At 54.4% G+C, this 50,835-nt stretch carries 49 protein-coding genes and 1 pseudogene (1 of these 50 cut by a window edge); 23 read left to right on the forward strand and 27 right to left on the reverse strand.

The genetic code is table 11. The features are described from left to right. Positions 1 to 554, forward strand: partial view of an envelope stress sensor histidine kinase CpxA gene (gene cpxA / locus D5066_RS19205; protein ID WP_014885717.1) — the final stretch only. The gene continues 820 nt to the left of window position 1, outside the view; 554 of the gene's 1,374 nt are visible here — the last part of the coding sequence; its start codon lies off the left edge, out of view; its stop codon occupies positions 552 to 554. A 66-nt stretch (positions 555 to 620) separates the two neighbouring features. Here cpxA and yiiM read toward each other — a convergent pair whose 3' ends face one another. Together yiiM and sodA are read right to left on the reverse strand one after the other, a co-directional pair. Beyond that, positions 621 to 1,337 (reverse strand): 6-hydroxyaminopurine reductase, encoded by a 717-nt coding sequence (yiiM, locus tag D5066_RS19210; protein WP_119916919.1) that lies wholly within the window; start codon positions 1,335 to 1,337, stop codon positions 621 to 623. A 66-nt stretch (positions 1,338 to 1,403) separates the two neighbouring features. Beyond that, positions 1,404 to 2,024, reverse strand: coding sequence for a superoxide dismutase [Mn] (gene sodA / locus D5066_RS19215; protein WP_003861999.1), 621 nt, complete (start codon positions 2,022 to 2,024; stop codon positions 1,404 to 1,406). Between the two features lie 288 nt (positions 2,025 to 2,312). Between sodA and rhaT the strand changes: the two genes are divergently transcribed. Beyond that, positions 2,313 to 3,347 (forward strand): L-rhamnose/proton symporter RhaT, encoded by a 1,035-nt coding sequence (gene rhaT, locus D5066_RS19220; protein WP_119916920.1) that lies wholly within the window; start codon positions 2,313 to 2,315, stop codon positions 3,345 to 3,347. Here the strand turns inward: rhaT and rhaR are convergent, their stop codons facing one another. Beyond that, complete coding sequence (gene rhaR, locus D5066_RS19225; RefSeq protein WP_119916921.1) at positions 3,348 to 4,196, reverse strand: HTH-type transcriptional activator RhaR; 849 nt, start codon at positions 4,194 to 4,196, stop codon at positions 3,348 to 3,350. Positions 4,197 to 4,269: 73 nt separating this feature from the next. Continuing rightward, positions 4,270 to 5,106 (reverse strand): HTH-type transcriptional activator RhaS, encoded by an 837-nt coding sequence (rhaS, locus tag D5066_RS19230; protein WP_080330310.1) that lies wholly within the window; start codon positions 5,104 to 5,106, stop codon positions 4,270 to 4,272. 301 nt (positions 5,107 to 5,407) lie between these two features. On the opposite strand from rhaS, the gene rhaB reads away from it, so the two are divergent. Genes rhaB through rhaM form a run of 5 tightly spaced genes read left to right on the forward strand, consistent with a single transcriptional unit; the run spans position 5,408 to position 10,501 of the window. Then, positions 5,408 to 6,877 (forward strand): rhamnulokinase, encoded by a 1,470-nt coding sequence (rhaB, locus tag D5066_RS19240; RefSeq protein WP_119916922.1) that lies wholly within the window; start codon positions 5,408 to 5,410, stop codon positions 6,875 to 6,877. Next, entirely contained in the window at positions 6,874 to 8,133 is a 1,260-nt protein-coding gene (gene rhaA / locus D5066_RS19245; protein WP_119916923.1) for an L-rhamnose isomerase, read from the forward strand. The genes rhaB and rhaA overlap by 4 nt, the downstream gene beginning before the upstream one ends. A 47-nt stretch (positions 8,134 to 8,180) precedes the next feature. After that, entirely contained in the window at positions 8,181 to 9,011 is an 831-nt protein-coding gene (rhaD, locus tag D5066_RS19250) for a rhamnulose-1-phosphate aldolase (protein ID WP_119916924.1), read from the forward strand. Positions 9,012 to 9,041: 30 nt separating this feature from the next. After that, positions 9,042 to 10,190: a lactaldehyde reductase gene (gene fucO / locus D5066_RS19255; RefSeq protein ID WP_119916925.1), complete on the forward strand. Its 1,149-nt coding sequence runs from the start codon at positions 9,042 to 9,044 to the stop codon at positions 10,188 to 10,190. After that, complete coding sequence (rhaM, locus tag D5066_RS19260) at positions 10,187 to 10,501, forward strand: L-rhamnose mutarotase (RefSeq protein WP_080330305.1); 315 nt, start codon at positions 10,187 to 10,189, stop codon at positions 10,499 to 10,501. Before fucO ends, rhaM begins: the two co-directional genes overlap by 4 nt. A 44-nt stretch (positions 10,502 to 10,545) precedes the next feature. On the opposite strand, the gene D5066_RS19265 is transcribed toward rhaM, so the two are convergent. Beyond that, positions 10,546 to 11,094 carry a helix-turn-helix domain-containing protein gene (locus tag D5066_RS19265; RefSeq protein WP_119916926.1) on the reverse strand — a complete coding sequence of 183 codons (549 nt, stop codon included), beginning with the start codon at positions 11,092 to 11,094 and terminating at the stop codon, positions 10,546 to 10,548. A gap of 103 nt (positions 11,095 to 11,197) precedes the next feature. On the opposite strand from D5066_RS19265, the gene D5066_RS19270 reads away from it, so the two are divergent. Together D5066_RS19270 and D5066_RS19275 are read left to right on the forward strand one after the other, a co-directional pair. Further along, a complete protein-coding gene (locus D5066_RS19270; RefSeq protein WP_080330303.1) occupies positions 11,198 to 11,857 on the forward strand; it encodes an AzlC family ABC transporter permease in 660 nt (219 codons plus the stop codon). After that, positions 11,857 to 12,180 (forward strand): AzlD domain-containing protein, encoded by a 324-nt coding sequence (locus D5066_RS19275; RefSeq protein ID WP_119916927.1) that lies wholly within the window; start codon positions 11,857 to 11,859, stop codon positions 12,178 to 12,180. Before D5066_RS19270 ends, D5066_RS19275 begins: the two co-directional genes overlap by 1 nt. Positions 12,181 to 12,222: 42 nt before the next feature. Here the strand turns inward: D5066_RS19275 and D5066_RS19280 are convergent, their stop codons facing one another. From D5066_RS19280 to fdhD, 6 genes are all read right to left on the reverse strand, one after another. Continuing rightward, positions 12,223 to 12,822 (reverse strand): DUF1120 domain-containing protein, encoded by a 600-nt coding sequence (locus tag D5066_RS19280; RefSeq protein ID WP_119916928.1) that lies wholly within the window; start codon positions 12,820 to 12,822, stop codon positions 12,223 to 12,225. Continuing rightward, positions 12,813 to 15,239 (reverse strand): fimbrial biogenesis usher protein, encoded by a 2,427-nt coding sequence (locus D5066_RS19285; protein ID WP_119916929.1) that lies wholly within the window; start codon positions 15,237 to 15,239, stop codon positions 12,813 to 12,815. Before D5066_RS19285 ends, D5066_RS19280 begins: the two co-directional genes overlap by 10 nt. Positions 15,240 to 15,265: 26 nt before the next feature. Then, a complete protein-coding gene (locus D5066_RS19290; protein WP_119916930.1) occupies positions 15,266 to 15,949 on the reverse strand; it encodes a fimbria/pilus chaperone family protein in 684 nt (227 codons plus the stop codon). Between the two features lie 70 nt (positions 15,950 to 16,019). Next, positions 16,020 to 16,733 carry a DUF1120 domain-containing protein gene (locus D5066_RS19295; protein WP_119916931.1) on the reverse strand — a complete coding sequence of 238 codons (714 nt, stop codon included), beginning with the start codon at positions 16,731 to 16,733 and terminating at the stop codon, positions 16,020 to 16,022. A 449-nt stretch (positions 16,734 to 17,182) separates the two neighbouring features. Beyond that, positions 17,183 to 17,395: a YdgH/BhsA/McbA family protein gene (locus tag D5066_RS19300; protein ID WP_014072382.1), complete on the reverse strand. Its 213-nt coding sequence runs from the start codon at positions 17,393 to 17,395 to the stop codon at positions 17,183 to 17,185. A gap of 114 nt (positions 17,396 to 17,509) precedes the next feature. After that, the gene (gene fdhD / locus D5066_RS19305; protein WP_119916932.1) at positions 17,510 to 18,346 is read right to left on the reverse strand and encodes a formate dehydrogenase accessory sulfurtransferase FdhD; all 837 of its coding nucleotides are present in this window, start codon (positions 18,344 to 18,346) and stop codon (positions 17,510 to 17,512) included. A gap of 372 nt (positions 18,347 to 18,718) precedes the next feature. Between fdhD and fdnG the strand changes: the two genes are divergently transcribed. From fdnG to fdhE, 4 genes are read left to right on the forward strand one after another with little or no spacing between them, the layout of a single operon-like run. Further along, positions 18,719 to 21,769 carry a formate dehydrogenase-N subunit alpha gene (gene fdnG, locus D5066_RS19315; RefSeq protein WP_165853357.1) on the forward strand — a complete coding sequence of 1,017 codons (3,051 nt, stop codon included), beginning with the start codon at positions 18,719 to 18,721 and terminating at the stop codon, positions 21,767 to 21,769. 12 nt (positions 21,770 to 21,781) lie between these two features. After that, on the forward strand, positions 21,782 to 22,684 hold the full coding sequence (gene fdxH, locus D5066_RS19320; protein WP_003861960.1) for a formate dehydrogenase subunit beta: 903 nt from the start codon (positions 21,782 to 21,784) through the stop codon (positions 22,682 to 22,684). Then, complete coding sequence (gene fdoI / locus D5066_RS19325) at positions 22,681 to 23,316, forward strand: formate dehydrogenase cytochrome b556 subunit (protein WP_010436852.1); 636 nt, start codon at positions 22,681 to 22,683, stop codon at positions 23,314 to 23,316. The genes fdxH and fdoI overlap by 4 nt, the downstream gene beginning before the upstream one ends. After that, a complete protein-coding gene (fdhE, locus tag D5066_RS19330) occupies positions 23,313 to 24,242 on the forward strand; it encodes a formate dehydrogenase accessory protein FdhE (RefSeq protein WP_080330293.1) in 930 nt (309 codons plus the stop codon). Before fdoI ends, fdhE begins: the two co-directional genes overlap by 4 nt. A 40-nt stretch (positions 24,243 to 24,282) precedes the next feature. Here the strand turns inward: fdhE and nadS are convergent, their stop codons facing one another. The 8 genes and pseudogenes from nadS to D5066_RS19370 form a co-directional block, all read right to left on the reverse strand. Continuing rightward, entirely contained in the window at positions 24,283 to 24,573 is a 291-nt protein-coding gene (nadS, locus tag D5066_RS19335; protein WP_061096529.1) for a NadS family protein, read from the reverse strand. Then, positions 24,574 to 24,803 (reverse strand): annotated as a pseudogene (locus tag D5066_RS23265) (type II toxin-antitoxin system RelE/ParE family toxin). 148 nt (positions 24,804 to 24,951) lie between these two features. Next, a complete protein-coding gene (gene fabY / locus D5066_RS19345; protein WP_165853358.1) occupies positions 24,952 to 25,893 on the reverse strand; it encodes a fatty acid biosynthesis protein FabY in 942 nt (313 codons plus the stop codon). A gap of 44 nt (positions 25,894 to 25,937) precedes the next feature. After that, positions 25,938 to 26,375, reverse strand: a complete 438-nt coding sequence (gene dtd, locus D5066_RS19350) for a D-aminoacyl-tRNA deacylase (RefSeq protein WP_008501836.1) — start codon at positions 26,373 to 26,375, stop codon at positions 25,938 to 25,940. After that, positions 26,372 to 27,253 carry a virulence factor BrkB family protein gene (locus D5066_RS19355; protein WP_045260235.1) on the reverse strand — a complete coding sequence of 294 codons (882 nt, stop codon included), beginning with the start codon at positions 27,251 to 27,253 and terminating at the stop codon, positions 26,372 to 26,374. The genes dtd and D5066_RS19355 overlap by 4 nt, the downstream gene beginning before the upstream one ends. After that, entirely contained in the window at positions 27,247 to 27,846 is a 600-nt protein-coding gene (gene yihX / locus D5066_RS19360; RefSeq protein WP_119916935.1) for a glucose-1-phosphatase, read from the reverse strand. The genes D5066_RS19355 and yihX overlap by 7 nt, the downstream gene beginning before the upstream one ends. An 87-nt stretch (positions 27,847 to 27,933) precedes the next feature. Continuing rightward, positions 27,934 to 28,404, reverse strand: coding sequence for a hypothetical protein (locus D5066_RS19365; RefSeq protein ID WP_119916936.1), 471 nt, complete (start codon positions 28,402 to 28,404; stop codon positions 27,934 to 27,936). Further along, entirely contained in the window at positions 28,401 to 29,144 is a 744-nt protein-coding gene (locus D5066_RS19370; protein ID WP_119916946.1) for a winged helix-turn-helix domain-containing protein, read from the reverse strand. Before D5066_RS19370 ends, D5066_RS19365 begins: the two co-directional genes overlap by 4 nt. A 536-nt stretch (positions 29,145 to 29,680) precedes the next feature. Between D5066_RS19370 and D5066_RS19375 the strand changes: the two genes are divergently transcribed. Both D5066_RS19375 and D5066_RS19380 read left to right on the forward strand, forming a co-directional pair. Further along, positions 29,681 to 30,298 (forward strand): helix-turn-helix transcriptional regulator, encoded by a 618-nt coding sequence (locus D5066_RS19375; protein ID WP_119916937.1) that lies wholly within the window; start codon positions 29,681 to 29,683, stop codon positions 30,296 to 30,298. A gap of 71 nt (positions 30,299 to 30,369) precedes the next feature. Continuing rightward, positions 30,370 to 33,267, forward strand: a complete 2,898-nt coding sequence (locus tag D5066_RS19380) for an autotransporter outer membrane beta-barrel domain-containing protein (RefSeq protein ID WP_119916938.1) — start codon at positions 30,370 to 30,372, stop codon at positions 33,265 to 33,267. Positions 33,268 to 33,321: 54 nt separating this feature from the next. On the opposite strand, the gene typA is transcribed toward D5066_RS19380, so the two are convergent. After that, positions 33,322 to 35,145, reverse strand: a complete 1,824-nt coding sequence (gene typA / locus D5066_RS19385) for a ribosome-dependent GTPase TypA (RefSeq protein ID WP_028014891.1) — start codon at positions 35,143 to 35,145, stop codon at positions 33,322 to 33,324. Positions 35,146 to 35,523: 378 nt separating this feature from the next. On the opposite strand from typA, the gene glnA reads away from it, so the two are divergent. From glnA to D5066_RS19415, 4 genes are all read left to right on the forward strand, one after another. Then, positions 35,524 to 36,933, forward strand: coding sequence for a glutamate--ammonia ligase (gene glnA, locus D5066_RS19395; RefSeq protein WP_008501856.1), 1,410 nt, complete (start codon positions 35,524 to 35,526; stop codon positions 36,931 to 36,933). Between the two features lie 170 nt (positions 36,934 to 37,103). After that, entirely contained in the window at positions 37,104 to 38,153 is a 1,050-nt protein-coding gene (glnL, locus tag D5066_RS19405) for a nitrogen regulation protein NR(II) (protein ID WP_080330278.1), read from the forward strand. Positions 38,154 to 38,164: 11 nt separating this feature from the next. Then, positions 38,165 to 39,577: a nitrogen regulation protein NR(I) gene (gene glnG, locus D5066_RS19410; protein ID WP_028014893.1), complete on the forward strand. Its 1,413-nt coding sequence runs from the start codon at positions 38,165 to 38,167 to the stop codon at positions 39,575 to 39,577. Between the two features lie 110 nt (positions 39,578 to 39,687). Next, positions 39,688 to 39,798: a YshB family small membrane protein gene (locus D5066_RS19415; RefSeq protein ID WP_017382667.1), complete on the forward strand. Its 111-nt coding sequence runs from the start codon at positions 39,688 to 39,690 to the stop codon at positions 39,796 to 39,798. 67 nt (positions 39,799 to 39,865) lie between these two features. Here the strand turns inward: D5066_RS19415 and hemN are convergent, their stop codons facing one another. Both hemN and yihI read right to left on the reverse strand, forming a co-directional pair. Beyond that, positions 39,866 to 41,239 (reverse strand): oxygen-independent coproporphyrinogen III oxidase, encoded by a 1,374-nt coding sequence (gene hemN, locus D5066_RS19420; protein ID WP_119916939.1) that lies wholly within the window; start codon positions 41,237 to 41,239, stop codon positions 39,866 to 39,868. Positions 41,240 to 41,427: 188 nt separating this feature from the next. Next, positions 41,428 to 41,943, reverse strand: coding sequence for a Der GTPase-activating protein YihI (gene yihI / locus D5066_RS19430; RefSeq protein WP_119916941.1), 516 nt, complete (start codon positions 41,941 to 41,943; stop codon positions 41,428 to 41,430). 576 nt (positions 41,944 to 42,519) lie between these two features. On the opposite strand from yihI, the gene yihA reads away from it, so the two are divergent. Next, positions 42,520 to 43,149, forward strand: coding sequence for a ribosome biogenesis GTP-binding protein YihA/YsxC (gene yihA, locus D5066_RS19440; RefSeq protein WP_014885764.1), 630 nt, complete (start codon positions 42,520 to 42,522; stop codon positions 43,147 to 43,149). Positions 43,150 to 43,247: 98 nt separating this feature from the next. On the opposite strand, the gene spfP is transcribed toward yihA, so the two are convergent. Both spfP and polA read right to left on the reverse strand, forming a co-directional pair. Beyond that, positions 43,248 to 43,295: a small protein SpfP gene (gene spfP, locus D5066_RS23370; RefSeq protein ID WP_071892919.1), complete on the reverse strand. Its 48-nt coding sequence runs from the start codon at positions 43,293 to 43,295 to the stop codon at positions 43,248 to 43,250. A gap of 166 nt (positions 43,296 to 43,461) precedes the next feature. After that, entirely contained in the window at positions 43,462 to 46,254 is a 2,793-nt protein-coding gene (gene polA, locus D5066_RS19445; RefSeq protein ID WP_080330274.1) for a DNA polymerase I, read from the reverse strand. Positions 46,255 to 46,694: 440 nt separating this feature from the next. Here polA and yihG point away from each other — a divergent pair, with 440 nt between their 5' ends. Beyond that, positions 46,695 to 47,603 (forward strand): 1-acylglycerol-3-phosphate O-acyltransferase, YihG family, encoded by a 909-nt coding sequence (gene yihG / locus D5066_RS19450; RefSeq protein ID WP_119916942.1) that lies wholly within the window; start codon positions 46,695 to 46,697, stop codon positions 47,601 to 47,603. Between the two features lie 23 nt (positions 47,604 to 47,626). Here the strand turns inward: yihG and dsbA are convergent, their stop codons facing one another. The 3 genes from dsbA to D5066_RS19465 all read right to left on the reverse strand — a co-directional run bounded on the left by dsbA (position 47,627) and on the right by D5066_RS19465 (position 49,609). After that, a complete protein-coding gene (dsbA, locus tag D5066_RS19455) occupies positions 47,627 to 48,250 on the reverse strand; it encodes a thiol:disulfide interchange protein DsbA (protein WP_028014899.1) in 624 nt (207 codons plus the stop codon). A gap of 27 nt (positions 48,251 to 48,277) precedes the next feature. Next, a complete protein-coding gene (locus tag D5066_RS19460; RefSeq protein WP_119916943.1) occupies positions 48,278 to 49,264 on the reverse strand; it encodes a serine/threonine protein kinase in 987 nt (328 codons plus the stop codon). A gap of 75 nt (positions 49,265 to 49,339) precedes the next feature. Further along, the gene (locus D5066_RS19465) at positions 49,340 to 49,609 is read right to left on the reverse strand and encodes a YihD family protein (protein ID WP_003861904.1); all 270 of its coding nucleotides are present in this window, start codon (positions 49,607 to 49,609) and stop codon (positions 49,340 to 49,342) included. Between the two features lie 68 nt (positions 49,610 to 49,677). On the opposite strand from D5066_RS19465, the gene mobA reads away from it, so the two are divergent. Together mobA and mobB are read left to right on the forward strand one after the other, a co-directional pair. Further along, on the forward strand, positions 49,678 to 50,262 hold the full coding sequence (gene mobA, locus D5066_RS19470) for a molybdenum cofactor guanylyltransferase MobA (protein WP_119916944.1): 585 nt from the start codon (positions 49,678 to 49,680) through the stop codon (positions 50,260 to 50,262). Next, entirely contained in the window at positions 50,259 to 50,762 is a 504-nt protein-coding gene (gene mobB / locus D5066_RS19475; protein ID WP_119916945.1) for a molybdopterin-guanine dinucleotide biosynthesis protein MobB, read from the forward strand. Before mobA ends, mobB begins: the two co-directional genes overlap by 4 nt. Positions 50,763 to 50,835: the final 73 nt, after the last annotated feature.

Below are 50,835 nucleotides of genomic sequence, written 5' to 3' on the forward strand. Positions count from 1 at the left end.
TGGAGCGTATTGAAACGGAAGCGCACCGTCTGGACAGCATGATTAACGATCTGCTGGTGATGTCGCGCAATCAGCAGAAAAACGCGCTGGTGAGCGAAACGGTGAAAGCCAATCACCTGTGGCACGAGGTGCTGGACAACGCGGCGTTCGAAGCGGAACAGATGGGTAAATCGTTCACCGTCAACTTCCCGCCGGGACCGTGGCCGCTGTACGGTAACCCCAACACGCTGGAAAGCGCGCTGGAGAATATCGTGCGTAACGCCCTGCGCTACTCGCATACGAAGATTGAGGTGGCATTCTCGGTGGATAAAGACGGGATCACCGTCATTGTCGATGACGACGGCCCGGGCGTGAGTCCGGAAGACCGCGAGCAGATTTTCCGTCCGTTCTACCGTACCGACGAAGCGCGCGATCGCGAGTCTGGCGGCACGGGGCTGGGTCTGGCGATTGTTGAAACCGCCATGCAGCAGCACCGTGGCTGGGTGAAAGCCGACGACAGCCCGCTGGGTGGACTACGGTTAACGCTGTGGCTGCCGTTGTATAAGCGTTCGTAACCCTTCCTTACCCCTCACCCTAACCCTCTCCCCATAGGGGAGAGGGGACGGCTCGGTGCAGTCTTTTCACCCTCGCCCCTTTGGGGAGAGGGCCGGGGTGCGGGGAAGTAACTTCCCCCACAATCGCCGCGAATTATCCTCGATTTTGCCGCTTAAACGCCGCTTCTGCATCGTTCTGGTCCAGCTTGTCGATAACCCCGCCGCAGACAGCAGGCGGTGATACTGCTCGTCGTCAAACGGCATATGCCAGGCAATGGCGCAGGCGTCATAAACAGAGACATCGCTCAGGCGCGACGCCAGCTCAAGCGGCGCGTCCGCTGACACCTGTCCTGCCAGCACCACGCGGTACAGCCAGCCGGTTTTACCCGCGTTTTGCATCTGAGCCGACATGTCATGAATGCCGAAATGGTAGTTAAGCTTGAAGCACGGCGAGCGCGGCTGGGTTACCTGAATCAGGGCATCGCCCCAGCGGTAGATATCACCGATAAACACGTTCTTTTCGATGAGCCCTTCGGTGGAAAGATTCTCGCCAAACGCGGGGGCAACGAAGAGTTCCGCCTGCTCAGGAAACTCGGCTTTCCAGTGCTGATAGTGCTCGCGAGGATAGTGGCACAGCGCGCGCTCGGGCCCGCCGTGGATTTTCTTTTCGGCCTGCTGGTCACCCGCCAGCCCAAGGTCGGTTAACGTCAGCTCCCCGTCGACCTGAATTTTAGCGATGGCGCTCGGTCGGCTGCCGTCGTACTCCCTTACCTTGCCTGTAAACACATTCACCGGGTAATGCATCTCTACTCCTTCAGATACAAAAAAAGCGAGTCATCAGACTCGCTTCTCACAGGCGTCAATGCAACCTTATTTTTTAGCGGCGAAACGCGCTGCTGCTTCGTCCCAGTTCACCACATCCCAGAACGCTTTGATGTAGTCAGGGCGACGGTTCTGGAACTTCAGGTAGTAAGCGTGTTCCCACACGTCCAGACCCAGGATTGGGAAACCGGATGCGCCAGAGATCGCTTCACCCATCAGCGGGGAGTCCTGGTTAGCGGTAGAAACGACCGCCAGCTTGTCGCCTTTCAGAACCAGCCACGCCCAGCCAGAGCCGAAACGGGTTGCAGCGGCTTTTTCGAATTCCGCTTTGAAGTTGTCAACAGAACCGAAGTCACGCTCGATAGCCGCTTTCAGGTCGCCCTGCAGGGTGGTGCCGGTTTTCAGGCCTTTCCAGAACAGGCTGTGGTTAGCGTGACCGCCCGCGTTGTTACGCAGCACGGTTTTCTTATCTGCTGGCAGCTGGTCCAGTTTGGTGATCAGCTCTTCAACAGGCAGGTTAGCGAACTCTGGCAGGCTTTCTAGCGCGGCGTTCGCGTTGTTCACATAGGTCTGGTGGTGTTTAGTGTGATGGATTTCCATCGTCTGCTTGTCGAAATGCGGTTCCAGTGCGTCGTAGGCATACGGCAGGGATGGCAGTGTATAACTCATAATCCTCTCCATTATTGTCGGGCGGCACAGCTGTTAATGCCGCGTAAGCAGTTGGTTCATTATAGTTAATTAAATGATATTGAAAATGATTATCAATGCCGTAGTTTTTATAAGGTTATTAGGATTCTGATAAATGATAAAATTGTGAGTCTGCTCACCCGCTTAACGTGCTGATTGCCATCCTGAACAAAAGTGCGGCAACCTTCTGAAGGTTCCTGAACCGCCTAATTTTTACACTCATCAAGTCGGGGGGAAGCCTCCGGCTATAAAAACGATGAGGACGTAAAAATGAATCATGCGATTACGATGGGTATCTTCTGGCATTTAATAGGCGCAGCCAGTGCAGCCTGTTTCTATGCCCCGTTCAAAAAGGTGAAAGGCTGGTCATGGGAAACCATGTGGTCCGTTGGCGGTACCGTCTCCTGGCTGATTTTGCCGTGGACAATCAGCGCCATGCTGCTGCCCGATTTCTGGGGCTACTTCTCCTCCTTCAACGCCTCCACCCTGCTGCCGGTATTCCTGTTCGGCGCGATGTGGGGCATCGGCAATATCAACTACGGCCTGACCATGCGCTATCTCGGCATGTCGATGGGTATTGGTATCGCGATTGGCATTACGCTGATCGTCGGCACCCTGATGACGCCAATCCTCAACGGCAACTTCGACGTGCTGATCAACACCCGGGGCGGGCGAATGACGCTGCTGGGCGTGCTGGTGGCGGTGATCGGCGTGGGGATCGTCACCCGCGCAGGCCAGCTAAAAGAGCGCAAGATGGGCATCAAAGCCGAGGACTTTAATCTGAAGAAAGGGCTGCTGCTGGCAGTGATGTGCGGCATCTTCTCGGCGGGCATGTCGTTCGCGATGAACGCTGCAAAACCCATGCACGACGCCGCTGCGGCGCTGGGCGTCGACCCGCTGTATGTTGCCCTGCCAAGCTACGTGGTGATCATGGGCGGCGGCGCGCTGGTTAACCTCGGCTTCTGCTTCATTCGTCTGGCAAAAGTGAAAGATTTGTCGGTAAAAGCCGATTTCTCACTGGCAAAATCCTTGATCATCACCAATGTGCTGTTGTCGATGCTAGGTGGCCTGATGTGGTATCTGCAATTCTTTTTCTACGCCTGGGGCCACGCCAGCATTCCGCCGCAGTATGACTATATGAGCTGGATGCTGCACATGAGCTTCTACGTGCTGTGCGGCGGGCTGGTTGGGTTGGTGCTGAAGGAGTGGAACAATGCCGGGCGCCGTCCGGTTGGCGTATTGAGCCTGGGCTGCGTGGTGATTATCATTGCGGCCAATATCGTCGGCCTCGGCATGGCGAACTGATTACGCTGCTTTTCGACTGCGATGACGCCACTGAACCGGCGTCATCGCCACCTCGCGGTTAAACACCACCGAAAAGTAGTTACTGTCCTCAAAGCCGCAGCGCATCGCCACTTCACTTACCATCAGCTCCGTGTGCTGTAACAGATACTGGGCGTGGCAGATGCGCAGCTGGCGCAGATACTGGTTTACCGTCATCCCCGTTTGAGTGCGGAACTGCTGGCGCAGCGCGCGCTCGCTGCACTGCTCCTGCTCGCAGAATTTCTCCAGCACAAAGCTTTTATTCAGGCTGCCCGCAAGCCGGGCGATCAGCTTATCCAGCAGCGCTTCCTGCGTGGTGGCGGAGGGATTATCCGTGGCGTAACGATGACGTTTGAGGGTCATAACCAGCTGGGCGAAAAGCAGCTCCGACATCTGGTTTGCCACCGGATCGCTCTTCTGGCTCTCCTGCTCCAGCTGGGAAATGGTCTGGCGCACCTGAGCCATACCACTGCTGCTTAAACGCCAGTGCGGTTCGCCTCTGGTACCAGGAAAGCCCGAGATGTTGCCCGCCCAGTCGACATTCAGCTTGAGCCTGTCAGGGCAGTAGATGACGTTCTGCAACACCAGATCGTTAACCGAGGCGTAGGAGTGCTTGTCTTCAGCACGAATGTAAAACAGGTCTCCACGCGTGATGCGGTAGGGCCGGTCGTTGAGGATGTGTAAGCCATTGCCGCGCCACACCAGCACCAGCTCGCAGAACTCGTGGGTATGCTCGGCAAAGACATTTTGCGGGTAACGGTCGGCCACCGCGACGGCCTGACTCGCGGAGGAAAAAAAATCATCTTTGCGAAGAATTAACTGAGCGGCCACACCACAACCTCTACGGCGGATAACCGGACATTATTAGCTTTTTTGCGGCCTGAAAACGGTGATTGCCCTCGCGTTACTGAAGCAACGCGTCCTTGCCCTGACGGATATCGCGCGGCGACCAGCTAAACTCCCGGCGAAACAGCGTCGAAAAGTGGTTACTGTCGCCGAAACCGCAGCGATAGGCGATATCCGTAACGCTTTCGTCGGTATGCCGTAAAAGGTGTCGCGCTTTGATCAGACGCAGACGATTGAGGTAACGTTGCGGCGTGAGCCCGGTATGCTGCTTGAGCTGACGATGCAGCGTGCGCAGCGAGAGCGAAAAGTCGTCCGCCAGCGTTTCCCAGCAGACATCTTCAGCGAAATGATCTTCCAGCCAGGCCATCAGCTGATTCAGACGCGCGTCGTTATTTTTCAGCCCTTCCACCAGGCTGCTGCGGCGCAGCAGTACCAGCAGCTGCATAAACAGCAGCTCGCGGGTGGCAATAGCGTGCGTCTCCTGCCCGTCCTCGCTCTGCTCCATCTGGCTCACCAGCTGACGCACCTGCTGCAACGTGGATTGATTCACCCGCCAGTGCGACGGGTAGTGGCCGTCCTTCTCCTGCGGCAACAGCTGATTCAGCCCGGAGAGAAACTGGAACGCATCCGGGGAACGATAGAGCACATTGGTCAGACACAGGTTGTCGGTATGTTCATACAGGTGCCTGTCGTGATCGCGCACGAAGCACACCGTACCGCCGCTGATGGTATACGGCTGACCGTTAAACACGTGGATGCCCGTTCCGTGCTCAACAATCACAATTTCATGAAAATCATGATGATGCTCCGGGAACGCAGCCTGAGGAAGCCGTGGCTCAATCGCGACCGGAGAAGCTCCCGAAGGAAAAAAATCGACGCTGTGCAGTACGGTCATAACGGCCCCCACCAATGAGAAAAGTTCTCAAAATAGTAATTAAGGCCTTCCACGCTCACCTTAAATTTTTGACAGCAAACCGCGCAAAAGCTGTCGGTTTTTCAAGAAACAGGCGGAAAGATCGGGAAATGCGGTCAGCGTCACACTGCCTGCAAACCCTGCCATTACTGGGAACTGTGAACTCCCTCACGTTCACCTTTGCTTTCTTGCCAGCGCGAGATTTGGGCTGTCAGTGGCGAGAAGGTGGCTATTTCTTTCCTTTCTTACACTCCTCGCTAATGACTTAAGAAAGGACCCGACCATGACTTTTCGCCATTGTGTGGCTGTCGATTTAGGCGCATCCAGCGGCCGTGTAATGCTCGCCACCTGGGACTGCGACCAGCACACCCTTACGCTTCGCGAAATGCACCGTTTCGCCAATTGTCTGCAAAAACAGAACGGTTTTGTTACCTGGGATATTGATGCGCTGGAAGCGGAGATCCGCACCGGACTTCACAATGTCTGCGAAGACGGCATTCGCATCGACAGTATTGGCATTGATACCTGGGGCGTGGATTACGTGCTGCTGGACAGTCACGGCGAACGCGTCGGCCTGCCCGTTTCCTACCGCGACAGCCGCACCGATGGGCTGATGGCGCATGCCATCGCGCAGCTTGGCAAAGAGAACATCTATGGTCGCAGCGGCATTCAGTTTCTGCCGTTTAACACACTGTACCAGCTGCGCGCGCTGGTTGAGCAACAGCCAGAGCTGGTCGAAAAGGTGGCGCATGCGCTGCTAATCCCGGACTACCTCAGCTACCGTCTGACCGGCAACATGAACTGGGAATACACCAACGCCACCACCACGCAGCTGGTCAATATCAACACCGATAACTGGGATGAACACCTGCTGGCCTGGACGGGCGCCTCGCCGTCCTGGTTCGGCGCGCCAACCCATCCGGGCAACGTGATCGGTCAGTGGATTTGCCCGCAGGGGAATGAAATCCCTGTTGTCGCCGTCGCCAGTCACGACACCGCGAGCGCGGTCATTGCCTCGCCGCTCGCCAGCAAAGATGCGGCCTATCTCTCCTCCGGTACCTGGTCGCTGATGGGCTTTGAGAGCAAAACGCCCTACACCAGCGACGCCGCGCTGGCCGCCAATATCACCAACGAAGGCGGTGCCGAAGGACGCTACCGCGTGCTGAAGAACATCATGGGCCTGTGGCTGCTCCAGCGGGTGCTGAAAGAGCAGAACATCACCGACCTGCCCGCGCTTATTGCGGAAACCGAAAAGCTGAAGGCCTGCACCTTCCTGATTAACCCGAACGACGACCGCTTTATTAACCCGGTGCATATGAGCGCCGAAATCCAGGCCGCCTGTTTTGAAGCAGGAAAACCCGTACCCTCCCGCCCCGCTGAGCTGGCGCGCTGCATTTTTGACAGTCTCGCCCTGCTCTATGCCGACATTCTGAGTGAACTGTCTGACCTTCGCGGCAAACCGTTCAGCCAGCTGCATATCGTGGGCGGCGGCTGTCAGAACCAACTGCTGAACCAGCTCTGCGCCGATGCCTGCGGCATTACCGTGGTGGCTGGTCCGATTGAAGCCTCCACGCTCGGCAATATCGGCATTCAGTTGATGACCCTGGACGAACTTTCAAGCGTCGACGATTTCCGTTCGGTGGTGACGGCGAATAACAGCCTGACCACTTTCACCCCCCATCCCTGCCATGAAATTGCCCGTTATCGGGCGCAGTTTCTGCAAAAACGACTGACTAAGGAGCTTTGCGCATGACCACTCAACTTGAACAAGCCTGGGACCTGGCTAAACAGCGTTTCGCCGCCGTCGGCGTGGATGTCGAAGAGGCACTGCGCCAGCTCGACCGTCTGCCCGTCTCTATGCACTGCTGGCAGGGTGATGACGTCGCCGGTTTCGAGAATCCGGGCGGTTCCCTGACGGGTGGCATTCAGGCAACGGGTAACTACCCGGGCAAAGCGCGCAACGCCACCGAACTGCGTGCGGATCTGGAACTGGCGCTGAGCCTGATCCCGGGGCCAAAACGCCTGAACCTGCACGCGATCTATCTGGAGTCCGACGAGCCGGTGGCGCGTAACGCAATCAAACCGGAGCACTTTAAAAACTGGGTGGAGTGGGCGAAAGCCAACAGGCTGGGTCTGGATTTTAACCCGTCCTGCTTCTCGCACCCGCTGAGCGCCGACGGGTTTACCCTTGCGCACGCCAACGACGAAATCCGCCAGTTCTGGATCGACCATGTCAAAGCCAGCCGCCGCGTCTCGGCGTATTTCGGCGAGCAGCTCGGCACGCCGTCGGTGATGAATATCTGGATCCCGGACGGCATGAAGGACATCACCGTTGACCGTCTGGCCCCGCGCCAGCGCCTGCTGGCCGCGCTGGATGAAGCCATCAGCGAGAAGCTGGACCCGACGCACCACATCGACGCGGTGGAGAGCAAGCTGTTCGGCATTGGCGCAGAAAGCTACACCGTCGGCTCGAACGAGTTCTACATGGGTTATGCCACCAGCCGCCAGACCGCGCTGTGCCTGGATGCAGGCCACTTCCACCCAACGGAAGTTATCTCCGACAAAATTTCCGCCGCCATGCTCTACGTGCCGCGTCTGCTGCTGCACGTCAGCCGTCCGGTGCGCTGGGACAGCGACCACGTGGTGCTGCTGGATGACGAAACCCAGGCGATTGCCAGCGAGATCGTCCGTCACGATCTGTTTGACCGCGTGCACATCGGCCTCGACTTCTTTGACGCCTCCATCAACCGCATCGCGGCGTGGGTTATCGGCACCCGCAACATGAAGAAAGCGCTGCTGCGCGCGCTGCTGGAGCCTGTCGCCGCGCTGAAACAGCTGGAGGCTAACGGTGACTACACCGCGCGTCTGGCGTTGCTGGAGGAGCAAAAATCCCTGCCGTGGCAGGCGGTATGGGAGATGTACTGCCAGCGTCACGATGCGCCTGCGGGCAGCCAGTGGCTGGATAACGTGCGGGCGTATGAGAAAGACGTGTTAAGCAAACGCGGGTAACTGGCCCCTCACCCTAACCCTCACCACGATAACTGGAAAAGAAAATTATGCAGACCATCACCACCTCCTGGTTCGTCCAGGGCATGATCAAAGCCACCTCTGACGCCTGGCTGAAGGGCTGGGACGAGCGCAACGGCGGTAACCTGACGCTGCGCCTGGATGACGCGGATATCGAACCGTTCGCCGCCGATTTCCACCAGAAGCCGCGCTATATCGCGCTGAGCCAGCCGATGCCGCTGCTCGCCAACACACCGTTTATCGTCACCGGCTCCGGGAAGTTTTTCCGCAACGTCCAGCTCGACCCGCAGGCCAATCTCGGCGTCGTGAGGGTAGACAGCGACGGCGCGGGCTACCACATCCTTTGGGGACTAACGGATGAAGCGGTTCCCACCTCTGAACTGCCGGCGCACTTCCTCTCCCACTGCGAACGTATCAAGGCGACTGACGGCAAAGACCGCGTCATCATGCACTGCCACGCCACTAACCTGATCGCCCTGACCTACGTGCTGGAAAATAATTCTGATTTCTTTACCCGCAAGCTGTGGGAAGGCAGTACCGAATGCCTGGTGGTCTTCCCGGACGGCGTCGGCATTCTGCCGTGGATGGTGCCGGGTACGGACGAGATCGGCCAGGCGACCGCCAAAGATATGCAAAAACATTCGCTGGTGCTGTGGCCGTTCCACGGCGTCTTCGGCAGCGGTCCGACGCTGGATGAAACCTTCGGCCTGATCGACACCGCCGAGAAATCCGCGGAAGTGCTGGTGAAGGTCTACTCCATGGGCGGCATGAAGCAGACCATCACCCGGGAAGAGCTGATCGCGCTGGGCAAACGTTTTGGCGTTACCCCGATGCAATCAGCCCTGGATTTATACGCGTAACGCCACAGGCGATAGTTAAGGAGAATTATCATGAGCTTTATGTTGGCACTTCCCAAAATTAGCCTGCATGGCGCGGGCGCAATCGGCGATATGGTCAGCCTGGTGGCGACCAGGCAGTGGGGCAAAGCGCTGATTGTCACCGACGGCCAACTGGTGAAACTGGGCCTGCTCGACAGCCTGTTTTTCGCGCTGGACGCCCATCAAATATCGTATCACCTGTTCGATGAGGTGTTTCCGAACCCGACGGAAGCGCTGGTGCAAAAAGGATTTGCGGCTTACCGGGACGCGGAGTGTGATTACGTGATTGCCTTTGGCGGCGGCAGCCCGATTGATACCGCCAAGGCGATTAAAATTCTCACCGCTAATCCAGGCCCGTCTACCGATTACTCCGGCGTCGGTAAGGTGAAAAACGCGGGCGTGCCGCTGGTGGCGATCAACACTACCGCAGGCACGGCGGCGGAGATGACCAGCAACGCGGTCATCATCGACGCCGCGCGTCAGGTGAAAGAGGTGATTATCGACCCGAACATCATCCCGGATATTGCCGTGGACGATGCCAGCGTGATGCTCGATATTCCCGCCCCGGTGACCGCTGCGACCGGTATGGATGCGTTAACCCACGCCATTGAAGCCTACGTGTCCGTTGGCGCGCACCCGCTGACCGACGCCAACGCGCTGGAAGCGATTCGCCTGATTAACCTCTGGCTGCCGAAAGCGGTCGACGACGGTCATAATCTGGAAGCACGCGAGCAGATGGCGTTTGGTCAGTATCTGGCGGGCATGGCGTTCAACAGCGCAGGTCTCGGCCTTGTGCATGCTCTGGCGCACCAGCCGGGTGCGACGCACAACCTGCCGCACGGCGTGTGCAACGCCATCCTGCTGCCGATCATCGAAAACTTTAACCGCCCGAACGCGGTCGCACGTTTTGCCCGTGTGGCACAGGCGATGGGCATCGACACGCGCGGGATGAGCGACGAGGCCGCCAGCATGTCAGCGATTCAGGCGATTCGCGACCTGAGCGCCCGCGTCGGCATTCCGTCCGGCTTTAGCCAGCTCGGCGTGACCAAAGCGGACATCGAGGGCTGGCTGGATAAAGCCCTCGCCGATCCGTGCGCGCCATGCAACCCGCGCACCGCCAGCCGCGATGAGGTCCGCGAGCTGTATCTGGAGGCATTATGATCCGCAAAGCGTTTGTTATGCAGGTCAACCCGGACGCCCATGAGGAGTACGCGCGTCGCCATAACCCTATCTGGCCAGAGCTGGAAGCGGTGCTGAAAGACCACGGCGCGCACCACTACGCCATTTATCTCGACAGAGAACGTAGCCTGCTGTTTGCTACCGTAGAGATTGAATCGGAGGAACGCTGGAACGCGGTCGCGAATACCGACGTCTGCCAGCGCTGGTGGAAACACATGCGTGATGTCATGCCGTCGAACCTGGATAATAGCCCAGTGAGTACCGAGCTGAACGAGGTGTTTTACCTGGCGTGAAGACGTTGCCAGCGTCCTCCTGCAGCGAGGATACCGGATCCCTGTTAGTTTTGTTCCGCCACCAGCAGCGCATACGTGTCTGGCTCCAGAGCCTTAAAGATGTGCGGCTGGTCGGCCGGGTAGCAGATGTAATCCCCGGCGGCCAGCTCTTCCGCCGCGTCGAGCAGGCCAACCAGGGCCCGTCCCTGCGTCACAATAATATGCTCTACTGCACCAGGCGAATGCGGCTGGGAAATGCGATCGGCGCCTGGCTGGGTCATCAGAAGGTAGACATCCCGGCGCGCGCCCGGCGGGCATGCGGCGAGCAAAATGGCTTCGTAGTTTGCCTGCCCGGCAACCACTTTCGTGCCTTCACCACGGCGGATCACCTGCGTGGTCGGCTGCTGCGGCTCCAGCAAGCGGGCAAAGGGAATATCCAGCGCCACGCAAAGCGACCATAGCGTTTCCAGGCTCGGGTTCCCGTTGCCGGATTCCAGCTGGGAAAGGGTGGATTTAGCGATCCCGGCACGGCGGGCAATCTCCGCCAGTGAAAGTCCGGTTCGCATGCGTTCTCGCACCAGACTTTTGGCGATTACGCTAATTGGCTGCGTCATAAAACGGCCTCTTTGTTCTATAAATCGAACGAATCGTTCATCTTGAAAAACAGTTCTGTTGCGTTCATTATAATGGATACCCGTTCGATATGGCTAAAAATGTATGACGCATCATCTCTCCTGCCTGAAAGGCGACACGATAAAAGCAATCATCCTGGTTTGCCTCGCGGTTGGGGTCGTCGGGATGTCCTATGGCTCACTGGCGATGGCCTACGGCTTCCCGCTGTGGGTGCCGTTTGTCCTCTCCCTCACCGTGCTGGCGGGCGCGTCCGAATTTATGTTTATCGGCATCGTAGCAAGCGGCGGCAACCCGCTGGCGGCAGCCGCGGCCGGTTTGCTGGTCAACGCTCGCCATGTGCCGTTTGGCGTGACGGTGCGTGAACTGGTGGGCAAGCGTGGGTTGAGCTATCTGGGCTGTCACATCATGAACGATGAAAGCGTGGTGTTTGGCCTGTCGCAAAAAACGCCCGAGCAACGTAAAGCGGCTTACTGGCTGTGCGGTTTAGGCGTGGCGATTATCTGGCCGGTGGGCGCGCTGCTGGGTGCCATGGTCGGCAAACTGCTGCCGGACCCGGAAACCATCGGGCTGGATGCGGTATTCCCGGCGATTTTACTGGCGTTAGTGGTACCTGCGTTTAAAAACCGTACCACCCTGATCCGCGCCTGCAGCGGCGCCGCGCTATCACTGGCCGCCGTACCGTTTGCCCCGGTGGGCTTACCGGTGCTGCTCTCATTACTCGGTCTCGCTGCGAGGAAAAAATAATGGGGAACATGACGGTCTTTATTCTCGGCATCGCTATTTTGTCTGCAGGAACCTATCTGATGCGGCTCGGCGGAGCGAAACTGGGGAGTCGGCTTGCGCTGTCAGAACGCTCTCAGGCGCTGCTTTCGGACGCGGCAACGGTCTTGCTGTTTTCCGTCGCGCTGGCGACAACGTTCTATGAAGGGGAACACTTCGCCGGCATGGCGCGCGTGCTGGGCGTGGCGTTTGCTGTGTTTCTCGCCTGGCGCAAAATGCCATTAATTGTGGTGATCGTGGCGGCGGCGGTGGTAACGGCGCTGCTGCGCCTGGCGGGGATCCACTAAGAGAAATGCCCGACAGAACGCGTCTGCCGGGCATCAGAGGGTTTATTGCGCAGGAAGGGTGTCCGCGTTTAGCGTCAGCGTCTCGGTAAAGTCCGTGGCGTTGGTCACGCTGAACGCTTTTTCTGAAAGATAGGTCGTGACCATCATGGTCGCGGTGAACTGCTGGCCCGCCACTTCCGTGCCGTTAACAGCCGCCAGCGCTTTCTCCGGCGGCAGCGTCACCTGGGATGCCCCACCCTGAACGGCAACCGCCCCGATATCGACCGCGGCCAGCTGCACCGCGTTGCCGTCTACCCGTCCATCCTTAAACGCGATCTTCATCGCACCGCTATCCGTAAACCGATACGCCAGATTCTGCCGGGCTGCCCCGCTGATGGAGACACGCATTTTGCGCGTATCCGGACACAGTACCGAGACCTGAAACTCCCGCGTGACCGAGCCATAGCCGTTATAGACTTTGCCGACATGCTCGGCCGATCCCTTTTGCATATCCTCTTTACGGTAGCGGCCATAGTCGACCGTCTTTACCGCAGACATCATTTCACACTGACCATCATCGGCGTGCGCTAGCGTCGGTATCCCTGACACCCCGCAGAGTAACGCGATCGTCAGCGCGTACTTCTGAATGTTATTTAGAGACATTTCCCTGTCACCTCTTCATAGAATTTATTCGGCTCCGCTTCTGGCAGGGTATACGTCAGCTTACAACGCCCCTTATCCAGCTTCGCGTACAGCTGCTGGTTGGCGGAGATATCGTTAAGGAAGATCACGCCATCTTCTGGTGCCGTCGTGACGTACTCACCCGCTTCGTCCACAATGGAGACACCTTCCGGCAGCGGCGTACCGTCCGGGCGGCTGATAGCCAACAGCACGCGGCGCTGGCTCAACGTTGCAAACTCCCACTTCGCCACGGCACCGTGTGAAGCCTTGATCGCTATCCTGCCGTTTCTCACATCGAGGTTGCCCGGCAGACTTTCCGTGTTGACCTCAATGGTGCTTTCGCGGAACGGTGACAGAGAAGGGATCACGGCCTGACCCCATTTATCCGTCCACACCGGGCCACGCGCGGTGCCAATCTCGATGCCTGCCACCGGTTTATCCAGTTTGGCAATGGCATACGTATCCGCCACGCGGTAAGGCGAGAAGGTCACACCATCGCCGTGGGCCACAATCCCGCCGCTCAGCGCCGCAGAATAGTTCGTGTTGCTGTCGTTATCGCCTCCCGCCGCCAGCGCCAGGTTGGTATAACGCAGATTGCTGTTCAGCGAGGTATCCCAGCTGGTGGTGTTCTGGTCATGGTCCTGAGAGACGCCAACCATATACTGGTTCGTATCGTTGAGCGATCCCATCGCGCGCGTGCCCCAGGAACTGTCCCCCTCACTCTCACGATACCAGGAGCTGGTATTCACTCCCGTACGTCCCAGTGGGATCGACACATTCACATAGAGCATGTCGTTATCGCTGTCGTCGTTACGGCTGACGTCAGACTCCCAGTTCACGCTCACGTTGAAGTATTTAAAGCTCTGTGACCATGACGTAATAAATCGGCGGCTGTCGTATTCGCTGTTCCAGCTCTCATTGCGGTAGTAGCTGAGAGAGAAGCGGCCAAGGGCAGGAGTGGACCAGTTGATGCCAACGTTGGTGTCGTATTTCGTTTGCGACATGTCGTCGTCATCACCGTAAAGCTCCGTCATCTCGCGATAATCCGGCGTGCCGTAGCTGCCGCCCATCGAAATGCCGATCCCCCATGGCAAGGAATAGCCAAGGTCGAGCGTCGTTTTGTTGCCGTCCGTTTGCGACTGGTTATCTATCGACGCCAGAAAACCGAGTGAGGCATACAGGTTCTGCATCGGGACGGTATCCAGGTTGCCGGAGAAACCGTAATAGTGGTTATCCGCCATCACCATACCGGCAAGAAAATTCATGCGCTTGTTAATGGACCAGCCGTTGTTGGCGGAGACGATCCACGGATTTTCAAAGCGCGAATCCATGTCGTCTTCAACGCGACCTACCGCCATGGTAAAGCCCGGTGCGCGGCCCACGTGGTTGCTGCGGAAGGTGCTCGCCGCAACAGTAAAGTGGTTTTCACTGCCGTCGCTCTCGGTCACCGTCACGTTCAGGTCGGTGTTGAGGTTAGCCAGCGGCACATCGTCCAGATTAAACGGCCCGGCCGGTACCAGCGTTGAATAGATCAGTTGTCCGCCCTGGCGGATATCCACGCGCGCCTGCGGGTTACGGGCGATACCGGAGACTTCCACACCGGTCCCTGCCTGAGGCAAAAGTGCGGTATCCGGCATCATCTGTACTCCGTAGATAGACGGAATGCTGAAGCGGCTGTTGGCCACGTTAATCTGGCCACCCTGCACCATCACGCCATAATCGGTGAACGTGCGCTGAGCGTAGGTATAAAGGGATTCAACGTCAAAGCTCTGGTCGCTGCCGTCGCTGATGAATTGTGTGCTGCGTACAATCCAGTCCCCGGCGTTAAAGCCCAGTTCAAAGGTAGACTGGAAACGATCTGCGTTATCATCGTCATACTGGTTATGGGTGCCGAACATGGAGTAATTCAGCATCGCCGCACGCCCGCCACGGACTTCCGCGAACTGACGCCCAAAATTGGGATCCAATGCTTCCGGCGGGACCACAACCGATATTTCTTCGATATCCGGCGAAGACTGGATCGTCGAGCCGGACCAGTACTGATGAATTTTTGGGCAGTTGCCTCGTCTGGTTTTTTTAATCAGACCCGCGTTTTCCAGAAAGTCCTCATCAATACAGGGCGTACCTTCTTCATCAAATTTCACCGGCATAAGAGTACGCTGCTTACCGTTAATATTCACGGTCACGTTATGATAGCCGGGAGCAAAACGAGGTGCCATGGAATAGTATTCAGCAATCGCCGGATCTAACCCTTGGTTTTTTAATGCATCGGTATCAAATATCGCTCTCGCCAATTCTATCGATTCATTTTCTATAGGGGTTACTTCAGCCCGAATACTGAAAGCTAGCGCCGAAAGGCAAAACGCAAGCATTCCCTTTTTACAGGAAACGTTTAACATAACTACTCCATGTGATGTTTGCTTTTTTATTTGAAATCGGCGATATAATTCTTAGCCTTATAGCCGTAACGGGTTGCCGGATATATTTCAATTTTCTTTTCTAATGATGAAAATTTTACATCCGCATTGGCTGTCATTGTTTCACCCGGCAATATATAGGTTTTAGGGAATTTCGCTGCTGTACCGGAGGGTAATAATTTCACTTGTTGCTCCATACGAACAACATAAGGCGTCTTATTCTCGACAGTGACAACGCCATTTTTAACCTGCCAGGTTAAGTCCTTCCAGGGCTCAAGATTAACCGCCAGCCCAGCTGGACGAATAATAACAGGAAGATTCTGGCTAAAGGTGACCTTAACTTTATTCTTTTCCCGCTGCGGAATAGCGCTAAAAACCACACGTTTAAGGTGCTCAACCTTCAAAGGTTCGTTACTGCCTTTCAACACAAAGCGTACACGCTGAGTTTTACCTGCATCCACACGTACCACAGGCTGTGTAACAATCAGTCCAGGTTTTTGATCATCAGCTAAATCGATGACTTTTGTGTAGAGCAATTGTGCATCAGCATCGGTGTTTTTCACATCCATACTGGCGCCCTGTTCATCTTCGTTAACAATCAGCAATGATGTATCTGGCACCATCCCGGCAGCCATCGTGTTGAACGAAGCTAACAGGCAGGCGCAAATGAGCGTTCTTTTCAGACTCAGCATAATATTAATCCATTAATATTAATAAATAACACTCCACGAACATGGAGTGTTTCCTTTTCCGGCGGAAAAATTACAGATAAACTAACTCAACGTTTGTTAAGCCATCCAGAGTGGCTTCATCAGTAATACTCAGATCGTTGGTAGGGTTAATCATCGCTGCTACGCCGACATTAAAGTTAACATTAGTCTGCGGAACAGGGTCACCGCCTAATGTGTCACTGAAAGAGTACATCTCGCTCTTATCAGTTGTTACCTGCAAATAACGAACACCAGATTTATTACCCCAATCCATGTTACCGCCGCTTGCCATGGTATAAGTTGGATACAGTACGTCTCCAGCTTCGTTTGTCACTGCACCACTCGTTTGTTGAATACCAAGTGAGTAAGCGCCAATTTTTTTACCGTTATACATACCCAGACCCGCAGTATACTTCGGCTCGAGAGCAAAATCTAAATCAACAAATGATGTGGGTAAATCTTCTGTAGGTGCAGAATCAGCGTGTGCATCGTTAAAGGTTACGGCAATACGCGTAGCATCTTCACAGGTAATATTGACAGGAACAATTTTAACATCGGCTAATGGGGTTACGGCGGTTGAATTTAACGATGCCACTTTCATCGTGCCAAAATCTGCGATTCCTCCGCCGCTGGTGAATGTCGGCGTGCATGAAGAAGGCAGAATTTTACCCGTAACCTGAATATCAATACTGGATGCCGCCATTGCTGAGGACGCCGCTACAGCCAGCACGGATGCCAGCATCCCTTTTTTAAACATCGCGTTCATTTTATTTCCTTATATAAGTGAAATACAAAATAAACCAGATAATGAATATCTGGCCTGGGGTTATTACTTAAAACAGTTTGTTTTTGGAAAGTAGCATTACAGATAAATTCGATCAATACTTCAAAAGTCTTTTAGGATTTACGCCTGAGGAATTCCTTAAAACTCAGGATCAATTATATTTTCACTGAATATGAAACCGGTAATATAGCATCAAAAAAACACAATGCATTCTTTTGATAAATACATACAGAAGGCTGGTCTGACCTTATATTTGAAATGTGTATGGAATTGCTTAATTTCAAACAAAAGTGACCAAAGAGGTGAAACATTTACATTTATTGTTTCATTAATCAGGAATAGCTTAGAAGATATGCGAGGAGATAGCGGGAAGGAATAGAAGAAAGTAAACCTGTCCCGGCTCCGAAGAGCAGGGACAGCGGCAACATAGCTTACTTGTTCAGTTCAGCGGTCATATGCACGCGGTTACCGGAAAATGCCTGGGTAATCTTGTAAGAAGACGCGCCCGCTTCCTGAGCCTGAGCAGCGATTTTCGCTTCTGCGCCATCAATGGTAGACGCGGTTGCGGTCACCGTCTGTGCAGCGAAAGAACCGAAAGAAGTAGCCAGAGCGATTACAGCGACAAAAGTTTTGATGCTTTTCATAATATAAACCCTTTCATTAAGTTGTTTAGGTAAGGCACCGTGCCTTGATGAGATAAATATTAGCCCTCATCCTGAACAACTAAAAGCGGAAGGATTTGCTATTATCGTTCAAAATTATTGATTAACCATTAATCGCTGTGGATGGGTATAAATCGTCGCCCTTCCCGGCTTGCAGAAGCCCACCAGCGTCAGGTTGCAGCGCTCCGCGACTTCTACCGCCAGCGTGGTTGCCGCCGACACCGCAAACAGAATTTCCACGCCGCACATCGCGGACTTCTGCACCATCTCATAGCTTGCACGGCTGGAAACAAGCGCCGCGCCCTGCTGCCAGAGATCGCTTTCCTGCGCACGACGGCCTAATAGCTTGTCGAGCGCGACGTGGCGGCCTACGTCCTCATGCCCTCCGGCAATATCTCCTGACGGCAATACCCACGCCGCCGCGTGCGTGCAGCCACTCAATTGGCCGATGGGCTGTACGTCGTTGAGATGTTCCAGCGCATAGTCAAGATGCGCCAGATTAAAGGTCTGGGTAAAAGGCAGTGGCGCAACGGGCTTGCCAATATCGTTAAGCTGCTCAACACCACAAACGCCGCACCCGGTACGCCCGGCCAGCGCGCGACGGCGCTCTTTCAGCCCCATAAAGCGGCGGCTGGAGAGTTCAATTTGCACTTCCAGACCGTTACACGCCTGAACCACGTCCATGCCGTAGATCTCCTGCGGATGCGCAATGATGCCTTCCGAGAGGGAAAACCCGATGGCGAACAGTTCGAGATCTTTGGGTGAGGCCATCATCACCACATGCGAAATACCGTTGTAAACGAGGGCAACGGGCACTTCTTCCGCCAGAAAATCGGGCGTGGTATGGGTAATATGGGGCGGTCTGCGTACCGACAGTTCCACAATGCCCTCAGGCAGTGGCGATGAGCGGGTAGCACGGTTTTGTTTAGACACAGCGGTATTCCTGAACAACCACGGAAGTAAGCCTGCTATTGCAGCATAAACCACAGGCCTTACGCATAGTATGGATCAACTTTTCGACACTCATTCTCCTACTCATTAAGAAGGGGTGCAAGCCGACCCCTGCTACACCCTTTTAACATGCAGAGCAGATAACGTGATCGATGTCACACTTTATAATCAACACAGTGATAATACGTTCACTTTGTATTAACGCCGTTGGAACAGGTATACCGACATTGTGGTATTCTGATGATATCCCTCGGAGAAATGAGGGATTAACGCAAATTTTTCTCCTTTGCGGTCAATTCTCAACCGCGAAGTTAAAACTACATATGTAAGCAATGTCGAAACAAGGAGTGACCCATGCAGGTCAGCAGAAGGCAGTTCTTTAAGATCTGCGCTGGCGGTATGGCAGGCACCACGGCAGCGGCACTGGGCTTTGCGCCCGGCGTAGCGCTGGCGGAAACGCGGCAGTATAAACTGCTGCGTACCCGTGAAACCCGTAATACCTGTACATACTGCTCTGTCGGTTGCGGGCTGTTAATGTATAGCCTCGGCGACGGTGCTAAAAACGCCAAAGCGTCTATTTTCCATATCGAAGGCGACCCGGACCATCCGGTCAACCGTGGTGCGCTGTGCCCGAAAGGGGCCGGTCTGGTGGACTTTATCCACTCCGAAAGCCGCCTGAAATTCCCGGAATACCGCGCGCCAGGCTCCGATAAATGGCAGCAAATCAGCTGGGAAGAGGCGTTTGACCGCATCGCAAAACATATTAAAGAAGACCGCGATGCCAACTTTATTGAGAAGAACGCCGACGGCGTCACGGTTAACCGCTGGCTCTCCACCGGGATGCTGTGTGCATCTGCCTCCAGCAACGAAACCGGCTATTTAACCCAGAAATTCACGCGTGCGCTCGGTATGCTCGCGGTCGACAACCAGGCGCGTGTCTGACACGGACCAACGGTAGCAAGTCTTGCTCCAACATTTGGTCGCGGTGCGATGACCAACCACTGGGTCGACATCAAGAACGCCAACCTCATTGTGGTGATGGGCGGTAACGCCGCTGAAGCGCACCCTGTCGGGTTCCGCTGGGCGATGGAAGCCAAAATCCACAACGGTGCGAAACTGATTGTGATCGATCCCCGCTTTACGCGTACAGCGTCAGTGGCGGATTTCTACACCCCTATTCGTTCAGGTACTGACATCACTTTCCTGTCAGGCGTACTGCTGTACCTGATGACCAACGAAAAATATAACCGCGAGTACACCGAAGCCTATACCAACGCCAGCCTGATCGTGCGTGAGGATTACCACTTCGAAGATGGCCTGTTCAGCGGTTATGACGCGGAAAAACGCAAATACGACAAAACCAGCTGGAACTACGAGCTGGATGAGAAAGGCTTTGCGAAGCGCGATACCACTCTGCAACACCCGCGCTGCGTGTGGAACCTGCTGAAAGAGCACGTTTCCCGCTACACGCCGGACGTTGTTGAGAATATCTGCGGCACGCCGAAGGCGGACTTCCTTAAGGTGTGCGAGCTTATTGCGGAAACCAGCGCGAAAGACAAAACCGCGTCGTTCCTGTATGCACTCGGCTGGACGCAGCACTCCATCGGCGCGCAGAACATCCGTACCATGGCAATGGTACAGCTGCTGCTCGGCAACATGGGGATGGCAGGCGGCGGCGTGAACGCCCTGCGCGGCCACTCCAACATTCAGGGTCTGACCGACCTCGGCCTGCTGTCGCAGAGCCTGACGGGTTACATGAACCTGCCAGGCGAGAAACAGCCCGACCTGCAAACCTACCTGACGGCCAGCACGCCAAAACCGCTGCTCGAAGGCCAGGTGAACTACTGGGGCAACTATCCGAAGTTCTTCGTCTCGCTGATGAAAGCCTTCTACGGCGACAAAGCGACTGCGGAAAACAGCTGGGGCTTTGACTGGCTGCCGAAGTGGGACAAAGGTTACGACGTTCTCCAGTACTTCGAGATGATGCACCAGGGCCAGGTCAACGGCTATATCTGCCAGGGCTTTAACCCGGTGGCGTCGTTCCCGAACAAGAATAAGGTTGTTGAATCTCTGTCGAAGCTGAAGTTCCTGGTCACGATTGACCCGCTCAACACCGAGACCTCGACCTTCTGGCAGAACCACGGTGAATCAAACGACGTCGATCCGTCGAAGATTCAGACCGAAGTGTTCCGTCTGCCGTCGACCTGCTTCGCGGAAGAGAACGGTTCTATCGTTAACTCAGGACGCTGGCTGCAGTGGCACTGGAAAGGCGCAGACGCCCCGGGCATCGCCATGAACGACGGCGAGATCCTGGCCGGTATCTTCTTACGCCTGCGTAAGATGTACGCGGCAGAAGGCGGCGCGAACCCTGAGCCAGTGCTGAACATGACCTGGAACTACTCGACGCCGGAAAATCCTTCCCCGGAAGAAGTGGCGATGGAGAGCAACGGTAAGGCGCTGGCGGACGTTATCGACCCGGCAACCGGCGCGGTTCTGGCGAAGAAAGGCGATCAGCTCAGCACCTTCGCGCACCTGCGCGATGACGGTACGACCTCCAGCGGCTGCTGGATCTTTGCCGGTAGCTGGACGCCGAAAGGCAACCAGATGGCTAACCGCGACAACGCCGACCCGTCGGGCCTTGGCAATACGCTGGGCTGGGCATGGGCGTGGCCGCTCAACCGCCGCATCCTCTATAACCGTGCCTCCGCTGACCCGCAGGGCAACCCGTGGGATCCGAAGCGTCAGCTGCTGAAGTGGGACGGCGCGAAATGGGGCGGCGTGGATATTCCGGACTACAGCACTGCCGCACCGGGCAGCGACGTTGGGCCGTTTATCATGCAGCCTGAAGGGATGGGACGCCTGTTTGCTATCGATAAGATGGCCGAAGGTCCGTTCCCGGAACACTACGAGCCGTTTGAGACGCCGCTGGGCACTAACCCGCTGCACCCGAACGTGGTCTCTAACCCGGCAGCGCGTATCTTCAAGGGCGACTTTGAAGCGCTGGGTAAAAAGGACAAGTTCCCGTACGTGGGCACCACTTACCGTCTGACCGAACACTTCCACTACTGGACCAAGCACGCGCTGCTTAACGCCATCGCGCAGCCGGAACAGTTTGTGGAGATCGGCGAGAAGCTGGCGAACAAGCTCGGCATTGCCCATGGCGATACCGTGAAGGTCTCCTCCAACCGCGGCTACATCAAAGCCAAGGCGGTGGTGACCAAGCGTATTCGCACGCTGAACGTTCACGGTCAGCAGGTGGATACCATCGGCATCCCAATTCACTGGGGTTATGAAGGCGTGGCGAAGAAAGGGTTCATTGCGAACACCCTGACGCCGTTCGTCGGCGATGCGAACACGCAGACGCCGGAGTTTAAGGCCTTCCTCGTGAATGTGGAAAAGGTGTAACGGAGACGACTTATGGCTTATCAATCTCAAGACATTATCCGTCGTTCCGCGACTAACGGTTTCACGCCCGCGCCCCAGGCGCGGGACCACCAGCAGGAAGTGGCGAAGCTTATCGACGTGACCACCTGTATCGGCTGTAAAGCCTGTCAGGTGGCCTGTTCAGAGTGGAACGACATCCGTGACGAAGTGGGTCACAACGTCGGGGTGTACGACAACCCGGCGGACCTGACCGCCAAGTCCTGGACGGTGATGCGTTTCTCGGAAGTGGAGCAGAACGACAAACTGGAATGGCTGATCCGCAAAGACGGCTGTATGCACTGTGCGGATCCGGGCTGCCTGAAGGCGTGTCCGTCAGAAGGGGCTATCATTCAGTATGCCAACGGCATCGTCGACTTCCAGTCCGAACAGTGCATCGGCTGCGGCTACTGCATCGCGGGCTGTCCGTTCGACGTGCCGCGCATGAACCCGGAAGACAACCGCGTCTATAAATGTACGCTGTGCGTTGACCGCGTTAACGTGGGCCAGGAGCCAGCGTGCGTGAAGACCTGCCCAACCGGCGCTATCCACTTTGGATCTAAAGAGGATATGAAAACGCTGGCGGCAGAGCGCGTGGGCGAGCTGAAAACTCGTGGTTACGACAACGCGGGCCTGTACGATCCGGCCGGAGTTGGCGGTACGCACGTGATGTACGTGTTGCACCACGCCGACAAGCCGAACCTGTATCACGGTCTGCCGGAGAACCCGGAGATCAGCGCCACCGTGAAGTTCTGGAAAGGCATCTGGAAACCGCTGGCAGCGGTCGGTTTTGCTGCCACCTTCGCAGCGAGCATCTTCCACTACGTCGGCGTTGGTCCGAACCGCGCGGAAGAGGAAGACGACAACCTGCATGAAGAGAAAGACGAGGTGCGCAAATGAGAAAACGTGACACCATCGTGCGCTACACCGCGCCGGAACGCATCAACCACTGGGTCACCGCCTTCTGCTTCATGCTGGCGGCGATAAGCGGGCTGGGGTTCTTCTTCCCGTCCTTCAACTGGCTGATGCAGGTACTGGGGACGCCGCAGCTGGCGCGCATCCTTCACCCGTTCGTGGGTGTGGTGATGTTTGCCTCGTTTATCATCATGTTTTTCCGCTACTGGCACCATAACCTAATCAATCGGGATGATATCTTTTGGGCGAAGAATATTCGTAAGATCGTCGTCAACGAGGAAGTGGGTGATACCGGGCGTTATAACTTCGGCCAGAAATGCGTATTCTGGGCGGCGATTATCTTCCTGGTCCTGTTGCTGGTGAGCGGCGTGATCATCTGGCGTCCGTACTTTGCGCCTGCTTTCTCAATCCCGGTGATCCGATTTGCGCTGATGCTGCATTCATTTGCCGCAGTGGCGTTAATTGTGGTTATCATGGTGCATATCTACGCCGCCCTCTGGGTGAAAGGCACCATTACCGCGATGGTGGAAGGATGGGTAACCAGTACGTGGGCGAAGAAACATCACCCGCGCTGGTACCGTGAAGTCCGCCAGAAACAGGAAAAGTCATCTGAATGAGTATTCGCATAATCCCGCAAGATGAGCTGGGGTCGAGCGAGAAACGCACGGCGGATTATATTCCGCCGTTGTTATTCCCCAGACTCAAGAACCTCTACAACCGCCGCGCAGAGCGTCTGCGCGAGCTGGCAGAGAACAACCCGCTGGGTGATTTTCTGCGCTTTGCCGCGCTGGTCGCCCACGCGCAGGAAGTGGTGCTGTACGACCACCCGCTGCAAATGGACCTGACCGCGCGCATCAAAGAAGCCAACGCGCAGGGTAAGCCGCCGCTGGACATTCACGTCCTGCCGCGCGACAAGCACTGGCATAAGCTGCTGCATTCGCTGATTGCCGAGCTGAAGCCGGAGATGAGCGGCACCGCGCTGGCGGTCATTGAGAACCTGGAAAAAGCCTCCGATCAGGAGCTGGAAGAGATGGCGAGCGCGCTGTTCGCCTCCGACTTCTCGCTGGTAAGCAGCGATAAAGCACCGTTCATCTGGGCTGCGCTGTCGCTCTACTGGGCGCAAATGGCGAGTCTGATCCCCGGTAAAGCCCGCGCTGAATACGGCGAAGCGCGTCAGTTCTGCCCAGTCTGCGGCTCAATGCCCGTCTCCAGCATGGTGCAGATTGGCACCACGCAGGGGCTGCGCTACCTGCACTGCAACCTGTGTGAAACCGAGTGGCACGTGGTGCGCATCAAGTGCAGCAACTGCGAGCAGACCCGCGATCTGAACTACTGGTCGCTGGAAAATGAAGACGCGGCGGTGAAAGCCGAAAGCTGCGGCGACTGCGGCACCTACCTGAAGATTCTGTATCAGGAAAAAGACCCGAAAGTCGAAGCGGTGGCGGACGATCTCGCCTCGCTGATTCTGGACGCGAAGATGGAGCAGGAGGGCTTTGCCCGCAGCTCGATTAACCCGTTCCTGTTCCCGGGTGAAGGGGAGTAGTCTCCATTTAGCCCGGTCAGCCTCTTCGCTGCCGGGCTACTTACTGCGAAAGTGCAGGGATAACATGCTGAGGATCGTTGGCAATAGCCCGCAGTAGCGCTTTAGCCGGTCCTGTTGGTGAGCGCCTGCCTTGTTCCCAGTTACGCAGTGTATCGACACTAACAGAAATTAAATTCGCAAATTTACTCTGCGATAGCCCGGAAGCCTGACGAATTTCTTTAATTTTCATCGCATCGATCTGAAAGGTGCGCGACGGTTCGCGTTTGCCCTCGGCAATTTCGTTCATTTGCGCCATGCTTTGGGTTAAACGCTCAAACAGGGCCTTATCCATTTACCACCTCTCTATCATCTTTTTCAGAATAGCTTTCTCACTCGCGGAGAGGTCATCTTTAATCCCTTTCCGCCAGCAAGCCAGCGAATCTTTCGCAAGCCTCCCGTATTCTGGATCAGATCGCCGTACTCCGGTTGCGTCGCCAGGAATATCTGGAACCTATGATATTCATCGTCATCCAGTAACGTTTTGACGTCTTCTGTGAAAATGTCCGTTTCAATGAATAGCATTAAACATACGCCATTGGCTTATAGTAACAAATGTCTAATGTACGTCAATGACGTACCCCTTGCTGATTACGTTAACGGGATACGCCGAATAAAGCGAAGGATACGTTCTGCTACGTTGTGTATTTGCGAGCCGCTTTCCAGACGACCGTTATTCTTCCTCGTTCCCGCCCTCTTCATACGCGCCATACGGCTTCGCAGGGAGAACGATATAGGTGCCTTCAAACACCGCGCCCGGGGTTTCATCACCGAACAGCTCAACCTGCATCTGTACGCGGGCTTTGCGGCCTCGAGCCAGACGATCGAGATCGCCACCGAGAGCGCCAAGGTCCGCCACCGCGCTCGGCTTGCCGCTGATAGGCGCGCTGTAGCGAATATGGGCATCGGCGAGAATGATGGTGCCGCCCAGATGGCGCTCGCGCAGCATCAGCCAGATAAGCCCCCAGCCGGTGAGCGTGGCCAGTGAGAAAAGACTTCCGGCAAACAGGGTGTGGTGCGGATTTTGATTGCCGGTTTCCGGCATGGTGGTAATGAATTTTTGCCCGGTGTACTGCTGGATGCGCACGCCCATCTTTTCACTTAGCGGGATGTGTTCATACCAGGCCTGCTGCAGCTGTCCGCACCAGTCCGCGCGATGCAAAATATCGTCCAGCGTGGCGATGGGTTTGATCATCAAGAAGTGGCGAATCGGCGTGGTTTGCGGAGCGGTGATTTCGCCCTGGTTAACGAAACCGAGTTTGGCAAAGAACTCCACGGCATCTTCCCGGGCGCTACAGGTGACGCGCTTGACGCCTTCCTGGCGGGCGACGGACTCCAGCGTCATCGCCATCAGGGTGCCGAGGCCTTTGTCCTGCACTGACGGGTGAACCGCCATAAAGCGAATAGACGCTTCGTTATCGGCGTTGATATACAGTCGCCCGACGGCGACGAGGTTACCCTCTTCGTCCATCACCATCTGATGGTGGGCCATCGCGTCCCAGGCGTCGCGTTCAGAGCCTTTTGGCTGATGCAGTGGCTTGCGCAGCATTTCCCAGCGGAACTGGTAATACGCGTTTAACTCTTCTTCCGTTTGCGGTACTCGAAGGTGATACATAGCTGTACTCTCTCTTGTTACCCGCGGCCACGCCGCCAGTTGGCTCATACCTGGAGCCAGAATGTGACGGGGCCATCGTTCACCAGTGAGACCTGCATATCTGCAGCGAATCGTCCGGTTTGCGTATTCATTTCCTGTTGGCGACAACGCTCAACAAAGTACTCGTAAAGTGCTTCTGCACGATCCGGCGCGGCGCCTTTAGAGAAGCTCGGGCGCATGCCGCGCTCGGTATCCGCTGCCAGCGTAAACTGGGAAACCACCAGCACGCTGCCGCCCGCCTGCTGGACGTTCAGGTTCATCTTGCCTTCCGCATCGCTGAATATGCGGTAGCCCAGCACGCGCTCGCATAAGCGGTTAGCTTTTTGTTCGTCATCATCCTTTTCGACACCTAACAACACCAAAAGTCCTGGGCCAATTTCACCCGTCACCTCTCCCTCCACGGTGACGCTGGCACGGGTTACGCGCTGTATCAATGCAATCATGGTTGGTCTGCTTCTAATTGTTTTTCAGCTTCTGCTGCTTTTTTAAGTTCGCGGTATACGCCGAGAGTGACAGTTATTTCGGCGCCAAGCAAGACGATACACCAGGTCCAGTAAACCCAGACAAACAAAATGGGGATCACCGCCAGCACGCCGTAAATCAGCTGATAAGAGGGGAACATGGTGATGTAGAGGGCAAACCCTTTTTTACCCAGTTCGAAAAGCACTGCCGCCACCAGCGCCCCAACTACCGCATCGCGGTTGGGCACGCGCGTGGTCGGTACAACGCTATAGAGCAGCCAGAATGAGAGCCACGACAGGATCAGCGGAAAAATACGCAACACGTTATCGATAACGCTGTTTAAATCACTCGCCCAGCGCAAGGAGAGAAGATACGAACTGATTGCCAGACTCGCCCCGGCCAGCAACGGCCCCAGCGTTAAAATCATCCAGTAGACGGCGAAGGAATAGACCTTAGGACGGATTTTTTTGCTTCGCCAGATGGTGTTAAGCGCGCTGTCGATGGAGTACATCAGCAGCAGCGCGGTGACAATAAGCCCGCAGGCCCCCACCGCCGTCATCTTGCTGGAGTTGGCAACAAACTGCTCGATGTAGTTCTGGATAACATCCCCGGTGGCAGGAATGAAGTTCGCAAAGACGAAATGGCGAAGCTGCAGGCTGACGTCCGCAAACATCGGGAAAGCGGAAAAGAGCGCAAAGATAACCGCCACCAGCGGTACTAATGAGAGCAACGACACGTAGGCGAGGTTACCCGCCAGCGTGGTCATGTTGTCCTCATCAATGCGATGCCAGAGCAGCTTCAGCCAGGCCCTCAGTGGGCGAGTATGATGCGTGGCTTTTTGATGAACGGTTTTTAGCATAACTGCTTCGCAAAGTAGTTCGGTATCGTCTCTTTTCCGGTCACCAGAATTGACGTGATACCCAACTGGTTAGCTCCCTCTATATTATCGTCGTTGTCGTCGAAAAAGACCGCATCGGCCGCGGTGAATCCCTCTGCCTGCAAAACAGCCTGATAAATTCCTGCTTCAGGCTTACGCATACCCATCTCTTGCGAAAGATAAATCTTATCTGCCGCCGCCTTAACTTCAGGGTATTCATCTGGCCAGAAGGTCGTGTGCAGACGGTTGGTGTTCGACAGCACAACCACCCGGTGCCCCTGCTCGCGCAGCTTGTGCATAATGTCGATCACTTCCGGACGGATCGCGACGAACACCGCCTGCCAGCCGTGGGAAAACTGTTCATAGCTTAACGAAAGCCCCATCTCCTGGCAGAAGCGTTCAGCAAACTCTTCATCGCTAATCTCCCCGCGCTCGTGCTGATGGAAGGTCTCCCCCATCGCGAAATCCTGCTTTAACGTCGCCAGCGGCACACGGCTAAAGTCGCTCCAGGCCCCCAGCACCCGGTTAAAATCGATATCGACGATTACGTTTCCTAAGTCAAAGATATAAAGCATGTTTATCTCCTTTCGCCGTGGAGAGATAACTGTAGCGGGAATCACGAGATTTGACTATGCGTGCCATCTAAGGTGTGCGATCGATTTTTACGGCGCGTTTTTACGACAGTACAGCGAAGGGACGTTCGACGCGGCAAAAAGCCACGCTCCACGGTACTCATCAATCATCAGGCTCAAATCTCTTCCCGGCGTACGATAAAAGCCCGGTAGCGTTGCATTGATATCAGCCTCATCCGCACTATCGGCGAAGGTTTTAACAATACGATCGTTATTTAATACGCGCGCGTTCTGATGATCGCTGTAGTGAAAATAGATGGTACGGTTGACTTCAGAAATCACGTGACCAAACAGTTTACCGTTAATGACAGCGGTCCCTTCCCGATGCTGCATTCGCCAGGAAACCGTACCGACAAACCGGTTTTTACCAATCGTCCACTCCACATCACCTGTACAGCGTATCGGCGCGCTCGAAAAATGCGAATACGCTAACCAGCCGCTGGTAATAGCAGCCCCCAGAAACGCCGCCAGCAAAATAATACGATTTCCGAGTCTCGTCATTGCTCATGCGCCCAAAAATAATGCGTGGTACATAACGCTGCCGCGTCATGTCGCGCATCGTTATTACAGACAAACGCCGCGATTCGCTCCGTTTTACTATAGCCGATAAGAAAAACGTATCGGTTTGCGGCACACAGGCTGGGGTAATTTTTTAACAAGCGCAGGTAATGGTCCTGCATGTGTTCATTAGGTGCATAAAAGAGTTGGCAGGCGTTGGCCGTACTGCCCGTTGAAAGTGGAATGTAGTGACTAAACGGCATGTTATAGTGATGTTTATATAATATGCCTCCGTTAATAAGCGCGATCAGAAAAAGCGTAGCAGTGGCTATTATTAACCACACCGGCTTCTTCATCACGATGCCCTCAGCTATTGCTGCGTCCTTATTGGCAATTACCGGCTCTGCGGTGGGAGTAAATACTTCAACCTGGGTGGCTTCGGAAAGCGTCAGCCCACGCCGTGAGATCGTTTTTACCGTATCGCGCGGTAACCCCACCTCAGCCAGCGCATTGCGCAATGTCAAAATGGCCTGGTAAAAGGTATTCGGTGTAGTTATGTCGTTACGTTCACCCCATCCCACCACCATTAACTGATTTTGCGAAATTATTTCGCCAGGATGGGTGACGAGATAAAGAAAGCAGAGGTTGGCAGGAAGCTGCAATTGTATCGTGCGCCCGATAATAGGATTCACCAGGGTTTTGTTTTCCGGGTCATACTCGACCAGCTTGTTAATGAGATACAATTTTACCTTCCTCTGCAATAACAATATTTAACCCTTCACACCCATATATTTAACAACAGTATAGGTCAGAAGGATTAGGACGCGATACCTCCCTACCTAAGATTAGAAACATCACATTATTTTTCAATTCGTTACAAGGCGTTTTTCTTAGGTGAGCCTCAGCTAAAAGGACATAATGAGATTTCATTACACTTCGCCAGGCCAAATAATTATATTGAGCCACACGTTGAGAAAAGACTGACGTTCAGGCAGATCGAGGCGACGAATCTTTAGCTATTAGTGCTATTTCGTCAATTTCCTTTCGGGATTGTTTTTGCGGAATAATCTTAATAGTTTGATGAATATTCCTGGGTAACGTCTGGCAATCGATGTTCTGTCACAATGCCTACGGCCTGCAAGAATAGAGACAGCCAGGAATTTATATTCCCTGGCATTATTTCTCATAAAGACGTCAGGATCGCTGGATATGTTTCAAGATTGACACATTTGAAAGGCAGTGAAATATTGATAATGAAAATAAGACAGGAGTGGACTGGATGATAACATCGTCGCAAAAGGTTGTCCGCTGTATAAGCTGCGAACTGTCCTGTCAGTTATTCCCGGATAACACAGTGCGCTCACAATACTGTGGCAGCGCCTCCTTCGCAGTTTGGCCGGTGGGAAATCATTTCCTGCAACTTGCAGTAGAAAATAAAATATTGTCCGGGAACAAGAATCACTTATTACGCGGATTTATTTTTGTAGATTTTTCGATATATAACCTACGCCTGCTTGTCGATCCGCAATGGATTGAACATCTGGCAATGACTAACATGCACATCGTGCTTATCACAGACCGTAAACTGGAGGCGTTGGCCCATTACTTTTTCGCTCATCGCAGTGAAATAAAGGGAATTATTTATTCAGATGACAATGACGCTTTATTGCAGGAAAAAATTAACCATCTTTTTTCCGGCAGGCGAGTGAGCAGCAGGCGAAGAAACACCCTGAATACTGTTGAATTCACTTTACTTAACAGATTTATGTCAGGAGTGTGCCTCCAGGAGATAATAAAAACAGCCAGCGTTGATGTGAAAAAAATTTACGTTCATAAAATACGATTAGAGAGGAAGTTAGGTACCAGCATTCATAAAATACTCGTTTCTATTTTGTAATTTCAACTTCTTAACATACCCACATTTAATGGTGTGGAGGATGTTTTACGCCTGAAAGAAAGGGGGCAGTCATGCCATATTTATTGAAACATTCACCTGTCGCCGTTGCGATTTCGCTGGCGCTATCGTCAGCGCTATTTACCGCGAATGCAGCAGTTATCGATTTTGCTAATTTACCTGCCACCGGAGCAGTAACGGATTTGCCTGCAGAAATACAGGCGCTGATTCCTGCAACGGCAAACGCGAACTTTAGCAAAAATACCAGCGATCCTAACTATGTCTACCAGTACAGCCCGGGCAATATCCCTGTCTATGGGGATGGGATCACGCTTGAAGGACCAGGGGCGGAAGCCTTTGAGCATTCGGTCACCGTTATCCAGAACTCCACGTCCGGCAGCCCGGGGGTGATATTTGGTGACGATTTGACTATTCGTACCCAGTCAAAAGTCGCTGCCAATAATGGTAAAGATGTCGACGGTATTCGTACCCATGGTATGAACACACCGGACAACCCGGTGTTTATCATTACCGGCGACCGCACCCACATTTACGTTAATGGCCAAAGCGGCGATGGCATTAATGCCGGGTACAGCTCCTTCAGTCAGGGCTCTCTCGGCTCCGCCAATGTTTATGTGGGTGACGATCTCTATATCGAAACCACCGGCAGTACCGGTCGCGGCATTAGCGCCTATGCACTGAATGATGCCTCGAAGGCCAAAAATAACATTGTCGTCGGCGATCGTGCGCATATTGTGACACGGGGTACCTACGCCGAGGGGATTCGTACCAACCAGAGCGGCTCATCCGTCAGCCTGGGGGATGAGGCCACTATCGAAACGTACGGCACATCGGCCTACGGCCTGTATACGGGTTCTGCCTCCAGAATCGAGCTGGGAAAAAAAGCGACCATTACCACCGACGCGGCCAGTGCCTCCGGCGTGTATTCTACCGGCTCGTCAACCATCACCCTTGATGAAGGCGCGACCATCACCACCAACGGTGCCAGCGCGCATGGCGTCTATGCGTACACAGCAGCGGTAAACGTTGGGGATAACGTCACCATTGCGGTCAACAGCAGTGAGAAAACCAGTAGCTCCGCGCAAGCACCGCACGGGATGTACGCCTGGTCACGCGGCGTGATAACGCTTGAGGGCGGCGCAACCATTACCACCGCAGGCCAGCGCGACAACGGAAGCTATGCCCTGAACGCCAGCAACGGTGGAGTGATTGATGCCTCCACGGGCGGCAAATTCATCCTCAACGGCGATATCCTCTCCGCTGGCGGCGTCGCGGCCACCAGCACCCTTCCGGCACAAAACAGCACCATTACGCTGACAATGAATAACAACTCACTGTGGAACGGAGCGTCCTACATTGAGAGCAATGCCGCAGGCAGCGGTGCCATCGCACTTACGATGAATGATGCCGTGTGGAATATGCGCGACAGCTCCACGCTGACCAGCCTGACCCTGAATGCGGGCGGCACGGTTAATTTCCAGCATGCCGGGGATGCGGCATGGCAAACCCTGACCATCAATGAGGATTACATCGGCAATGGCGGCAAGCTGGTTTTCAATACCGTGCTGTTTGACGATACTTCGGAAACGGACAAGCTGATTGTCGAAGGAAACACGTCCGGCCATACCGGCGTGGAAGTGAACAACATTGGCGGTACCGGCGCACAAACCGTAGAAGGAATTGAAATTGTCAGTGTAGGCGGCAACTCTGACGGGACGTTTGAGAAAGCCAGCCGTATCGTGGCGGGGGGTTATGACTATAACGTTGTGCAGAAAGGAAAGAACTGGTTCCTGACCAGCCTGGCTGAACCCGTTGACCCACCTGTCGACCCGGTAGATCCCCCTGTTGACCCTGTCGACCCGCCTGTTGACCCGGTTGACCCCCCTGTAGATCCCGTCGACCCTGTGGACCCGCCAGTTGACCCGGTGATCCCGCCGCAGGAACCGGTACCGCCTGCTGCGCCGCCGAAAAGCGAGCACCAGTACCGCCCGGAATTTGGCAGCTATCAGGCGAACAGCTATGCGGCAAATACGCTATTTATGACCCGCCTGCACGATCGTCTGGGTGAAACGCAGTACACCGACCTGCTTACCGGCGAGAAAAAAGTGACGAGCCTGTGGATGCGTAACGTCGGCGGGCATACGCGTTTCAACGACGGCAGCGGCCAGCTAAAAACGACCGCCAATCGCTACGTGCTGCAGCTGGGCGGCGATGTTGCCCAGTGGAGCACTGATGGCCTGGACCGCTGGCATCTTGGCCTGATGGCAGGCTACGGCAACAGCCAGAGCCGGAGCGCTTCCAGCCTGACCGGATACCACTCACGTGGCGAAGTGAATGGCTATAGCGTTGGTCTGTACGGTACCTGGTACGCAAACGAAGCCGATAAAAGCGGCACCTACGTTGATAGCTGGGTGCTGTATAACTGGTTCGATAATAAGGTGATGGGGCAGGACCAGGCGACTGAGCGTTATCACTCCAGCGGCCTGACCGCCTCTGTAGAAGCGGGTTATAGCGTTAAGGTGGGTGAAAGCGGCCGCAACAGCTACTGGCTCCAGCCGAAGGCGCAGGCCGTCTGGATGGACGTGAAGGCTGACGACCATCGCGAGCGCAACGGCACGCGGGTGAAAGATGAAACTAAAGGGAACCTGATGACGCGTCTCGGCGTGAAGGCCTACATCAGCGGACATAACGCGATGGATGACGGTAAATCCCGTACCTTCCAGCCGTTTATCGAGGCAAACTGGATCCACAATACCCAGACCACGCGCATTCGCATGGATGACGTCAGCAATGAGATGCGCGGTACGCGCAATATTGGTGAGCTAAAGACGGGCGTCGAGGGGCAAATTACGCCGCAGCTTAGCGTCTGGGGCAATGTGGCACAGCAGATTGGCGACAAAGGCTACAGCGATACGCAAGGGATGCTGGGGGTGAAATACAGCTTCAAATAGCAACAAAAAAGCCGCTGAGAAATCAGCGGCTTTTTTTACTACGGATTGACCGTATTAGTCTTCTTTCGCACCGCGCATAGCACGTTTACGATCGTTCTCGGTCAGGTGACGTTTACGGATACGAATTGACTGTGGAGTCACTTCTACCAGTTCGTCATCATCGATGAACTCCAGAGCCTGCTCCAGCGTCATCTTGATCGGTGGAACCAGAACCGTTGCTTCGTCAGTACCGGACGCACGCATGTTGGTCAGTTTCTTACCGGTCAGGCAGTTTACGGTCAGGTCGTTAGAACGACTGTGAATACCGATGATCTGGCCTTCGTAAACTTCAGCACCGTGACCCAGGAACAGCTTGCCGCGATCCTGCAGACCGAACAGCGCAAACGCAACCGCTTTACCCTGACCGTTGGAGATCAGTACGCCGTTGTTACGCTGGCCCACTTCGCCCGGACGAACGTCGTCGTAGTGGCTGAAGGTGGAGTACAGCAGGCCGGTACCGGAGGTCATGGTCATGAACTCAGAACGGAAGCCGATCAGGCCACGGCTTGGGATCACGTAGTCGAGACGTACGCGGCCTTTGCCGTCTGGATTCATGTTTTTCAGGTCGCCTTTACGCTCGCCCAGCGCCTGCATCACAGAACCCTGGTGCTGCTCTTCTACGTCCAGCGTTACGTTTTCGAACGGCTCTTGTTTACGGCCATCGATTTCGCGGAAGATAACTTTCGGACGGGAAACCGCCATCTCGAAACCTTCACGACGCATGTTTTCGATCAGAACAGACAGGTGCAGCTCACCACGACCGGAAACGCGGAATGCATCAGCGTCTTCGGTTTCTTCAACGCGCAGCGCAACGTTGTGCACCAGCTCTTTGTTCAGGCGGTCAAGGATCTGACGAGAGGTAACGAACTTACCTTCTTTACCACAGAACGGAGAGGTGTTGACGTTGAAGAACATGGATACGGTTGGTTCATCAACGGACAGGGCTGGCAGCGCTTCGACGTTCTGCGGATCGCAGATGGTGTCGGAGATGTTCAGTTCACCCAGACCGGTGATTGCGATGATGTCGCCCGCTTCAGCGATGTCGCTCTCGATACGCTCAAGACCCAGGTGAGTCAGTACTTTACCGACTTTACCGTTACGGGTTTTGCCTTCGCTATCGATGATAGTGACCTGCTGGTTAGGCTTCACTTTACCGCGCTTGATACGACCAATGCCGATTACGCCAACGTAGTTGTTGTAGTCGAGCTGGGAGATCTGCATCTGCAGGGTGCCTTCCAGGTCAACGTTTGGCGCAGGAACACGGTCAACAATCGCCTGATACAGCGGGGTCATGTCTTCAGCCATGTCTTCGTGGTCCAGACCTGCAATACCGTTCAGCGCAGAGGCATAAACGATAGGGAAGTCCAGCTGCTCGTCGGTCGCGTCGAGGTTAACGAACAGGTCGAAGACCTGGTCAACAACCCAGTCAGGACGCGCGCCAGGGCGGTCAACTTTGTTGATAACAACGATTGGCTTCAGACCATGGGCAAAAGCTTTTTTGGTCACGAAGCGCGTCTGTGGCATTGGGCCATCCATTGCGTCAACGACCAGCAGAACGGAGTCTACCATGGACATTACACGTTCAACTTCACCACCGAAGTCGGCGTGCCCTGGGGTATCAACGATGTTGATACGGTAGTCATTCCATTTAATCGCGGTGTTTTTCGCGAGGATGGTAATCCCACGCTCTTTCTCCAAATCGTTGGAGTCCATCACGCGTTCTTGGGTTTCGGCACGCGCATCAAACGTACCGGATTGCTGCAGCAGCTTGTCAACCAGGGTAGTTTTACCATGGTCTACGTGCGCGATGATGGCGATGTTACGCAAATTTTCGATCACAACTTTGCCTCAGGCATTTAGAAATAGCGCGTTATTGTACACGGATTAATCGCACTACAAAACAGGATCACAAACATCCCCCGCAAACAAGTATTGCAGAGATGCTTTGTGATCGCTTTCACGGAGCGGTAAAAGGGCACTTTAACGTAAATTGCACCAATATGGTGCTCAATGTTCACATTGAAGCACTATACTGGTGCAACAAATCCATCATGGTGCAGCCCTTTTGCACTATGGTGCGCATGATAACGCCTTTTTGGGGTGTTTTAAAAGTTGGCACAGATTTCGCTTTATAAAAAATACATGGCAACAGCCAGTACAAACAGAAATTGAAGACCTCGTTACCACGACGACAATGACCAATCTGGAGAGTTAAGTATGTCCGCTGAACACGTTTTGACGATGCTGAACGAACATGAAGTGAAGTTTGTTGATCTGCGCTTCACCGATACCAAAGGTAAAGAACAGCACGTCACAATCCCTGCTCATCAGGTGAACGCCGAATTCTTTGAAGAAGGCAAAATGTTTGACGGCTCCTCCATTGGTGGCTGGAAAGGCATTAACGAATCCGACATGGTTCTGATGCCAGATGCAACCACTGCGGTCATTGATCCGTTCTTCGAAGAACCAACCCTGATCATCCGTTGCGACATCCTCGAGCCAGGCACGCTGCAGGGCTACGACCGCGACCCACGTTCTATCGCAAAACGCGCTGAAGAGTACCTGCGTTCTACCGGCATCGCGGACACCGTTCTGTTCGGGCCAGAGCCAGAGTTCTTCCTGTTCGACGACATCCGCTTCGGCGCCTCTATTTCTGGCTCCCACGTGGCTATCGACGACATCGAAGGCGCATGGAACTCTTCCACCAAGTACGAAGGTGGTAACAAAGGTCACCGTCCAGGCGTGAAAGGCGGTTACTTCCCGGTTCCTCCGGTCGACTCTGCACAGGACATCCGTTCCACCATGTGTCTGGTGATGGAAGAGATGGGCCTGGTTGTTGAAGCGCATCACCACGAAGTAGCGACTGCGGGTCAGAACGAAGTGGCAACCCGCTTCAACACCATGACCAAAAAAGCGGACGAAATTCAGATCTACAAATACGTTGTGCACAACGTTGCGCACCGTTTCGGTAAAACCGCGACCTTCATGCCAAAACCAATGTTTGGCGATAACGGTTCCGGTATGCACTGTCACATGTCTCTGTCCAAGAACGGTACCAACCTGTTCTCTGGCGACAAATATGCCGGTCTGTCCGAGCAGGCGCTGTATTACATCGGTGGTGTTATCAAGCACGCTAAAGCGATCAACGCCCTGGCGAACCCAACCACCAACTCCTACAAGCGTCTGGTCCCGGGCTACGAAGCGCCAGTGATGCTGGCCTACTCTGCACGTAACCGTTCTGCTTCTATCCGTATCCCGGTGGTGGCGTCTCCTAAAGCGCGTCGTATCGAAGTGCGCTTCCCGGACCCAGCGGCTAACCCATACCTGTGCTTCGCAGCACTGCTGATGGCCGGTCTGGACGGTATCAAGAACAAGATCCATCCGGGCGAAGCGATGGACAAAAACCTGTACGACCTGCCGCCAGAAGAAGCGAAAGAGATCCCACAGGTTGCTGGCTCTCTGGAAGAAGCCCTGCAGGCGCTGGACGCAGACCGTGAGTTCCTGACTGCAGGTGGCGTATTCACTGACGACGCTATCGATGCTTACATCGCTCTGCGTACCGAAGAGAACGACCGCGTGCGTATGACTCCGCATCCGGTTGAGTTCGAACTGTACTACAGCGTTTAATTTAGTTGTTTTACCCGGCGTGACAAGCGCCGGGGGTAGTTGCCGTGGAAACTTTTAGCCCATCTCCGGATGGGCTTTTTTCTCCACCAACAACCTGATCTCACGCGCTTTTTACGCCGAAACCGCTATACTGCACTAAAATAGTGCAACCAACTCCAGGAGACTGCTGAATGGCAACTGGCACGCTGCCCGATGCTGGGCAGATCCTCAATTCTTTAATTAACAGTATCTTGCTGGTCGACGACGAGCTGGCCGTCCATTACGCCAACCCGGCGGCGCAGCAGCTGCTCGCCCAGAGCGCGAGAAAACTGTTTGGCACCCCGCTTCCGGAACTTCTGAGCTATTTTTCGCTGAATATTGGCCTGATGCAGGAAAGTTTGCAGGCCGGCCAGGGGTTCACCGATAACGAAGTGACGCTGGTGATTGACGGGCGTTCGCATATTTTATCGCTGACCGCGCAACGTCTTCCTGAAGGCATGATCCTGCTGGAAATGGCACCGATGGATAACCAGCGTCGCCTGAGCCAGGAGCAGCTTCAGCATGCGCAGCAAATTGCCGCCCGTGACCTGGTACGCGGTCTCGCGCATGAAATCAAAAATCCGCTGGGTGGGTTACGCGGCGCAGCGCAGCTGCTGACCAAGGCCTTGCCCGACCCCGCGCTGGCGGAGTACACCAACGTCATCATTGAGCAGGCGGACCGCCTGCGTAACCTGGTTGACCGCCTTCTTGGGCCACAGCAGCCGGGCATGCACGTCTCAGAAAGCATTCATAAAGTGGCGGAGCGGGTAGTGAAGCTGGTCTCAATGGAGCTGCCGGAGAACGTTACGCTGGTGCGAGATTACGACCCCAGCCTGCCGGAACTGGCGCATGACCCTGACCAGATTGAGCAGGTCCTGCTGAATATTGTACGCAATGCGCTGCAGGCACTGGGGCCGGAAGGGGGCGAGATTATTTTACGCACCCGTACCGCCTTCCAGCTCACGCTGCATGGTGTGCGCTATCGTCTGGCGGCACGCATCGACGTTGAGGATAACGGGCCCGGTATTCCTTCTCATCTGCAGGACACCCTGTTCTACCCGATGGTAAGCGGCCGCGAAGGCGGTACGGGACTGGGCTTATCTATCGCCCGCAGCCTGATCGATCAGCACTCCGGAAAAATTGAATTTACCAGTTGGCCGGGACATACCGAGTTTTCGGTTTTCCTGCCGATTAAAAAATAAAGGTGACGTTTATGCAACGAGGGATAGTCTGGGTAGTCGATGACGATAGCTCCATCCGTTGGGTGCTTGAACGCGCACTCACAGGGGCAGGATTAAGCTGCACGACGTTTGAGAGCGGCAGCGAGGTGCTCGACGCACTCACCACCAAAACGCCGGACGTACTGCTCTCGGATATTCGCATGCCGGGCATGGACGGGCTGGCGCTGTTAAAACAGATCAAACAACGCCACCCGATGCTCCCGGTCATCATAATGACCGCGCACTCCGATCTGGATGCCGCGGTAAGCGCCTATCAGCAAGGAGCATTCGATTACCTGCCCAAACCGTTCGATATCGACGAAGCGGTGGCGCTGGTTGAACGCGCGATTAGCCACTACCAGGAGCAGCAGCAGCCGCGCCACGCACCCGATTTTGGGCCTACCACTGACATCATCGGCGAAGCACCGGCGATGCAGGACGTGTTTCGCATTATTGGCCGTCTGTCCCGCTCGTCCATCAGCGTATTGATTAACGGTGAATCGGGAACCGGTAAAGAGCTGGTGGCGCATGCATTGCATCGCCATAGCCCGCGGGCAAAAGCGCCGTTTATCGCCCTTAATATGGCGGCGATCCCGAAGGATTTGATTGAATCTGAACTGTTTGGCCACGAAAAAGGGGCGTTTACCGGCGCGAATACCATTCGCCAGGGGCGCTTTGAGCAGGCTGACGGCGGCACGCTGTTCCTGGACGAGATCGGCGATATGCCGCTGGACGTGCAGACCCGCCTGCTGCGCGTACTGGCCGACGGGCAGTTTTACCGCGTGGGCGGCTATGCGCCGGTGAAGGTGGACGTGCGCATTATCGCCGCGACGCATCAGAACCTGGAGCTGCGCGTGCAGGAGGGGAAATTCCGTGAGGATTTATTCCACCGCCTGAACGTCATTCGCGTTCATTTGCCGCCGCTGCGCGAGCGTCGGGAAGATATTCCCCGACTGGCGCGTCATTTCCTGCAGGTTGCAGCCCGCGAACTGGGTGTGGAAGCCAAGCAGCTTCACCCGGAAACCGATGCCGCCCTCACCCGCCTGGCCTGGCCGGGCAACGTGCGCCAGCTGGAAAACACCTGCCGCTGGTTAACCGTGATGGCCGCCGGGCAGGAAGTGCTGATTCAGGATTTACCGGCCGAGCTGTTTGAGGCCACCGCGCCAGAAAGCAGCACCGGGCACGCGCTGCCGGACAGCTGGGCGACGCTGCTGGCGCAGTGGGCCGACCGCGCGCTGCGTTCCGGTCATCAAAACCTGCTGTCTGAGGCTCAGCCAGAGATGGAGCGCACGCTGTTGACCACCGCGCTTCGTCATACGCAGGGCCATAAGCAGGAAGCGGCGCGCCTGCTGGGATGGGGACGTAATACCCTCACGCGCAAGCTGAAAGAACTGGGAATGGAGTGATCTTACTCCGCTGTGTAAAGGTTATTAATTGAGCGCAAATTGCCGTTATTTTGCGCTTTACTGTTCCGATGAGTTTTGTATGATCGTGCCCGGAAATTGGGGGGAGCATCATGCTGGAATCATTAGTGACTTTACTTTCGAGCGGAGCAGCAGAAAGCCACACGCCACAAACTGCCGTTGCGGCGGTGCTGTGTGCGGCGCTGGTTGGACTGTTTAGCTAGCGGGTTGAAATGTAAAAGCCGGGTGGCGGCTTCGCCTTACCCGGCCTACATTTCGTGCTTTTGCGGCTTAAATCACCCGCGAGAACTGCTGCATACGTGCTTTCTGACGCAGATACGCGTCAAAGCACATGCAGATATTACGGATCAACAGACGCCCTTTCGGCGTGACCTCAATCGCGCTCTCAGACACATCCACCAGCCCGTCTTTCGCCAGCGGCGCCAGAAGCTTCAGGTCTTCCGCAAAATAATCGCTGAATGTCAGATCCCACTGCGCTTCCACGTCGCTAAAATCAAGACGGAAGTTGCAGATAAGCGCCTTAATCACATCGCGACGTATACAGTCGTCACGGGTCAGCGCAATACCACGCCACAGCGCGTTGCCGGTTTCATCTACCTGCTGGTAGTAGAGCTTCAGCTCTTTCTGGTTCTGCGCGTAGCAGTCGCCAATCATGCTGATCGCCGAGACGCCCATCCCCAGCAGATCGGTGTCGCCCTGGGTGGTATAACCCTGGAAGTTACGGTGCAGGACACCTTCGCGCTGAGCAACAGCCAGCTCGTCATCCGGACGGGCAAAGTGATCCATGCCGATAAACTGATAGCCGGTTTCGGTCAGCGAGGTGATGGTTTCCTGCAGGATATCCAGCTTCTGCTGGGCAGAAGGCAGATCGGCATCTTTAATTTTGCGCTGGGCGGCGAACAGCGTCGGCAGATGTGCATAGTTAAAGACGCTGAGGCGGTCCGGGTTGAGCTCGGCCACGCGCTTCAGGGTGAAGGCGAAGCTCTCCGGCGTCTGCTTTGGCAGGCCGTAAATCAGGTCGATATTGGTCGAGGTAAAGCCGATGTCACGCGCGTGGTTGAGTAAGGCGAAGATAAACGCTTCGTCCTGCTCGCGGTTGACCAGACGCTGCACCTCTTTATTGAAATCCTGCACGCCCATGCTCAGACGGTTGAAGCCCTCGGCGCGTAAGTGATCCAGAACATCCAGCTCAATTTCGCGCGGATCGACTTCGATCGAGATTTCAGCGTCGTCGTTAAAATTGAAATTTCCGCGCAGCAGCGTCATCAGGCGGCTTATTTGCGCCTTATTCAGATAGGTTGGCGTGCCGCCACCCCAGTGAAGCTGGCTGACGTGACGCCCTTTAAACAGCGGAGCGCGGTGCACAATTTCCTGTTCGAGCGCATCGAGGTATTGGTCAGCTTTATGCTGCTGACGGGTCACGATTTTATTGCAGCCGCAGAAGTAGCAGAGCTTGTGGCAGAACGGAATATGGACGTAGAGCGACAGCGGACGCTCTGGATAGCGCGCGACGGCCTGCTGAAAATCCGCCTCGCCGAAGGCATCGGAGAACTCCAGCGCGGTGGGGTATGAGGTATAACGCGGCCCGGAATAGTTATACTTCTGGATTAGGGCCAAATCCCAGTCGATAGTTGGTGCTGACATGCTCACTCCTTCCGTTGGTGTCGCGTTCGTATACGGCGGCCCGTTCTGGCCCCATCGCGGGCCATCATTCGGGTGCGCAGCCACTTCTGTCGCCGCGACAACCGCCGTAGTTTAACGAATAACCACACCAGATAACATATAACCGGAAGGGTTATAAGCAGGACTATCCTACCTGCCGGATGCAAATGTTAGTTTCCACCCTTCAGAAGACGCATCATGTCTTCCTGCTTTTCTTCTTCCTCTTCGTCGTCTTCGTCATCGTAAGACAGACCAAGCTTCTGCATCAGTTCATCAATGCGGTCCAGTTTGGCATCCACCCATGACTGCTCTTCGGCGGTCAGGGTTTCACCCTCTTCAAGACGTTCCAGCAGCGCGTCCAGGCGCTCATCGTTCTCCAGCATATCCAGCTCAGCCTGCGGTGAAAGCATAGGTTTCTCGCTCTTTGGTTTGTGCTGCTTAGTGACCGGGGTGTCTGTCACGCCCAGTGGAATGGGAGTTTTACTGCCGATACGAGGATCTTTCTGCTGTTTGCCTTTTGCAGAGGTGCCTGCTGCCGCACCGCCGTTTGCACGGCTACCCGCAGCATGGCCACGATGTTTTTTATCGCGTTTGCGATCGCGCGCTTCCTGATTCAGTTCTTCGCGCGTTTTGCGGCGTGCTTTTGCCGGGCGTTTCGTGCCCGCTGCGGTGGTCGGTTTTTTCATGATGTTTTATCTTTAAGTCGTTTTCTTCAGTATAGAATTGCGGCGAAATCTAGCAGAAAGCAAGCAAAGAAAAAAGGCGACAGAGCAATCTGTCGCCTTTTTTCCTGACTCACAACCCTTAACGGGTCAGACATTCCATGTTTACCAACAACACACCCTGTTTATCCTTTGGCTGATACCGTCCGTGTATGGTTCCATTTCCTGTTAAAACGCCTCCAGGCGCTGGTCGTCCTGACTGTCCTGCGTCTTCGCCTCCTGGCGCTCCTGACCCTAATCCTTAAGTCTGATTCCTGTTGGCTTCCTCGCCCTGACGCACACTTTACCTTGTTCAGTTAAACTGACAAGCAACGAAACGGTACAAATGAGATTTTCAGACAATTACCCGGAAATAAGCTTATGATTTAAAACAGTTTGGCTTTTTTGACATCTGCGAATTCTCTGAAATCTCCCATAGCAACATTAGCCGATCTCTCACAACGGTTTGGGCATTCGCCTGCAAGCCCTGTGCAATGAGAAAAGCCTTTTGCCCGCATTCGGGTATAATCCCCTCAGATTACGATTTTTGGAGACGACCACGTGACTACCTGGAACTACCAACAGACGCATTTTGTCACCAGTGCGCCCGATATTCGCCACCTGCCTTCTGATACCGGTATTGAAGTGGCATTTGCTGGCCGCTCTAATGCGGGTAAATCCAGCGCCCTGAATACGCTGACCAATCAGAAGAACCTGGCGCGTACCTCAAAAACACCTGGCCGTACCCAGCTGATTAACCTTTTTGAAGTCGCTGAAGGCAAACGCCTCGTCGACTTACCGGGATACGGTTATGCGCAGGTTCCGGAAGAGATGAAGATCAAATGGCAGCGTGCGCTGGGCGAATACCTGGAAAAACGCATGTGCCTGAAAGGTCTGGTGGTGCTGATGGATATTCGTCACCCGCTGAAAGATCTCGATCAGCAGATGATCGACTGGGCTGTAGCAAGCGATATTGCCGTGCTGGTCCTGCTGACCAAGGCCGATAAGCTGGCGAGCGGCGCGCGGAAAGCGCAGGTGAATATGGTTCGTGAAGCGGTACTGGCCTTCAATGGCGATGTACAAGTGGAACCCTTCTCTTCGCTGAAAAAGCAGGGCGTGGACAAGCTGCGCCAGAAGCTCGATAGCTGGTTTAACGAGCTGGAACCCGCGACGGAAGCGGAAGAAGAGTAATACCGAGCGCGGCGAAGTCCGCGCTTTTTTTTGCCTGAACTTTTCTTTGCCGCAATAAAAAACGCCCCAGTCATTACTGACTGGGGCGGCTAAAATATTCAGCCAAATCCGATTACGTGAAGTAAAAGGTCTGAAAGATAGAACATCTTACCTCTGTACCCTACGTCGATAACTCTACCCCTTTTTTTGCTGCAGAAAAAGCACTTTTTGTAGTTTTTTTTCATTCTTTACATAGGGAATTCTAATGATCGTCACAAAACACGCGTTGTTATGTTGCTAACTTACATAAAAAGCGTGTTATTCATATAACGCTTAGTGAGCCTGATCCCAGTTTTCACCACTTCCCACTTCCACCAGCAACGGCACGTCAAGCGTCATGCTGCTTTCCATCAGTTCATGGATCTTTTTCGACACGGAATCGAGATCGTCCTTGTGCACTTCAAATACCAGTTCATCGTGTACCTGCATGATCATTTTCACGCGCGGCTTCTCTTTCTCGAGCCAGGCATCCACGGCTATCATGGCACGCTTGATGATGTCCGCCGCGGTACCCTGCATTGGGGCGTTGATCGCCGCACGCTCTGCGCCAGCGCGGCGCGCCGCGTTGCTGGATTTGATGTCCGGCAGATAGAGACGACGGCCATCCAGGGTTTCGACGTAACCTTTTTCCTTCGCCTGCGCGCGGGTGCGTTCCATATATTCCAGCACGCCCGGATAACGCTCGAAGTAAAGGTCCATATACTTCTGCGACTCTTTACGCGGAATATTGAGCTGGCGTGAAAGACCAAACGCGCTCATGCCGTAGATCAGACCGAAGTTGATCGCCTTAGCACTGCGGCGCTGTTCGTTGGTCACGCTTTCCAGCGGCAAACCAAAGACCTCTGCCGCGGTTGCACGGTGGATATCTTTCCCTTCCGCAAAAGCGGTCAGCAGACCTTTGTCGCGGGACAGGTGCGCCATGATGCGCAGTTCAATTTGCGAGTAGTCAGCCGAGACAATCAGGTAGTCATCAGGAGCAATAAAGGCCTGACGAATGCGACGCCCTTCTTCATTACGCACCGGAATGTTCTGCAGGTTAGGATCGGTTGACGAGAGACGCCCGGTTGCCGCTACCGCCTGATGATACGACGTGTGCACACGGCCCGTTTTCGGGTTGATCATCAGCGGAAGTTTGTCCGTATAGGTAGACTTCAGCTTCGCGAGACCACGATACTCCAGAATCACTTTTGGCAGCGGGTAGTCCAGCGCCAGCTCTTCAAGCACCTCTTCAGACGTTGACGGCGCGCCGCCAGGGGTTTTCTTCAGTGGCTTGATGCCCTGCTTTTCAAACAGGATGGTTTGCAGCTGTTTCGGAGACGAGAGGTTAAACGGCTCGCCGGCAAGCTCATGCGCTTTTTGCTCAAGCTCGGTCAAACGCTGCGCGAGCTCGCCAGAGTGGTTATGCAGCACCGTTGGATCAATCTTCACGCCATTGCGTTCGATACGGGACAGCACGGGCACCAGCGGCATCTCAATATGCTGGAACACATTCAGTGGACCTTCGTGCTTCTGCAGTTTTGGCCACATCTTCAGGTGCAGCTGCAGCGTGACGTCGGCATCTTCCGCCGCGTAGCGACCTGCTTCTTCGAGAGCAATCTGGTTAAAGGTGAGCTGATTTTTCCCTTTACCGGCAATCTCTTCAAAGGTAATGGTTTTGTGCTTGAGCCAGCGGTCAGATAAGGAATCCATATCATGACGGCCCGCCACGCTGTCCAGAATGTAGGATTCGAGCATGGTGTCGAAGGCAATCCCGCGCAGTTCAATGCCGTAGTTTTGCAGAATGCCGCGGTCGTACTTGAGATTTTGCCCAACCTTCAGCGCCTTTTCGTCTTCCAGAATCGGCTTCAACAGCTCAAGCGCGCGTTCACGGGAGATCTGCTCCGGCGCATCGAGGTAGTCGTGCGCCACAGGAACGTAAGCAGCAATACCCGGTTCTGTCGCAAATGACAGGCCCACCATATTGGCTGAGATGTTGTCGAGGCTGTCAGTTTCGGTGTCAAAGGCAAAGACCGGCGCTTTTTTCAGTTTCTCGATCCAGGCGATCAGCTGCGACTCGTCAAGAATGGTTTCGTAGTTATCGAAGGAGAGCGCTACGGCTTCTTCTTCCGCCTGCTCTTCGGCATCAACGACGATCGTCTCCTTCGGTTTTGCGGCAGGTTTCGCCCCTTTTGCCTGCAGCCATTTACCGGCTTCCACGTCAGTGGTCCATCGCTTGAATTCGTATTTCTTAAACAGGCTCAGCAGATCGTCAGCGGAAGGCTGTTGTACTTCAAGCTGTTCACAGCCCAGTTCCAGTTCCACATCGGTTTTGATCGTTGCCAGCTTATAGGAGAGATAAGCCACCTCTTTGTTCTCTTCCAGCTTCCCGGCCATGGTTTTTGCGCCACGGAAGGAAAGGCCGGCGATCTTGTCTGATTCCGCGTAGAGCGTATCCAGACCACCCAGCCCCTGGAGCAGCGCCTGCGCGGTTTTTTCACCGACGCCAGGGACACCAGGAATGTTATCCGAGGAGTCGCCCATCAACGCGAGGAAATCGATAATCAGCTCTGGCGGCACGCCATACTTAGTGACCACTTCTTCTGGACCCAGAATGGTGTTGGTCATGGTGTTGATCAGGGTAATACCTGGCGTCACCAGCTGCGCCATATCTTTATCACCGGTGCTGATCAGCACCGGACGGCCCATTTTTTCTGCTTCACGCGCCAGCGTACCGATGACGTCGTCAGCCTCCACGCCAGAGACGGCCAGCAGCGGCAGGCCCATTGCTTTCACCATGGCGTGCAGTGGCTCAATCTGCGCACGCAGATCGTCAGGCATTGGCGGACGGTGAGATTTGTAATGCTCAAACAGCTCATCGCGGAAGGTTTTGCCTTTCGCATCAAAAACAACAGCCGCATGGGTTGGCTGATACTGAAGGATCAGGCTGCGCAGCATATTGAGCACGCCGTACATTGCGCCGGTAGGTTCCCCTGCGCTATTGGTCAGAGGAGGAAACGCATGGTACGCCCGATACAGGTAAGAAGAGCCGTCGACGAGAATAAGTGGGTTTTCTGGGATCTGAACCATAATGTCCGTGCCTTTAATCAATTTATGGGTAAAGGATGCCACAGAAGGATGAAAACATCAGTTATTCGCGCCAGATACAGGAAAAGATTTTGCGATCGTGAGGATCGCTCGCAAAATTCAAACTGTGGATAAGTTTGTGTATATTTTCACTTCATATATAAAAAAGACGCTTAACGCAGACGCCAATCACAAATAAAACATTAAATATCATACAGTTGATTGGCATTACACACTCAAAATTGCATGCTGATGGCTATTTAGCCTATGTGGATATAACTCCTGATTAGCGCTCAATATTAGAGAAATCTTCTGTGTCCGGATAAAAGCCGCCGATTGACGGTGTGAAAGCGCCATTACTTTGCCTGTTTTCTGGTAAAATCAGCGCCCTGCGCCGAATAGCCGGTCGCTCACTTACAGCTAACTACCTGAAAAAGCTCATCATGTCGAGATTGCTCGCTGCAATAACATTACCGCTAAGCATCATTTTAACTATTCTGGTGACGATTGCCTGTTCTGTGCCGATCATTGTCGCCGGGATCGTTAAACTGCTGCTGCCTGTCCCCGCGGTGTGGCGAGCCGTATCTGCGTTTTGTAATTTCATGATGTACTGCTGGTGCGAAGGACTGGCGATCCTGCTGTGTCTGAACCCGCATCTGAAGTGGGATGTTGAAGGGCTGGAGAGCCTCAACAAAAAGAACTGGTATCTGCTGATCTGCAATCACCACAGCTGGGCGGACATCGTGGTGTTATGCGTGCTTTTCCGCAAACACATCCCGATGAACAAGTACTTCCTGAAACAACAGCTTGCCTGGGTGCCCTTTATCGGGCTGGCCTGTTGGGCGCTTGATATGCCGTTTATGAAACGTTATTCGCGCAGCTATCTGATTCGTCATCCGGAGCGTCGCGGTAAGGATGTGGAGACCACGCGCCGTTCCTGTGAAAAGTTTCGCGCGCATCCAACGACCATCGTGAACTTTGTTGAAGGCTCACGGTTTACCGAAGAGAAACGTCAACAAACTCGCTCCCCTTATCAGAACCTGCTTCCGCCAAAGGCGGCGGGTATCGCGATGGCGCTTAACGTGCTGGGTTCACAGTTTGATAAGTTACTTAACGTCACGCTCTGCTATCCGGAAAACGATAAGACGCCGTTTTTCGACATGCTCAGCGGCAAACTGACGCGCATTGTGGTTCGGGTAGATTTAGTTCCGATCGATGCCGGGCTGCATGGTGACTACGTTAACGATAAGAATTTTAAACGTCGTTTCCAGCAGTGGCTTAATACGCTCTGGAAAGAGAAAGACGAGCAGATAGACAGCATTAAATCTTCATACAAAAACGCCGGTCAGTGACCGGCGTTTTTACATCAACGAACTTACTTTTTCTCGACCAGGTATTTCACGGTATCAGCATACTGTTGTACGAAGATATCCATGCTGCTGGTGTCCATGCCCTGCATGTTCAGCTGATATTTGCCGTTAACAAACATCGCCGGAACGCCCTGAAGCTGCAGGTCAGCGGCCGCTTTTTCCTGCTGAGCGACCAGCGATTTCACCACAAAGCTGTTCCACGCGGCGTCGTACTCTTCACCTTTCACACCGGCATCAACGAACACTTTACGGATATCCGCAGTGGTCTGAACGGTCTGGGTTTTCTGTACGGCTTCAAACATTGGAGCGGTGATTTTATCTTCCACGCCTAGCGCCATCGCAACCGCCCACGCCTGAGTCAGGTCTTTACCCAATGGGCCCAGGAACTCAACGTGATACTTGGTCATTTTGGTGCCTTCTGGCAGCTTTTTCTTCACGTTGTCAGAAACATGCAGCACTTCTTCAAACTGATAGCAGTGCGGGCAGTAGAACGAGAAGAACTCCAGAACCTGTGGCTCACCAGCAACCGGCTTTTCCAGCGTGATAAACTGTTTACCGTCGGTAAACTGCGCAGCAGAAGCGCTAAATGCCAGAATCATACCTGCCAGCGCCAGCCAAATTTTTTTCATGATTAACTCTCTCCTGGGTGTGTCCAATTAATACATCGGCGTTAATTGCAGAGGAGGTTCCTGAAGAACCTTGACCTGCTCAGTAAATGTAGATATCTGGCTGCGCCAGTAATCTTCTCCGGTAAGCCACGGGAAATTACGGGGAAATGCGGGATCGTCCCAACGCCTGATTAACCATGCGAGATAATAAACAAAACGCATCGCACGTAAAGGCTCAATCAGGGCAATTTCGTCTGAATTAAACGGGCTAAATTCTTCATAGGCTTCAATAATCGTTTCAAGCTGCATGCGCTGCTCGGCTTTGTCCCCATTCAGCAGCATCCACAGATCCTGAACCGCTGGGCCCATGCGCGCATCGTCGAGATCGACAAACAGCGGGCCATCGCGCCAGAGAATATTTCCGGCGTGACAATCGCCGTGCAGGCGCAGAACTGAAATATCATCACGCCAGCAGGTTTTCACCGCAGCAATGAGCTTATCGGTGGCGTTAAGGAAATCATCCTTTAACGCTTTGGGGATCATTGCAGATTTTTCGAATACCTCGCGCGGTTCAAGAAGGTATTCCTGAATACCGATAGTCGGACGAGCAATAAAGTCTTTTTTGCGCCCCGTCTGGTGTATACGTCCCAGATAGCGAGCAACCCACTCCATCTGATCGATATTATCCGCTTCAAACTGACGACCACCCAGACTGGGGAATACGGCGTAGTAAAACCCTTCATGCGTGAGCAACGTTTGGTTATGGAACTTTATGGGTGCGGCAACGGGGACGTCATCTTCCAGCAGATCGTGAGCAAACTGGTGTTCTTCCTGAATTTGCTGTGCAGACCAACGTTCAGGGCGATAGAACTTTACGACGAAGCGCTGACGATCCTCGTCCTGAAATTGGTAGACGCGGTTTTCGTAGCTGTTTAACGGAGTTAGCCCGGAATCCACACGAATACCCTGTTCAAACAGGGCATCCATAATGGTATCCGGGTGTAGTGTCTGGAAAGTAAAAGCCTGGTCGTTCATCCGATCATCCGGAAATTATACGAATGATTCAGGATATCATCTTGTGGCGATTTCGGTGGCTCCGCTTACAAGCTTTTACTCTTTAATTACGCCCCGGGCGCGCAGCAATGCGGTTTTAAAATCTTCCTCATAATCCTTCTGAATACCAGGAATAACAGCATCTTTGGCAGAGTCGCGCATTTTGAGGTGGTAGATCAGGATGTCATCAGAAAGGTCTGCCAGTTCGCCGTCAAAACCTGACTCTTTTGCCAGTTTCTGTAAGAATTGCATCAGATTCAGCTCAGGCTCTTTTTGCCAGGCTGGCTGGAGGAGTTCAATGACTTCATTCAGACGTTTACATTTCATGGTGGTGCTCCTTTCATTTAGAGTGACACGTTAGCAGGGTCAATCCCACAATAAAAGAGGCGATATTCGTGAATCTTAGTCAGGAAATCATCGGCGTCGTTCTCGCAGGCGGCAAAGCTACGCGGATGGGCGGGGAAGATAAGGGATTACAGCTCCTGAAGGGCAAGCCATTATGGCAGCATGTCGCTGATACGCTTGTCGATCAGGTATCGGCAATGGCGCTGAGCGCAAATCGCCATATCGATATTTACCAGCGCAGCGGGTTTCCCGTTTATCAGGATAACCTCGCAGATTATCCGGGGCCGCTGGCCGGCATGCTTTCGGTGATGCAGCAGTCGCAGGGCGAGTGGTTTCTCTTTTGTTCGTGCGATACGCCATTAATACCCACCTGTCTGGTGGAGCGAATGGTGCAACAGCGAGGTGATTCACCCGTGGTCTGGGTGCATGACGGCGAGCGCGACCACCCAACTATCGCGCTCATTAACAGATCATTGATTCCTGCTTTGAGCGACTATCTGGCTGCCGGAGAACGAAGAGTGATGGTGTTTATGCGTAAGGTCGGTGGACATGCTGTTGATTTTAGCGACATGAAAACATCGTTCGTGAATGTGAACACAACGGAAGATTTACAGGCCATGCAGGAGAAGAGATGACCTCTGTTTTAGCCATTTCCGCCTGGAGTGGGACAGGAAAAACCACGTTGCTGAAAAAACTGATACCCGCGCTGTGCGCCCGCGGTATTCTCCCAGGCTTGATTAAGCATACTCACCATAATATGGATGTCGATAAGCCAGGCAAAGACAGCTATGAGCTGCGCAAAGCGGGTGCCGCACAAACAATGGTGGCAAGCAACCAGCGCTGGGCTTTGATGACAGAAACGCCGGATGAGGCGCCGCTGGATCTCGCGTACCTGGTGAGCCGGATGGATCACTCCACACTGGATCTAGTGCTGGTTGAGGGGTTTAAGCATGAGGCAGTGCCTAAGATCCTGCTGTTCCGAAGCGATGCCGGGCACGATATCAGCGAGTTAACGCTGGATGAGCATGTGATTGCGGTGGCCAGTGATGTTGTTCTCGATGTTGAGGTTCCGGTGCTGGATTTAAATGATGAGGATGGGATTGCTGAGTTTATTGTGAGGTGGTGTGCGGTCTGACTTGCCGGGTGGCGGCTTCGCCTTACCCGGCCTGCCGTTTTTTCAGCGTATAAACGCAAAAAGGCCATCCTTG

This window comes from Enterobacter chuandaensis, from assembly GCF_003594915.1.
GTDB lineage: Bacteria > Pseudomonadota > Gammaproteobacteria > Enterobacterales > Enterobacteriaceae > Enterobacter > Enterobacter chuandaensis.

Coding starts and splice junctions, on each gene's coding strand:
- nadS (WP_061096529.1), bottom strand. CDS start 24,573: ATGGATAAGGCCCTGTTTGAGCGTTTAACCCAAAGCATGGCGCAAATG.
- rhaS (WP_080330310.1), bottom strand. CDS start 5,106: ATGACCGTACTGCACAGCGTCGATTTTTTTCCTTCGGGAGCTTCTCCG.
- yiiM (WP_119916919.1), bottom strand. CDS start 1,337: ATGCATTACCCGGTGAATGTGTTTACAGGCAAGGTAAGGGAGTACGAC.
- fucO (WP_119916925.1), top strand. CDS start 9,042: ATGAGCTTTATGTTGGCACTTCCCAAAATTAGCCTGCATGGCGCGGGC.
- D5066_RS19295 (WP_119916931.1), bottom strand. CDS start 16,733: ATGAACGCGATGTTTAAAAAAGGGATGCTGGCATCCGTGCTGGCTGTA.
- hemN (WP_119916939.1), bottom strand. CDS start 41,239: ATGTCAGCACCAACTATCGACTGGGATTTGGCCCTAATCCAGAAGTAT.
- glnA (WP_008501856.1), top strand. CDS start 35,524: ATGTCCGCTGAACACGTTTTGACGATGCTGAACGAACATGAAGTGAAG.
- rhaA (WP_119916923.1), top strand. CDS start 6,874: ATGACCACTCAACTTGAACAAGCCTGGGACCTGGCTAAACAGCGTTTC.
- D5066_RS19300 (WP_014072382.1), bottom strand. CDS start 17,395: ATGAAAAGCATCAAAACTTTTGTCGCTGTAATCGCTCTGGCTACTTCT.
- D5066_RS19290 (WP_119916930.1), bottom strand. CDS start 15,949: ATGCTGAGTCTGAAAAGAACGCTCATTTGCGCCTGCCTGTTAGCTTCG.
- fdxH (WP_003861960.1), top strand. CDS start 21,782: ATGGCTTATCAATCTCAAGACATTATCCGTCGTTCCGCGACTAACGGT.
- D5066_RS19460 (WP_119916943.1), bottom strand. CDS start 49,264: ATGAACGACCAGGCTTTTACTTTCCAGACACTACACCCGGATACCATT.
- D5066_RS19280 (WP_119916928.1), bottom strand. CDS start 12,822: ATGTCTCTAAATAACATTCAGAAGTACGCGCTGACGATCGCGTTACTC.
- D5066_RS19380 (WP_119916938.1), top strand. CDS start 30,370: ATGCCATATTTATTGAAACATTCACCTGTCGCCGTTGCGATTTCGCTG.
- D5066_RS19355 (WP_045260235.1), bottom strand. CDS start 27,253: ATGCTAAAAACCGTTCATCAAAAAGCCACGCATCATACTCGCCCACTG.
- glnG (WP_028014893.1), top strand. CDS start 38,165: ATGCAACGAGGGATAGTCTGGGTAGTCGATGACGATAGCTCCATCCGT.
- yihX (WP_119916935.1), bottom strand. CDS start 27,846: ATGCTTTATATCTTTGACTTAGGAAACGTAATCGTCGATATCGATTTT.
- fdoI (WP_010436852.1), top strand. CDS start 22,681: ATGAGAAAACGTGACACCATCGTGCGCTACACCGCGCCGGAACGCATC.
- fdhE (WP_080330293.1), top strand. CDS start 23,313: ATGAGTATTCGCATAATCCCGCAAGATGAGCTGGGGTCGAGCGAGAAA.
- rhaB (WP_119916922.1), top strand. CDS start 5,408: ATGACTTTTCGCCATTGTGTGGCTGTCGATTTAGGCGCATCCAGCGGC.
- D5066_RS19365 (WP_119916936.1), bottom strand. CDS start 28,404: ATGACGAGACTCGGAAATCGTATTATTTTGCTGGCGGCGTTTCTGGGG.
- rhaM (WP_080330305.1), top strand. CDS start 10,187: ATGATCCGCAAAGCGTTTGTTATGCAGGTCAACCCGGACGCCCATGAG.
- D5066_RS19465 (WP_003861904.1), bottom strand. CDS start 49,609: ATGAAATGTAAACGTCTGAATGAAGTCATTGAACTCCTCCAGCCAGCC.
- rhaT (WP_119916920.1), top strand. CDS start 2,313: ATGAATCATGCGATTACGATGGGTATCTTCTGGCATTTAATAGGCGCA.
- glnL (WP_080330278.1), top strand. CDS start 37,104: ATGGCAACTGGCACGCTGCCCGATGCTGGGCAGATCCTCAATTCTTTA.
- D5066_RS19275 (WP_119916927.1), top strand. CDS start 11,857: ATGGGGAACATGACGGTCTTTATTCTCGGCATCGCTATTTTGTCTGCA.
- yihG (WP_119916942.1), top strand. CDS start 46,695: ATGTCGAGATTGCTCGCTGCAATAACATTACCGCTAAGCATCATTTTA.
- sodA (WP_003861999.1), bottom strand. CDS start 2,024: ATGAGTTATACACTGCCATCCCTGCCGTATGCCTACGACGCACTGGAA.
- D5066_RS19285 (WP_119916929.1), bottom strand. CDS start 15,239: ATGTTAAACGTTTCCTGTAAAAAGGGAATGCTTGCGTTTTGCCTTTCG.
- D5066_RS19270 (WP_080330303.1), top strand. CDS start 11,198: ATGACGCATCATCTCTCCTGCCTGAAAGGCGACACGATAAAAGCAATC.
- D5066_RS19265 (WP_119916926.1), bottom strand. CDS start 11,094: ATGACGCAGCCAATTAGCGTAATCGCCAAAAGTCTGGTGCGAGAACGC.
- D5066_RS19415 (WP_017382667.1), top strand. CDS start 39,688: ATGCTGGAATCATTAGTGACTTTACTTTCGAGCGGAGCAGCAGAAAGC.
- polA (WP_080330274.1), bottom strand. CDS start 46,254: ATGGTTCAGATCCCAGAAAACCCACTTATTCTCGTCGACGGCTCTTCT.
- yihI (WP_119916941.1), bottom strand. CDS start 41,943: ATGAAAAAACCGACCACCGCAGCGGGCACGAAACGCCCGGCAAAAGCA.
- rhaD (WP_119916924.1), top strand. CDS start 8,181: ATGCAGACCATCACCACCTCCTGGTTCGTCCAGGGCATGATCAAAGCC.
- dsbA (WP_028014899.1), bottom strand. CDS start 48,250: ATGAAAAAAATTTGGCTGGCGCTGGCAGGTATGATTCTGGCATTTAGC.
- D5066_RS19375 (WP_119916937.1), top strand. CDS start 29,681: ATGATAACATCGTCGCAAAAGGTTGTCCGCTGTATAAGCTGCGAACTG.
- dtd (WP_008501836.1), bottom strand. CDS start 26,375: ATGATTGCATTGATACAGCGCGTAACCCGTGCCAGCGTCACCGTGGAG.
- mobB (WP_119916945.1), top strand. CDS start 50,259: ATGACCTCTGTTTTAGCCATTTCCGCCTGGAGTGGGACAGGAAAAACC.
- fabY (WP_165853358.1), bottom strand. CDS start 25,893: ATGTATCACCTTCGAGTACCGCAAACGGAAGAAGAGTTAAACGCGTAT.